Origin of the sequence: Pseudoduganella danionis, from assembly GCF_009720775.1 — a bacterium.
In the GTDB taxonomy this organism is placed as follows: domain Bacteria; phylum Pseudomonadota; class Gammaproteobacteria; order Burkholderiales; family Burkholderiaceae_D; genus Rugamonas; species Rugamonas danionis.
Genome location: NZ_WNKW01000009.1, coordinates 1 through 57,671, shown reverse-complemented (window position 1 = coordinate 57,671; position 57,671 = coordinate 1). Strand labels below are relative to the sequence as shown.

At 61.1% G+C, this 57,671-nt stretch carries 49 protein-coding genes (1 of these 49 running past the window's edge); 33 read left to right on the top strand and 16 right to left on the bottom strand.

All coding sequences use genetic code 11. The annotated features are described in order from the left end of the window. From pyrC to GM655_RS20915, 6 genes are all read left to right on the top strand, one after another. On the top strand, positions 1 to 623 hold the 3' portion of the coding sequence (pyrC, locus tag GM655_RS20935) for a dihydroorotase (protein WP_155436612.1). Its footprint begins 430 nt before the window's first position; 623 of the gene's 1,053 nt are visible here — the last part of the coding sequence; its start codon lies beyond the left edge, outside the window; the stop codon is at positions 621 to 623. Between the two features lie 3 nt (positions 624 to 626). Next, on the top strand, positions 627 to 1,418 hold the full coding sequence (locus GM655_RS20930; protein WP_371866913.1) for a DUF3025 domain-containing protein: 792 nt from the start codon (positions 627 to 629) through the stop codon (positions 1,416 to 1,418). Positions 1,419 to 1,463: 45 nt separating this feature from the next. Further along, positions 1,464 to 2,480, top strand: a complete 1,017-nt coding sequence (locus GM655_RS20925; protein ID WP_155436611.1) for a Gfo/Idh/MocA family protein — start codon at positions 1,464 to 1,466, stop codon at positions 2,478 to 2,480. 160 nt (positions 2,481 to 2,640) lie between these two features. Beyond that, positions 2,641 to 3,858: an MFS transporter gene (locus GM655_RS20920; RefSeq protein WP_155436610.1), complete on the top strand. Its 1,218-nt coding sequence runs from the start codon at positions 2,641 to 2,643 to the stop codon at positions 3,856 to 3,858. Then, on the top strand, positions 3,855 to 3,977 hold the full coding sequence (locus GM655_RS23205; protein ID WP_267874321.1) for a hypothetical protein: 123 nt from the start codon (positions 3,855 to 3,857) through the stop codon (positions 3,975 to 3,977). The genes GM655_RS20920 and GM655_RS23205 overlap by 4 nt, the downstream gene beginning before the upstream one ends. A gap of 121 nt (positions 3,978 to 4,098) precedes the next feature. Continuing rightward, positions 4,099 to 4,557: a cache domain-containing protein gene (locus GM655_RS20915; protein WP_155436609.1), complete on the top strand. Its 459-nt coding sequence runs from the start codon at positions 4,099 to 4,101 to the stop codon at positions 4,555 to 4,557. Between the two features lie 3 nt (positions 4,558 to 4,560). Here the strand turns inward: GM655_RS20915 and recG are convergent, their stop codons facing one another. Beyond that, positions 4,561 to 6,663, bottom strand: coding sequence for an ATP-dependent DNA helicase RecG (recG, locus tag GM655_RS20910; RefSeq protein ID WP_155436608.1), 2,103 nt, complete (start codon positions 6,661 to 6,663; stop codon positions 4,561 to 4,563). Positions 6,664 to 6,779: 116 nt separating this feature from the next. Between recG and queA the strand changes: the two genes are divergently transcribed. The 6 genes from queA (at position 6,780) to GM655_RS20880 (ending at position 13,241) form a co-directional block, all read left to right on the top strand. Then, positions 6,780 to 7,814: a tRNA preQ1(34) S-adenosylmethionine ribosyltransferase-isomerase QueA gene (gene queA, locus GM655_RS20905; protein WP_155436607.1), complete on the top strand. Its 1,035-nt coding sequence runs from the start codon at positions 6,780 to 6,782 to the stop codon at positions 7,812 to 7,814. Between the two features lie 2 nt (positions 7,815 to 7,816). After that, positions 7,817 to 8,956: a tRNA guanosine(34) transglycosylase Tgt gene (gene tgt / locus GM655_RS20900; RefSeq protein WP_155436606.1), complete on the top strand. Its 1,140-nt coding sequence runs from the start codon at positions 7,817 to 7,819 to the stop codon at positions 8,954 to 8,956. A gap of 127 nt (positions 8,957 to 9,083) precedes the next feature. Next, positions 9,084 to 9,419, top strand: a complete 336-nt coding sequence (yajC, locus tag GM655_RS20895) for a preprotein translocase subunit YajC (RefSeq protein WP_161033360.1) — start codon at positions 9,084 to 9,086, stop codon at positions 9,417 to 9,419. 63 nt (positions 9,420 to 9,482) lie between these two features. Further along, complete coding sequence (secD, locus tag GM655_RS20890; RefSeq protein WP_155436605.1) at positions 9,483 to 11,345, top strand: protein translocase subunit SecD; 1,863 nt, start codon at positions 9,483 to 9,485, stop codon at positions 11,343 to 11,345. Positions 11,346 to 11,370: 25 nt separating this feature from the next. Continuing rightward, positions 11,371 to 12,393, top strand: a complete 1,023-nt coding sequence (secF, locus tag GM655_RS20885) for a protein translocase subunit SecF (RefSeq protein WP_155436604.1) — start codon at positions 11,371 to 11,373, stop codon at positions 12,391 to 12,393. A 152-nt stretch (positions 12,394 to 12,545) separates the two neighbouring features. Further along, positions 12,546 to 13,241 (top strand): helix-turn-helix transcriptional regulator, encoded by a 696-nt coding sequence (locus GM655_RS20880; RefSeq protein WP_196308818.1) that lies wholly within the window; start codon positions 12,546 to 12,548, stop codon positions 13,239 to 13,241. A 4-nt stretch (positions 13,242 to 13,245) separates the two neighbouring features. On the opposite strand, the gene GM655_RS20875 is transcribed toward GM655_RS20880, so the two are convergent. Both GM655_RS20875 and GM655_RS20870 read right to left on the bottom strand, forming a co-directional pair. Next, positions 13,246 to 13,527, bottom strand: coding sequence for a hypothetical protein (locus tag GM655_RS20875; protein WP_155436603.1), 282 nt, complete (start codon positions 13,525 to 13,527; stop codon positions 13,246 to 13,248). Next, positions 13,524 to 13,997 (bottom strand): MarR family winged helix-turn-helix transcriptional regulator, encoded by a 474-nt coding sequence (locus GM655_RS20870; protein WP_155436602.1) that lies wholly within the window; start codon positions 13,995 to 13,997, stop codon positions 13,524 to 13,526. The genes GM655_RS20875 and GM655_RS20870 overlap by 4 nt, the downstream gene beginning before the upstream one ends. A 78-nt stretch (positions 13,998 to 14,075) precedes the next feature. Here GM655_RS20870 and GM655_RS20865 point away from each other — a divergent pair, with 78 nt between their 5' ends. Both GM655_RS20865 and GM655_RS20860 read left to right on the top strand, forming a co-directional pair. Further along, positions 14,076 to 14,990 carry a DMT family transporter gene (locus GM655_RS20865; protein ID WP_155436601.1) on the top strand — a complete coding sequence of 305 codons (915 nt, stop codon included), beginning with the start codon at positions 14,076 to 14,078 and terminating at the stop codon, positions 14,988 to 14,990. A gap of 11 nt (positions 14,991 to 15,001) precedes the next feature. Continuing rightward, positions 15,002 to 15,946: a GlxA family transcriptional regulator gene (locus GM655_RS20860; RefSeq protein ID WP_155436600.1), complete on the top strand. Its 945-nt coding sequence runs from the start codon at positions 15,002 to 15,004 to the stop codon at positions 15,944 to 15,946. 12 nt (positions 15,947 to 15,958) lie between these two features. Here the strand turns inward: GM655_RS20860 and GM655_RS20855 are convergent, their stop codons facing one another. Continuing rightward, entirely contained in the window at positions 15,959 to 17,956 is a 1,998-nt protein-coding gene (locus GM655_RS20855; protein ID WP_229632676.1) for a serine hydrolase domain-containing protein, read from the bottom strand. 193 nt (positions 17,957 to 18,149) lie between these two features. Here GM655_RS20855 and astC point away from each other — a divergent pair, with 193 nt between their 5' ends. The 7 genes from astC (at position 18,150) to GM655_RS20820 (ending at position 30,333) form a co-directional block, all read left to right on the top strand. Beyond that, positions 18,150 to 19,397, top strand: a complete 1,248-nt coding sequence (gene astC, locus GM655_RS20850) for an acetylornithine/succinylornithine family transaminase (RefSeq protein WP_155436599.1) — start codon at positions 18,150 to 18,152, stop codon at positions 19,395 to 19,397. Positions 19,398 to 19,506: 109 nt separating this feature from the next. Further along, the gene (locus tag GM655_RS20845; RefSeq protein ID WP_155436598.1) at positions 19,507 to 20,544 is read left to right on the top strand and encodes an arginine N-succinyltransferase; all 1,038 of its coding nucleotides are present in this window, start codon (positions 19,507 to 19,509) and stop codon (positions 20,542 to 20,544) included. A 12-nt stretch (positions 20,545 to 20,556) separates the two neighbouring features. Continuing rightward, positions 20,557 to 21,615, top strand: a complete 1,059-nt coding sequence (astA, locus tag GM655_RS20840; protein WP_155436597.1) for an arginine N-succinyltransferase — start codon at positions 20,557 to 20,559, stop codon at positions 21,613 to 21,615. Position 21,616: 1 nt separating this feature from the next. Then, positions 21,617 to 23,080, top strand: a complete 1,464-nt coding sequence (astD, locus tag GM655_RS20835; RefSeq protein ID WP_371866918.1) for a succinylglutamate-semialdehyde dehydrogenase — start codon at positions 21,617 to 21,619, stop codon at positions 23,078 to 23,080. Positions 23,081 to 23,089: 9 nt separating this feature from the next. After that, positions 23,090 to 24,427, top strand: coding sequence for an N-succinylarginine dihydrolase (gene astB, locus GM655_RS20830; protein WP_155436595.1), 1,338 nt, complete (start codon positions 23,090 to 23,092; stop codon positions 24,425 to 24,427). 142 nt (positions 24,428 to 24,569) lie between these two features. Then, entirely contained in the window at positions 24,570 to 29,273 is a 4,704-nt protein-coding gene (locus GM655_RS20825; RefSeq protein ID WP_155436594.1) for an NAD-glutamate dehydrogenase domain-containing protein, read from the top strand. Between the two features lie 16 nt (positions 29,274 to 29,289). After that, positions 29,290 to 30,333, top strand: coding sequence for a succinylglutamate desuccinylase (locus GM655_RS20820; protein WP_155436593.1), 1,044 nt, complete (start codon positions 29,290 to 29,292; stop codon positions 30,331 to 30,333). Between the two features lie 23 nt (positions 30,334 to 30,356). Here the strand turns inward: GM655_RS20820 and GM655_RS20815 are convergent, their stop codons facing one another. Continuing rightward, a complete protein-coding gene (locus GM655_RS20815) occupies positions 30,357 to 31,316 on the bottom strand; it encodes a LysR family transcriptional regulator (protein WP_155436592.1) in 960 nt (319 codons plus the stop codon). A gap of 109 nt (positions 31,317 to 31,425) precedes the next feature. Here GM655_RS20815 and GM655_RS20810 point away from each other — a divergent pair, with 109 nt between their 5' ends. From GM655_RS20810 to GM655_RS20765, 10 genes are all read left to right on the top strand, one after another. After that, positions 31,426 to 32,964, top strand: a complete 1,539-nt coding sequence (locus GM655_RS20810) for a class I adenylate-forming enzyme family protein (RefSeq protein WP_155436591.1) — start codon at positions 31,426 to 31,428, stop codon at positions 32,962 to 32,964. Positions 32,965 to 33,127: 163 nt separating this feature from the next. Beyond that, on the top strand, positions 33,128 to 35,524 hold the full coding sequence (locus tag GM655_RS20805) for a TonB-dependent receptor (RefSeq protein WP_155436590.1): 2,397 nt from the start codon (positions 33,128 to 33,130) through the stop codon (positions 35,522 to 35,524). 63 nt (positions 35,525 to 35,587) lie between these two features. Next, positions 35,588 to 36,472, top strand: a complete 885-nt coding sequence (locus GM655_RS20800; RefSeq protein WP_155436589.1) for an alpha/beta fold hydrolase — start codon at positions 35,588 to 35,590, stop codon at positions 36,470 to 36,472. Positions 36,473 to 36,493: 21 nt separating this feature from the next. After that, on the top strand, positions 36,494 to 36,994 hold the full coding sequence (locus GM655_RS20795; RefSeq protein ID WP_155436588.1) for a MaoC family dehydratase: 501 nt from the start codon (positions 36,494 to 36,496) through the stop codon (positions 36,992 to 36,994). Continuing rightward, positions 36,975 to 38,180: a substrate-binding domain-containing protein gene (locus GM655_RS20790; RefSeq protein ID WP_196308817.1), complete on the top strand. Its 1,206-nt coding sequence runs from the start codon at positions 36,975 to 36,977 to the stop codon at positions 38,178 to 38,180. Before GM655_RS20795 ends, GM655_RS20790 begins: the two co-directional genes overlap by 20 nt. Positions 38,181 to 38,192: 12 nt before the next feature. After that, the gene (locus GM655_RS20785; protein ID WP_155436587.1) at positions 38,193 to 38,969 is read left to right on the top strand and encodes an ABC transporter ATP-binding protein; all 777 of its coding nucleotides are present in this window, start codon (positions 38,193 to 38,195) and stop codon (positions 38,967 to 38,969) included. Further along, positions 38,962 to 39,687, top strand: a complete 726-nt coding sequence (locus GM655_RS20780; protein ID WP_155436586.1) for an ABC transporter ATP-binding protein — start codon at positions 38,962 to 38,964, stop codon at positions 39,685 to 39,687. The genes GM655_RS20785 and GM655_RS20780 overlap by 8 nt, the downstream gene beginning before the upstream one ends. An 11-nt stretch (positions 39,688 to 39,698) precedes the next feature. Then, the gene (locus GM655_RS20775) at positions 39,699 to 40,721 is read left to right on the top strand and encodes a branched-chain amino acid ABC transporter permease (RefSeq protein WP_229632675.1); all 1,023 of its coding nucleotides are present in this window, start codon (positions 39,699 to 39,701) and stop codon (positions 40,719 to 40,721) included. A 33-nt stretch (positions 40,722 to 40,754) separates the two neighbouring features. Next, complete coding sequence (locus GM655_RS20770; protein WP_155436585.1) at positions 40,755 to 41,858, top strand: branched-chain amino acid ABC transporter permease; 1,104 nt, start codon at positions 40,755 to 40,757, stop codon at positions 41,856 to 41,858. A gap of 368 nt (positions 41,859 to 42,226) precedes the next feature. Then, entirely contained in the window at positions 42,227 to 43,702 is a 1,476-nt protein-coding gene (locus GM655_RS20765) for an APC family permease (protein ID WP_161033378.1), read from the top strand. 49 nt (positions 43,703 to 43,751) lie between these two features. Here GM655_RS20765 and GM655_RS20760 read toward each other — a convergent pair whose 3' ends face one another. The 3 genes from GM655_RS20760 to GM655_RS20750 form a co-directional block, all read right to left on the bottom strand. Further along, positions 43,752 to 43,934, bottom strand: a complete 183-nt coding sequence (locus GM655_RS20760) for a hypothetical protein (RefSeq protein WP_229632674.1) — start codon at positions 43,932 to 43,934, stop codon at positions 43,752 to 43,754. Continuing rightward, entirely contained in the window at positions 43,931 to 44,353 is a 423-nt protein-coding gene (locus GM655_RS20755; RefSeq protein ID WP_155436583.1) for a hypothetical protein, read from the bottom strand. Before GM655_RS20755 ends, GM655_RS20760 begins: the two co-directional genes overlap by 4 nt. Before the next feature lie 340 nt (positions 44,354 to 44,693). Continuing rightward, a complete protein-coding gene (locus tag GM655_RS20750; RefSeq protein WP_229632673.1) occupies positions 44,694 to 44,933 on the bottom strand; it encodes a hypothetical protein in 240 nt (79 codons plus the stop codon). A gap of 225 nt (positions 44,934 to 45,158) precedes the next feature. On the opposite strand from GM655_RS20750, the gene GM655_RS20745 reads away from it, so the two are divergent. Next, positions 45,159 to 46,526 carry a GGDEF domain-containing protein gene (locus GM655_RS20745; RefSeq protein ID WP_155436581.1) on the top strand — a complete coding sequence of 456 codons (1,368 nt, stop codon included), beginning with the start codon at positions 45,159 to 45,161 and terminating at the stop codon, positions 46,524 to 46,526. Between the two features lie 53 nt (positions 46,527 to 46,579). Here GM655_RS20745 and GM655_RS20740 read toward each other — a convergent pair whose 3' ends face one another. The 3 genes from GM655_RS20740 to GM655_RS20730 form a co-directional block, all read right to left on the bottom strand. Continuing rightward, positions 46,580 to 47,494, bottom strand: a complete 915-nt coding sequence (locus tag GM655_RS20740; RefSeq protein WP_155436580.1) for an EamA family transporter — start codon at positions 47,492 to 47,494, stop codon at positions 46,580 to 46,582. Positions 47,495 to 47,539: 45 nt separating this feature from the next. After that, positions 47,540 to 49,723: an FUSC family protein gene (locus tag GM655_RS20735; RefSeq protein ID WP_155436579.1), complete on the bottom strand. Its 2,184-nt coding sequence runs from the start codon at positions 49,721 to 49,723 to the stop codon at positions 47,540 to 47,542. A 179-nt stretch (positions 49,724 to 49,902) separates the two neighbouring features. After that, positions 49,903 to 51,591: a M14 family zinc carboxypeptidase gene (locus GM655_RS20730; RefSeq protein ID WP_155436578.1), complete on the bottom strand. Its 1,689-nt coding sequence runs from the start codon at positions 51,589 to 51,591 to the stop codon at positions 49,903 to 49,905. Positions 51,592 to 51,796: 205 nt separating this feature from the next. On the opposite strand from GM655_RS20730, the gene GM655_RS20725 reads away from it, so the two are divergent. Further along, positions 51,797 to 52,597, top strand: a complete 801-nt coding sequence (locus GM655_RS20725) for a hypothetical protein (protein ID WP_155436577.1) — start codon at positions 51,797 to 51,799, stop codon at positions 52,595 to 52,597. Positions 52,598 to 52,680: 83 nt separating this feature from the next. Here GM655_RS20725 and GM655_RS20720 read toward each other — a convergent pair whose 3' ends face one another. The 5 genes from GM655_RS20720 to GM655_RS20700 all read right to left on the bottom strand — a co-directional run bounded on the left by GM655_RS20720 (position 52,681) and on the right by GM655_RS20700 (position 57,361). Beyond that, on the bottom strand, positions 52,681 to 53,247 hold the full coding sequence (locus GM655_RS20720; RefSeq protein WP_155436576.1) for an NADPH-dependent FMN reductase: 567 nt from the start codon (positions 53,245 to 53,247) through the stop codon (positions 52,681 to 52,683). Positions 53,248 to 53,343: 96 nt separating this feature from the next. Further along, positions 53,344 to 55,500, bottom strand: coding sequence for a S46 family peptidase (locus GM655_RS20715; protein ID WP_155436575.1), 2,157 nt, complete (start codon positions 55,498 to 55,500; stop codon positions 53,344 to 53,346). Between the two features lie 166 nt (positions 55,501 to 55,666). Beyond that, complete coding sequence (locus tag GM655_RS20710; RefSeq protein ID WP_155436574.1) at positions 55,667 to 56,233, bottom strand: YceI family protein; 567 nt, start codon at positions 56,231 to 56,233, stop codon at positions 55,667 to 55,669. Between the two features lie 21 nt (positions 56,234 to 56,254). Beyond that, complete coding sequence (locus tag GM655_RS20705; RefSeq protein WP_155436573.1) at positions 56,255 to 56,806, bottom strand: YceI family protein; 552 nt, start codon at positions 56,804 to 56,806, stop codon at positions 56,255 to 56,257. Positions 56,807 to 56,839: 33 nt separating this feature from the next. After that, complete coding sequence (locus GM655_RS20700; protein ID WP_155436572.1) at positions 56,840 to 57,361, bottom strand: cytochrome b; 522 nt, start codon at positions 57,359 to 57,361, stop codon at positions 56,840 to 56,842. Positions 57,362 to 57,671 lie beyond the last annotated feature (310 nt).

Genomic DNA, 57,671 nt, shown 5'->3' with positions numbered 1-57,671 from the left:
GCGAAGTGACCGATCCCGAGATCGATCTGTTTGACCGCGAAGCTGTGTTCATCGAACGCGTGATGCGTCCGCTGCGCCGTGATTTTCCAGCGCTGAACATCGTGTTCGAGCACATCACCACCAAGCACGCAGCCCAATACGTGGCCGAAGCGGAAGGTCCGATTGCGGCGACGATTACCGCGCACCACCTGCTGTACAACCGCAACGATATCTTCAAAGGCGGCATTCGCCCGCACTACTACTGCCTGCCCGTGCTGAAACGCGAAGAGCACCGTCTGGCGCTGGTGACGGCGGCGACCAGCGGCGACGAGCGCTTCTTCCTCGGCACCGACTCGGCACCGCATGCACAAGGCGCCAAGGAAGCTGCCTGCGGCTGCGCCGGTTGCTACACCGCGCTGCATGCAATGGAACTGTATGCGGAAGCCTTCGAGCGCGCCGGCGCGCTGGACAAGCTGGAAGCTTTCGCCAGCTTCAATGGCCCGGCCTTCTACGGTCTGCCGCGCAATACCGGCACCATCACGCTCAAGCGCGAACAGTGGACGCTGCCGCAAACCCTGCCGCTGGCTGACCAGCAAGTGGTGCCGCTCAACGCCGGCGAAACCATCAACTGGAAAATGGTTTAAAGCGTGCAGTCGGCAATCGACTGGTCGCGTCCGTGGTATGACTCGATCCGCACGGCGGCTGGCTTCCTGTCGGCCGATGTGCATTTTATGGAGACGCTGAACCAGCAGGCTGCAGCGCTGGGGCTGCGTAACCATCAGGGTCTGCCGACCCACTTCGTACCGCAGGCGGCGCTGCCCGAAGGCACTGCCTACGAAGCGTTTATCGGCGCCACCGGTGGCGTGCCCACGCGCGAGAATTTGCACGACTTCTTCAACGGTCTGGTGTGGCTGACTTTCCCGCGCATCAAGGTACAGCTGAATGCCTTGCAGGCAGCCCAGATTGCCCGTGATGGCGTGGGCAAGTCGCGCGGTCCTGCACGCGATGGCGCCACCATTTTTGACGAGAATGCCGCTTTGCTAGTGGTACGCGATAACGCCGACGGCCATGCGCTGGTGACGGCCTTGCGCGAGCATCAGTGGCAGACGGCTTTCGTCGATATGCGCGCGCATTTCGGTCCCGATGCGCAAGTCTGGTTGTTCGGCCACGCGCTGATGGAAAAGCTGGTGGCTCCGCGCAAAGCCATCACGGCACATACCCGCGTGGTGTGGGCCGACGATGAATTCTTCACGCTGGACCATACCGGGCGGCGCCACTGGATCGATGCCAAGGTGACGCAGGGACTGGCCGAGCATGGCCTGAGCACGGCGGACTTCATGCCCATGCAGGCACTTGGTGTGCCGGGCTGGTGGCCGCAACAGGATGCCGAGTTCTATGGTGATACCAGCGTGTTCCGCCCCAAACGCCAGCCTGAGTAATTTTCATCGACGATAGCGCCGCTGCGGCGGCAGAAAGAGCACAGCATGACGCAAGCCGCCACCTCTACTCTGATCCGCTGGGGCATACTCGGCACCGGCAAGATCGCCAAGGCCTTTGCTGCCGCGCTGCAGATCACGCCGGACGCGAAACTGGTGGCAGTGGCTTCGCGCAGCATGGAGAGCGCCGCGCCGTTCGCGCAGGAGTTCGGCGCCGAGCGTGCTCACGGCAGCTATCAGGCGCTGGCCGACGATCCCGAAGTCGACGTGATCTATATCGCCACACCGCATCCCATGCACCACGAGAATGCCCTGATATGCCTGAACGGCGGCAAGGCCGTGCTGGTGGAAAAATCCTTCACCATGAACCGCCGTCAGGCCGAGGAAGTCATCGCACTGGCGCGCAGCAAAAAGCTGTTCGTGATGGAAGCCATGTGGACGCGCTTCATTCCCGCCATGGTGGAAGCAAAACGGATTATCGACAGCGGCGAAATCGGCGTGCCGGCCAATGTCAGTGCCGATTTCGGTTTCACCGCCAATTTCGGCCCCGAGCATCGCGTGTTCAATCCTGCACTGGGCGGTGGCGCGCTGCTCGATCTGGGCATCTATCCGCTGTCGATGGCGGCCTTTTTCCTCGGCCCTGTCACGGCCGTGCAGGCACAGGCGGAAATGACGGAGAGCGGCGTGGATATGCAGACCGTGTTCACGCTCAAACACCAGCAGGGCGGCGTCTCGGCCTGTTCCTGCAGCCTGCGTTCGCGCAGCCCCACCGAGCTGATTATCTCCGGCACCAAGGGTTATCTGCGTCTGCATGACCGCTTCCACAACACCAGCACGCTGAGCGTGGTGCTGGTCGATGGTAGCAGCCGCAGCGAGCGCACCGTGCAATTGCCGATTACGGGCAATGGCTATACCCACGAAGCGCAGGAAGTGGGGCGATGCCTGCGCGCAGGCCTGATCGAAAGTCCCGTCATGTCGCACGACGAAACACTGGCCATCATGGGCACGCTGGACGAGATCCGGCGCCAGATCGGGCTGGTCTACAGCGCCGATTCCGCAAACTAGGTAGAATCTACCAACCGGGGTCAGGTCGGGCAAAGTGCAGGTGTCAGGTCGGGCAATGTGTCGATATTTGAGAATTCTCAAGAAACGCACCAATGCCCGACCTGACACCGACACTTTGCCCGACCTGACCCCACGCCATTAAACTTGCTGGAAAGTTAATATGCCGCTCGATCACCGCGCTCCTTCCCTGAAAACTGTGTTAATCGCAACTGGCGTGGTGCTGACGCTGGCCATGGGTGTGCGTCACGGTCTGGGCTTCTGGATGCAGCCGATTTCGCAGGCCAATGGCTGGACGCGCGAGACCTATTCGCTGGCGCTGGCACTGCAGAATCTGATGTGGGGCGTGTTCGGCCCGTTCGCCGGTATGGCAGCGGACCGTTTCGGCACCATGCGCGTGGTGATCACGGGCGCTATCAGCTATATGGCAGGCTTGCTGTGGATGGCGCTGGTGCAGGATGCCACGCTGTTCGTGGCCGGTTCCGGTGTGCTGATCGGCTTCGGTCTGGCCTGCACGGCCTTCGGTGCTGTCAGCGGCATCATCGGCCGCGTTGCGCCTGTCGAAAAACGTTCTTGGGCCTTCGGCATCTCCGGTGCGGCCAGTTCGTTCGGCCAGTTCATGATGATGCCCGTCGAGCAGCAACTGATTTCCGCCGCTGGCTGGCAGCATGCCTTCTTCCTGCTGGCCGGGCTGGTGGTGCTGGCCATGGTACCTATGGCGTTCTTCCTGCGCGAACCCGGTGTGGCGCAGCACCACGGCCCACAGCAGAGCGTGCGCGAAGCGCTCGGTGAAGCCTTCGGCAATCGCTCCTTCCTGTTCCTGATGACGGGCTATTTCGTCTGCGGTTTTCAGGTGGTGTTCATCGGTGCCCACCTGCCAGCCTATCTGAAAGACAAAGGCATCATGGACCCTGGCGTGGCCGTGATGGCGCTGGCGCTGATCGGGCTGACCAACATCATCGGCTCCTACTATGCAGGTAAGCTTGGTGGCCGCCTGCCCAAGCGCTACCTGCTGTCGTCCATCTATCTGACCCGCTCCGTGGTCATCAGCCTGTTCCTGCTGGCGCCACTGACGCCTTACTCGGTCTACATCTTCTCGGCCGCCATGGGGCTGATCTGGCTGTCCACCGTGCCGCTGACGAACGGCATCATCGCCGGCATCTTTGGCGTCAAGCACATGTCCATGCTGGCTGGCGTGGTGTTCTTTTCCCATCAGGTGGGCAGCTTCCTCGGCGTCTGGCTCGGCGGCTATCTGTTTGCTCGTCAGGGCAGCTACGACATCGTCTGGGGCATCGCGATAGCACTCGGAGTGATGGCCGGCTTGATCAACCTGCCTATCAATGAACGTACGCTACAGCGCGACGCGCTGAAGGCGGCATGATGCTGCGCCTCTGGCTGCTGCGCGCAGCCGGCGTGGCCGTGCTGGCGCTGGTGTTCATGGCTTATCTACAGCCATCTTTCCTGCTTGATCTGGCCAACCGTTTCTATATGTGTTTCTAAAAAACACCACATTGGCATTTTCGCCACATTGTTGTGTGCGGGCGGCCGATAAGTGCTAGTCTGGTGTTCCCACAAACGTGACGTGGTGGCGCGTGTACGTCACAAAAACGGAGGAGACATCATGGCAAAGTTATTCAAGCTAATGGCATTGGTGTTGTTGGCGCTGGGCCTGCACGGCAGTGCCATGGCGGCAGAGCGGGGTACGGCCGATGAAGCGGTGGCGATGGTCCGCAAAGCTGCCGACTACCTGAAAGCGAATGGACGCGATAAAGCGTTTGCAGCGTTTAATGACCCCAAGGGGCAGTTCCGCGACCGTGATCTGTACATCATCGTGTACGACATGAAGGGTTTTAATCTGGCCCACGGTGCCAATCCCAAGCTGATAGGCAAAGACCTGATGCAGCTACGCGATGCCAACGGCACCCTGATCATCAAGGAGTTTGTCGAGGTGGCCAAGACCAAGGGCAGTGGCTGGATACATTATCAGTGGCCTAATCCTGTCACTTCGACGGTGGAAGCCAAGTCCACCTATGTCGAGAAGCACGATGATCTGATCATCGGCTGCGGCATCTACAAGTAAGCCTTATACCTTCAGGAACTCTTCGCGCCCGCCTAGCCAGCGGGCCAGATGGGCTTCCACCGTGGCGGCTTTTTCGGGCGTGTTGGCGTGGAGCAGATCGTGCGCCACGTCGCGCGCCTGATCCACCAGCCAGCCATCCGTTTCCAGATCTGCAAAGCGCAGCATGGCCTGTCCGGACTGGCGCGCACCGAGGAATTCGCCGGGGCCGCGGATTTCCAGATCGCGCCGCGCAATTTCGAAACCGTCGGTGGTTTCGCGCATCGTCATCAGGCGCTGCCTGGCTACGCCACCGAGCGGGCTCTGATACAGCAGCAGGCAGACACTGGCTGCCGAACCCCGTCCCACCCGTCCGCGCAACTGGTGCAGCTGCGACAGGCCGAAACGTTCGGCATGCTCGATCACCATCAGCGAAGCATTCGGCACGTCCACGCCGACCTCGATCACGGTGGTGGCCACAAGCACCTGCATCTGGTTGGCGCTGAAGGCATCCATCACCTGCTGCTTCTCTAGTGGTTTCATGCGGCCATGCACCAGCCCCACGTTCAGATCGGGCAGGGCTTCGGCCAGCAGGGCGTGGGTGTCGGTAGCGGTCTGCAGCTGCAGCGCTTCCGATTCTTCGATCAGCGGGCAGACCCAGTAGATCTGCCGGCCTTCCAGTGCGGCCGCGTGTACCCGTTCTATCACCTCGTCGCGGCGGTTCTGGTCGATCACTCGGGTGACGATGGGGCTGCGGCCGGGCGGCAGCTCGTCGATCACCGAGACTTCCAGATCGGCGTAATACGTCATGGCCAGCGTGCGCGGTATCGGCGTGGCCGACATCATCAGCTGGTGCGGTATGGCGCCTTCCTGCCCTTTGTTGCGTAGCGTAAGGCGCTGGCCCACGCCGAAGCGGTGCTGCTCGTCGACGATCACCAGTCCCAGATTGGCGAAGTTGACGGCATCCTGTATCAGCGCATGGGTGCCGATTACCAGCTGGGCCTCGCCCGATTCGATCAGGGCATACGCGGCCAGCTTGTCCTTTTTCTTCAGGCTGCCCGTCAGCCATGCCACTTTCACGCCCAGCGGCTCCATCCACGCAGCGATCTTGCGGAAGTGCTGGTCAGCCAGTATCTCCGTGGGCGCCATCAGCGCGGCCTGAAAACCGCTATCGATGGCTTGTGCTGCGGCCAGTGCCGACACCACCGTCTTGCCGCTGCCCACATCGCCCTGTAGCAGGCGCTGCATAGGGTAGGGGTGGCGCAAGTCGTTGCGGATTTCGCCCAGCACGCGCTGCTGCGCGCGCGTCAGTTTGAATGGTAGCGAGGCCTCGAAGCGGGCTGACAGATCGCCCGTCACCGTCAGCGCTGCTGCACCCTTGGCACGACGCGCACGCTGGGCCCGTTTGAGCGAGAGCTGCTGGGCCAGCAGCTCGTCAAACTTCATGCGCGTCCATGCGGGGTGGGAGCGGTCGGCCAGCGCGTGCTCGTCCACCTGCTGGGGCGGATAGTGCAGCAGCTTCACGGCCGGTTCGAAATCGCTGAGCTGCATGCGCTGGCGCAGCTGCGCGGGCAGGGTATCGGTCCAGTCTATGCGCTTCATGGCGTCGCCGATGGCGCGCCGTAATATCGGCTGGGACAGACCTTCGCCAGCCGGATACACGGGGGTGAGCGAAGTAGGCAGCGGCGCGCCTTCGTTGATGACCTTGTAGGCCGGGTGCACCATCTCGGCGCCGAAGAAGCCGTGTTTGAGTTCGCCACGGGCACGTACCCGCGTGCCTTCGGCCAGCTGCTTTACCTGACTGCCGTAGAAGTTCATGAAGCGCAGTTGCAGATCGCCCGTTTCGTCGGCGATATGCACGAGCAGCTGGCGGCGCGGCTTGAAGGCGATCTCGTTCTTGACCACCACGCCTTCTACCTGCGAAGTCTGGCCGCCATGCAGGCAGGCTTCTTCTATGCTGATGACTTGCGTTTCGTCCTCGTAGCGCATGGGCAGGTGCAGCACCAGATCCATGTCCGTATGCAGGCCCAGCTTGGCCAGTCTGGCCTGCGGGCTGACAGTTTTGCGCGCGCCTTTGGCGGTGGCGCTGGGACTAGCGCTGGGACTAGATTTAGTGCTTGCAACAGGCATATTCGAGCAATTTTCGGGCGCTAGCGTAAAATAGAGGGTTGGCCGCCAGTATTGTAAGGCTAGCACCGGTTTTGGGCCTACCCGTATTTTCGTCAACAGTTTCCAGAAGTTCGTATATGTACACGCTTTCCGATTTCGATTTTAACTTGCCGCAAGAGCGTATTGCGCAATTCCCGCTGCCTGATCGCAGTGCTTCCCGCCTGCTGCATCTCGATGGCGAGCAGATCATCGACCGCCAGTTTGCCGATATCGTCAATCTGCTGCAGGCCGGTGATCTGCTGGTGATGAATGATACCCGTGTGCTGAAAGCGCGCTTCTACGGTGTCAAGGAAAGTGGCGGCAAGATCGAGGCGCTGGTCGAGCGGGTGCTGGATTCGCGCACGGTGCTGGCGCAGGTGAAAGCGTCGAAGTCGCCCGGCCCCGGCGTGAAAATCCGGCTGGCGGACGCGTTCACGGTGACGGTGGGCGAGCGCGCCGGCGAGTTCTTCACCCTGCATTTCGATGGCGATGTGTTCGAGCTGATCGAGGCGCACGGCCGTCTGCCGCTGCCGCCTTACATCGAACACGCGGCCGACAGCTTTGATGAAAACCGCTACCAGACCGTGTTCAACAAGGTGCCCGGTGCCGTGGCCGCGCCGACGGCCGGCCTGCACTTTGACGAAAAGCTGCTGGCGACGCTGAAAGCCAAGGGCGTGAACTTTGCCTTCGTCACCTTGCACGTCGGTGCCGGCACCTTCCAGCCGGTGCGCAATGAGGTGCTGTCCGAGCACAAGATGCATACCGAGTGGTACACCATGCCGCAGGAAACCGTGGACGCCGTGCGCGCCGCCCGTGCCGCAGGGCGCGATGTGGTGGCCGTCGGCACCACCAGCCTGCGTGCGCTGGAATCGGCTTCGCAAAGCGGCCAGCTGGAAGCGGGCAGCGCCGATACGGCCCTGTTCATCACGCCCGGCTACGAATTCAAGACCGTCACCCGCCTGATCACCAACTTCCACCTGCCGAAATCGACCCTGCTGATGCTGGTGTCGGCCTTCGCCGGTTTTGAACCGATACGCAAGGCTTACGCCCATGCGATCGCCAATGAATACCGCTTCTTCAGCTATGGCGATGCCATGCTGCTGACTACCCAAGCGCGTGCAAATAAAGGATAACCATGCTGGAATTTAAACTGCTCAAGACCGATAGTAGCGGTCTGACCAAAGCCCGCCGCGGCACGCTGAAACTCAATCACGGTGAAGTACAGACGCCGATCTTCATGCCGGTCGGTACCTATGGCTCGGTAAAAGCCATGTCGCCGCTGGAACTGAAGGAAATCAACGCCCAGATCATCCTCGGCAATACCTTCCACCTGTGGCTGCGCCCCGGCAACGATGTGATGGCCAAATTCGGCGGCCTGCATGACTTCATGGGCTGGGACAAGCCTATCCTGACCGACTCGGGCGGTTTTCAGGTGTTCTCGCTGGGCGCCATGCGCAAGATTACGGAAGAGGGCGTGCACTTCAATTCGCCTATCAATGGCGACAAGCTATTCCTCTCGCCCGAGATTTCCATGCAAATCCAGCGCGTGCTGAATTCCGACATCGTCATGCAGTTCGACGAATGCACGCCATACAAGATCGGCGACCGTCCGGCCACGCTGGATGAAGCGGCCAAGTCGATGCGCATGTCGCTGCGCTGGGCCCAGCGCTCGCACGACGAATTCCACCGTGGCGAAAACCCGAATGCGCTGTTCGGCATCGTGCAGGGCGGCATGTTCGAAATGCTGCGCGACGAATCGCTGGAAGGTCTGGAAAAGATCGACTTCCCCGGTCTGGCCATAGGCGGCCTGTCGGTTGGCGAGCCGAAAGAAGACATGATGCGCATACTGGCCCACGTCGGCCCGAAACTGCCGCCTAACAAGCCGCACTACCTGATGGGCGTGGGTACGCCGGAAGATCTGGTGGCCGGCGTGTCGAACGGCGTCGACATGTTCGACTGCGTAATGCCGACCCGGAATGCCCGTAACGGCTGGATCTTCACGCGCTTCGGCGACATCAAAATCAAGAATGCGCGTTACAAGGATGACAAGGAGCCGCTGGACGCCAGCTGCACCTGCTACGCCTGCCGTAACTTCTCGCGTGCCTATCTGCACCACCTGAACCGCACGCAGGAAATCCTCGGCGCGCGCCTGAACACCATCCACAACCTGCACTACTACCTCGACATCATGCGCCAGATGCGCGAAGCGCTGGACGAGGACCGTTTCCACGCATGGACGCTGCAATTCCATGCGGACCGCGCGCGTGGTGTTTAAACAACAACTAATTTGCGGATGAGTCTTGTAAAAAGATTTATCCCTCCCATATGGCCAGAAGTCCTAGCGCCTTCCGGCCAGTGCTAGAATACAGCGCTAATTTTTTTAACTATTATCGGAGTCACCTGTGTTCATTTCCAACGCATACGCCCAATCCGCTTCCCCGCTCGACGCACTCGGTCTGGGTGGCAACATCGGTAGCTTCCTGCCGCTGATCCTGATGTTCGTTGCGATGTATTTCCTGATGATTCGTCCTCAGCAAAAGCGCATGAAAGAACAGAAAGCCATGATGGACGCGCTGACCAAGGGCGACGAAGTCGTGACGGCCGGCGGCGTGCTGGGCAAAGTAGTCAAAGTGACCGATCTGTACGTGACCCTGGAAGTCTCCAGCGGCACCGAACTGGTGGTGCAGAAAAACTCCGTCACCATGCTGCTGCCTAAGGGCACGCTGAAAACGCTGTAATTGCTGCGGCCCGCTGTAACGCGGGCCGTGTTGCATCCAACGCCACACTACAACGTTGAAATTATGAATCGCTATCCTCTCTGGAAATACATACTGATCCTCGCGGCCGTGCTGCTGGGCGCACTGTTCACGGCGCCCAACTACTTCGGCCAGTCGCCTGCGGTTCAAGTGACGAGTGGTAAATCCACCGTCAAGATGACGGCCGATATGGTGGCCAAGGTGGACGATGTGCTGAAAGCAGCCAACATCGCCAACAACGGCATCGCCTTCGATGGCAGCGGCACTTACGCCTCCGTGCGCGCCCGTTTTGCCGATCCCGATATCCAGTTCCGCGCCAAGGCCGTGCTGGAAAAAGGCCTGAATGCCGATCCGGCCGATCCGACCTATCTGGTGGCACTGAATCTGCAATCGGACACCCCTAAATGGATGCAATCGCTGCACGCCCTGCCGATGTACCTCGGTCTGGACCTGCGCGGCGGCGTGCACTTCCTGATGCAGGTGGATACCAAGGCCGTGCTGAACAAGCGCGTGCAGGGTATTCAGGCTGCGGCGCGTAGCCAGCTGCGCGACAAAAATGTGCGTCACGCCGGTATCGACCGCGTGGGCGACAACATCGAAATCCGCTTCCGCGACGATGCCACCCGCCAGAAAGCCAAGGACGTACTGGCTAGCCAGCTGGGCGACCTGTCCTTCGTCGATAGCGGCGAAGGCGATGCGCTGAAAACCGTGGTGAGCCTGAAACCGGCTGCACTCAAGCAGACCATCGATGATGGCGTGAAGCAGAATATCTCCACCCTGTCGAAACGGGTGAACGAACTGGGTGTGGCCGAGCCGGTCATCCAGCAGCAAGGTCCTGACCGCATCGTGGTGCAGCTGCCCGGCGTGCAGGACGTGGCCCGCGCGCGTGCCGTGATCGGCCGTACCGCCACGCTGGAAGTGCGCATGGTGGATAACTCCATCACCCCGGGCACCGAACTGTCGTCGGCGGTTCCGTTCAACTCCGAGCTGTTCACCGTGGGCCGCAACGTGCCTGTGGTACTGAGCAAGGATGTGGTCATCACCGGTGATTACATCTCCAGCGCGATTGCCAGCTTCGACCAGAACCAGCAGGCTGCTGTCAGCATCACCCTGAACGGTGATGGTGGCCGCAAGATGCGTGACCTGACCCGCGACAACGTGGGCAAGCGCATGGCCATCGTGCTGTTTGAAAAAGGCAAACCGGAAGTGCTGTCGGTAGCCACCATCCAGAGCGAATTCGGTAGCAGCTTCCAGATCACCGGTATGGGCAACGCCGAAAACTCGGCCGAACTGGCTCTGCTGCTGCGCTCCGGCGCACTGTCGGCACCGATGGAAGTGATCGAAGAACGCACCATCGGCCCTGCGCTGGGTGCGGAAAACATCGCCAAAGGTATGCACTCGACCATCTACGGCTTTGCCGCGATTGCCGTGTTCATGCTGGTCTACTACATGATGTTCGGCTTCTTCAGCGTGCTGGCGCTGGGCGTCAACCTGCTGCTGCTGGTAGCGCTGCTGTCGCTGATGCAGGCTACCCTGACGCTGCCGGGCATGGCCGCAATTGCGCTGGCGCTGGGTATGGCGATTGACTCCAACGTGCTGATTAACGAACGTGTGCGGGAAGAACTGCGGGCCGGCGCTTCGCCGCAGGCAGCCATTTCGGCCGGTTTCGAGCGCGCATGGGCCACCATTATCGACTCTAACGTGACCACCCTGATCGTTGGTCTGGCACTCTGGGCCTTCGGTTCCGGTCCTGTGCGCGGCTTCGCCGTGGTACACACGCTGGGTATTCTGACCTCGATGTTCTCCGCCGTGTTTGTGTCGCGCGGTGTGGTCAACCTGTGGTACGGCCGCAAGAAGAAGCTGCAAGCTATCGCCATCGGTACCGTCTGGGTACCGGATCAGAAATAGTCAGAAATAAACAGGGACTGTAAACATGGAATTTTTCCGCATTAAAAAAGACATCCCGTTCATGCGCCACGCGCTGGTGTTCAACGTCATTTCGGCGTTGACCTTCGTGGCGGCCGTGTTCTTCCTGCTGCATAAGGGATTGCACCTGTCGGTGGAATTCACCGGCGGTACGGTGATGGAACTGCGCTACCAGCAGGCGGCGAATCTGGAACGGATACGCGGCACGCTGGAGAAGATAGGCTACGAACAGCCGGAAGCGACCAGCTTCGGCACTGCGCACGACGTGATGCTGCGTCTGCCGGTGGTGAAGAACGTCACGCCGAAAGACGCTTCGGCACAGGTGTTCGACGCACTGTGCAAAGCCGAAAGCGGTAGCCTGAAAGACATCGACACGGTAACCGCCAAGGGCGAGCACGTGGTTAAGCAGAGCTGCGCCGATGCGGCCGGCGCCGAAGCGGTGTCGCTGCAGAAGGTGGAGTTCGTTGGTCCGCAGGTGGGCGACGAGCTGACCGAGAACGGCCTGAAAGCACTGGCCGCCGTGGTGGTGGGCGTGATGATCTATCTGGCCATCCGCTTCGAGTGGAAGTTCGCGGTTGCTGCGATTATCGCTAACTTGCACGACGTGGTGATCATTCTGGGCTTCTTCGCCTTCTTCCAGTGGGAATTCTCGCTGACCGTGCTGGCCGGTGTGCTGGCCGTGCTGGGTTACTCGGTGAATGAATCGGTGGTGATTTTCGACCGGATCCGCGAGAACTTCCGCAAGCAGCGTAAAGCTTCCGTGCATGAAGTGATCGACAACGCGATCACCTCGACCATCTCGCGTACCATCATCACCCACGGTTGTACCCAGATGATGGTGCTGTCGATGCTGTTCCTGGGCGGCCCGACGCTGCACTTCTTCGCCATGGCGCTGACCATCGGTATCTGCTTCGGTATCTACTCGTCCGTGTTCGTGGCTGCTGCCGTGGCCATGTGGCTGGGCGTGAAGCGTGAAGACCTGATCAAGCCGGTCAAGGAAAAAGACGAGACTGACGGCGCCGTGGTTTAAGCGCTGACGGTTGCAACGATCCCCCGCTGAGCGCGCAGTTCAACGGGGGTTTTTTTTTATTTGAGGGGTCAGGTCGGGCATTGGCGCAGAGCTCGCCTATTTATAAGCGAGCTCTGCGCCAATGCCCGACCTGACCCCGCTGTGGAGAAGCGATGAGTCGTAGTGGGCGTTTGTTTCTGCTGATGGATGCGCTGCGCGGGTATCGCCATCCTGTGACGGCGGCGCGGCTGGCCGAGCAGCTTGGCGTGTCCGAGCGCACTATCTACCGCGATATCAAGACACTCGGTGATCTGGGCGCGCCACTCGAAGGCGAGGCCGGCATAGGCTACCGGCTCAAGGCGGGCAGCTTTCTGCCGCCGCTGATGTTCGGTGTCGATGAAATTGAAGCGCTGGTGCTGGGCGCGCGCTGGGTGCGGCGGCAGGGTGATGCGGGGCTGGCTGCTGCCGCGCAGAGTGCGCTTGCACGTATTGCTGCCGCCACGCCGAAAGACCTGCGCGACGATATGGCCGAGACCAGCCTGTGGGTGCCGATCGGCGACGATGCCAGCGCCGTCAGCGATGCGCATGTGCAGCCCGTGCGCGAGGCGATCCGCTACCAGCAGCGCTTGCTGCTGTCCTACTGCGATGAACAGGGGCGCGCGACCGAGCGCATGGTGTGGCCGTTTGCGCTGGCCTTCTTCGAAGGCAAGCGCTTGCTGGCCGCATGGTGCGAAATGCGCTCGGCCTACCGGCACTTTCGCATCGACCGCATCAGCGCCGTGCAGACGCTGGCGGAGCGCTATCCCGTGCGGCGCGGCGTGCTGCTGAAAAGCTGGCGCGCCGAGCTGGGGATACGCGACGAGTCGTAAGGAATTACTCTTCGCTAAAGATGGCGTCGTAGCCATCCTGCGGATCGTCGTAGTCTTTGAGTTCGTCGATCAGATCCAGTTCGCCCAGCTCTTCTACTGCGTTCATGAAGCTGTTCGGTTTGGTGGCGCCGATCAGGCGGTAGATTTCGCCATCTTCATTGCGCACGCCGATCAGCAGTTTTTCCATGCGTACTTCGTCTTCCGTTGCCTGATTCAGCAGCAGGTTGCCGATGATGTGTTTGTCGAATTTGGCGGGCTTCACGCCGGCGATCAATGTCGTTTTCAAAAGTTTTCCTTGGTTGAGTCAGGGGTGGACGGGCATTCCTGCAAACTGGTCGTGATGGCGGCCTTGAGCGTGCTCAGGCTGGCTTCGAGCGCGCGGAAATCTTCCTCGCTGTAGTGGGCAAAAGCTTTACCGCTCTGCTGCACCACTTGCGGGAAGGCGCAGGCAAACGTACGCTCGCCCTCTGCCGTCAGGCGCACGAAGAAGGAGCGCTTGTCGCAATCGCTGCGCTGACGCTCCACCAGCCCTTTCTGCTCCAGCCGTTCGATCACACCCGTCAGCGTGCCCTTGGTAATCAGAGTCTTTTCTCCGAGTTCCTTGTAAGACATGCCGGCGGTGTTGCCCAGTGTGGCGATGATGTCGAACTGGGCATGTGTCAGACCACTCTGGCGTACATAACAGCCAGAGAGGCGTTCATAGCCCTGCATACATTCGGCCAGTAGCCGGATGCTCTTCAAGAATCGTTCACCCATAGGCCATGATTATAGCCGCATCGCCAACTGAAACGCTGCAGCGTACAATGTTGGCTCCGCTCTTTTGGATTGCCAGAAATGTCACAACACTTGCGAGGCATTAGCGCTTTACTCATCGTTACTCTGGTCTGGGGCACGACTTTCCCTGCAATGAAAGACATGACGGGCTATCTGTCGGCCAGTTGGATCGTGCTATGCCGCTTCGCGCTGGCCAGTGTGCTGCTGTTGCCATTTCTGTGGCGCGCCCGTCTGCGCGACCTCGGCTGGGGTGCTGTGGCCGGTGTGGTGTTGTTTCTGTGCTACGTGTTCCAGATCGAAGGGCTGGCCCTGACCAGTTCCAACCGCAATGCTTTCGTGACGGGGCTGAATGTGATGGTGCCACCGTTGCTGGGTGTGCTGATGGGCGCGAAGCTGGAACGCCGCATCATGCTGGCACTTGCGCTGGCGCTGGCCGGCCTGTTTGCACTGTGCTGGGAAGGCAGTTTTACCTGGGGCCGCGGCGATACGCTGGCGCTGCTGTGCGCGCTGTTCTTCGGTATCTACGTGAAGCTGATGGAAACCACTACCCGCAAGGTCGAGCGCCTGATGACGCTGACGGCTGCGCAGATCGTTACCGTGGCGCTGTGCGCGGCGCTCTGGCTGCTGATCCGCGAAGTACCGCTAGGCAGCGCCGAGCGCGCCGAAGAATTACCGAACTACATAGCCTACATCAGCACCGGCCTGAATACCTATGGCTGGAATCTGCTGTATCTGGGCACGGTGGCCACGGCCGCCATCATCTCGCTGCAGACCTGGGGTCAGAGCCACAGCAGTGCCAACGAAGCGGCCGTGATCTACGCTTTCGAGCCGGGTTGCGCTGCCATCTTCGCCTATTTCTGGCTCGGCGAAACGCTGGCATGGAATGGTCTGCTGGGCGCCGGCCTGCTGATCTCGGGCATGATCGTCAGCCAGTGGAGCACGGAACGTCCGGCCGCCGCGCTGGCACCGGAGTAAACTGGCCGCCCATGTCTTTCGAAGCTCTCGCCCCTCTGGCGCAACAGCGTCCCTTGCGCATACTGCTGGTAAATGCAGGGGAAGCGGACGCCATTAGCTGGGCCGGACTCGTGCAGCCGCTGCGCCTTGCGGCGGCCGCGCTGGGGCGCGAAGTGCTGCATCTGGAAACCATGTCGCCCACGCAGGTGGTGCTGGCCCAGCCGGGCTGGCATATCGCGCTGCTGGTGGCTGACGAGCAGCAGGCGCCGCTCTCACCGGAACTGATACGCGCCGTGATCGAGCGCTGCCGCTCGGCCGATTACTGGGGCGGCGTCGGCGCGGGCGTGCTGTGGCTGGCTGCGGCTGGTGCCATGGCCGGTGTACGCATCGCTCTGCCATGGTCGCTGTATGCGGAAACGGAAAGCTTTAGCGAGCGCGCTGTGCTCACGCCAAATCTGTTTGCGCTCGATGGACGCCACCTGAGTTGCTGCGGCGGTGCCGCCAGCATCGATTTTTCGCTGACCCTGATCGAAGCGCTGTTTGGCGCGACCGTGCAGGCGAATATCAAGGAAAGCTTGTGTGTGGAACGCGTGCGCGGCCACGACGAGCGCCAGCGCGTGGCCCTGCAGGCGCGCTTCGGCGCCTTGCAGCCGCGCCTGTCCGAAGCTGTGACGCTGATGGAAACCAATCTGGAAGAGCCGCTGTCTACCGACGATATCGCCAATCTGGTGGGGCTGTCGCGCCGCCAGCTCGAGCGTCTGTTCAAGCAGTATCTGGGCAGCCTGCCGTCGCGCTACTATCTGGAACTGCGGCTGCAGCGGGCGCGCCAGTTGCTGCTGGAAACTAATCATTCCATCGTGCAGGTGGGGCTGATGTGCGGCTTCTCCTCCGGCTCGCACTTCTCTACGGCGTTTGGCGCGCTGTTCGGCAACACCCCGCGCGAGGAGCGCCAGCGCAAACTGGCGCCCCCGGCCTAGGGCCTGGAAGGGCTATTTCTGTTCGACGAAGAAATAGTCATGCTGGCCATCGCGCGTGACGAGTGCCCGCTTGCCTTGGTGCTGCGTTACGGTGAACTCGAACGGGTCAGGTGCAAAGCCCTGATCGAGTGTGAGATAGGTCAGCGTGCCATCGGCGTTCTTGCGTGAGGCCATGCCGGACTGCCATTCGCCGAAATCGAAGATCAGCTCTTTGCCCTGATGGCGCACCTTCAGTTCGCCCAGCTCCTTGCTGTGATAGCGCCGTGCCAGCCGGCTGGCATCCTGCGCGGGCAGGGTATAACTCTGGTAGTTCTTGCTGAATTCGGCCTTTTCGGCAGTCACGCGGGTGCGCAGATTTTTCATGGCCGTTTCTTCACCGTCATACACCAGCTCCAGCAAGCGCCGCTGGAAAGCGCCCAGCAGCACGCGGCCCTGTTCCGAATTGGTCAGCAGCACCGCACCTATGCCGGCATCGGGCAGCAGATACCAGTCGCTCTTGTAGCCGAATAGGCTGCCGCCATGGTGGACCACATCCACGCCCATGCTGCGGTCGACGGACAGGCCCATGCCGTAGAAGGTCTGGTTGCCGGTGCTGACCTGCGGCTGGCGCCGCATCAGCAGATTTTCGGCCGAGACTAGCTGGCGGCCGTCCGGCAGCTTGCCCTGATTGGCTTCAAGCTGCACATAGCGGATCAGGTCGTGGGCCGAAGTCCAGACGCCGCCGGCCGGACGGTGGGGCACGACGGCGTAATTGAGCGTCATCGGTAGCTCGGCCACCTTGTTATGGCGATCCAGCCCGTGTGGGCGCGCGTAGTTGCCATGCTGGCCGCGTGCCATATCGAAGGTGGAATCCTGCATGCCGAGCGGATCGAAGATGCGCTTCTGCATGGCTTTGTCGTAGGCCGCACCGAGCGGCAGCTCGGGGTAGACCAGATGGCCGCCGATATAGCCGGCAGCCGAGGCCATCAGATTGTTGTACTGGAACACCTCGCCGAAGCCGCTGGTCGGGCTATTTCTGGACAGTAGTTTGAGCGAGGTATCCGGTGTGGCATTGCGGTACTCGAAGATCCATTCGAAATCCTGCCGTGGCAGGCCGGTGCAAGCACATACCAGATGACGTACTTCCACCTTGGCACTCACGTCCGCACTGCCGAGCTGGAAGCTGGGGAAGACTTGCTGCACGGGCTGGTTCCAGCGCAGCTTGCCTTCATCGACCAGTGTCGACAGCAGCAGCGTGCTCATGCCCTTGGTGTTGGACGCCGCCAGAAAGCGCGTGTGGGCATCGACGGGCTGGCGCTGGCCCAGCTTGCGCACGCCGACGCCGCCCTCATACACCACCTGATTCTGGTCCAGTATGGCGAAGCCGGCGCCCGGTATGCCGATCAGCTCCATGGCTTCTTCGAGGAAGCTGCGCAGCTTGGCGATGCGTGCCGCATCCATGTGCTGTGGCTTGCGGTCAGCAAAGCTTTCTTTCTGATACGCCAAGGGAGCAGCACTGCGCACCATCTGGTTCAGGGCCGCGCCCCGTTTGGCGATGGTGGCATCGCTGCCGTCGATCAAGGCGATAGTCCAGCTATTGCCTTTTTGCAGGGCAAAGGCGGCCAAGATTTTCTGTTCGTTGGGGGACGTTTCATAATCCACGTTGAAAGCACTATCCCAGCCGCCATTGGCCGGCGTGGGTGTGCTGAGCTTGAGGGCTCGGGCAAAACCGGGCTGGTAGCTGGCCCAGACGGTGCGCAGAGCGCTCTCCAGGTCCGGCGCCTGTAAATCCATGATGGCCAGATGGGTATCGCCCTCGGGCGCATCGATGATCAGCAGATCGGCAGTGCGCCGCACGATCCAGTTGCGCGCGCCCTGCAGGCCGGTGCCAGCGCGCGTGGCCAGCAGCTGATCATTTTCCAGCTTGCCAGCCCAGCTGGCATCCGGGTCGTCGGCGGCATACAGGGCGGGGGTAGGGAGGGAGCAGGCAGTGGCCAGCAACAGCAAACACAGCGTACGCTTGGAAAGCATAGGGGTCTCCTGTAAATAGGGGGGAGGTGCGGCTGGACGATGCTGGCAGTTAATGTATACATTGTCAACTTTTATCCTGTTGGGTAAAAGTGAAAATCCTTGTCGCCATTAGAAAAGAGTTTTAGCATTCCGCTTTTTATAATGGGTCCACGCGGTGCTGTGCCGCACTGACCCAACATTGATAGGGAATGCCATGAACGCCAAGCTAGATTCAACCATCGCCAACCGTCCTGTAACGCGTCAAACTTTTGACGAAGTTCTGGTGCCGACCTATGCACCAGCAGCGATGGTGCCAGTACGAGGCGCTGGCCTGGATCTGTGGGACCAGAATGGCAAGCACTATCTGGACTTCACTTCCGGCATCGCCGTGGCCGCACTGGGCCACTGCCACCCTGCCGTGGTGGACACCCTGACCCGTCAGGCCAATACTCTGTGGCATCTGGGCAATGGCTACACCAACGAGCCTGTGCTGCGTCTGGCCAAGGCCCTGACCGAAGCCACCTTCGCTGACCGCGTATTCTTCTGCAACTCCGGCGCGGAAGCCAATGAAGCCGCTTTCAAGCTGGCGCGTAAGTACGCCCACACCAAATTCGGCCCGCACAAATCGCGCATCGTATCGTGCCTGCAATCGTTCCACGGCCGTACCCTGTTCACCGTGTCGGTGGGCGGCCAGCCTAAGTACACCGAAGGCTTCGAGCCACTGCCTCCTTCGATCGACCACATCGTGTTCAACGATATCGCAAGCGCCCGCGCTGCCATTGGCGATGACGTGTGCGCCGTGGTGGTCGAGCCACTGCAAGGCGAAGGCGGCGTAATGCCGGCCGATCCGGCCTTCCTGAAAGAACTGCGCGAGCTGTGCAACAAGACCGGCGCGCTGCTGATCTTCGACGAAGTGCAGTGCGGCATGGGTCGTACCGGTGATCTGTACCACTACATGACCTACGGCATCACTCCGGACATCCTGACCTCGGCCAAAGCGCTGGGCAATGGCTACCCGATAGGCGCCATGCTGACCACCAACGAACTGGCGCAGGCGCTGAGCGTGGGCACCCACGGCACCACCTACGGCGGCAACCCGCTGGCCACCAGCGTGGCGCTGACCGTGCTGGAAATCGTCAACCAGCCAGCCTTCCTGGCCCGCGTGAAAGAAGCCAGCGCCAAGCTGCGTTCGACCATGGAAAAACTGGTGGCCGACTACTCGCAAGTGTTCGGTCAGGTACGTGGCGCCGGCCTGCTGCTGGGTCTGGTGGTGACGGATGCGTGGAAAGGTCGCTCGAAAGACATCCAGCGCGCTGCCGAAGCGAATGGCCTGATGGTGCTGATCGCCGGCATGGACGTGCTGCGTCTGGCACCGGCACTGATCGTCAGCGACGAGCAGATCGCCGAAGCGGATCGCATTCTGCGCCTGTCGCTGGATCAAATGATCAAAGCTGCAGCCTGATAGGCAGCTCGTAGTAACGGCGGACTGGTTCCGCCGTCTTTCATTTAGGCCCGGCACCCTGTTGCCGGGCTAGTTCGTATTGCACTGTGCACCACACGAAGGAGTCCACATGTATGTAGTTCGTCCGGTCGAGCTGACGGATATTGCCGCCCTTGAAGCGCTGGCGGCGGTGAGCATGCCGGGTGTGCACACCTTGCCGAAGACGCGCGAGAAAATCGTCGCCATGGTGGAGCGCTCCATCGCTTCGTTTGCCGCCCACGTCGATATCCCCAGCGAGGAAGCCTATCTGCTGGTGCTGGAAGCGCCGGGCGAGCCGGGCATCGTGGGCACGGCGGCCATCTTCGCGGCGGCAGGTTCCAACGGCACTTATTTCTCGTTCCGTAATGACGTGATCCAGCAGGTGTCGCGCGATCTGAACATCAGCCACAGCGTGCATGCGCTGACGCTGTGCTCCGAGCTGACCGGCTATTCGCAGCTATCGAGCTTCTACGTGGGCGAACGCGAACACGGCACAGCCGAAGCGGCGCTGCTGTCGCGCGCCCGGCTGATGTTTGCCGTGCTGGCACCGCACCGCTTCTCGGACCGCTTCTTCGTGCCGCTGGCCGGCGTGACCGACAGCACGGGCGGTTCGCCGTTCTGGGATGCGCTCGGTCGCAAATTCTTCAAGATGGACTTCCTCGATGCAGAACGGGTGATCGGCGGTGCGCGTAACCGCACGCTGATCGTCGAACTGATGCCGCACTATCCGGTCTACGTACCGCTGCTGCCCGGCGATGCGCAGGCCGCCATGGGGCAGATCCATCCGTCCGGCGAGCTGGCCTTCAACCTGCTGACGGCAGAAGGCTTCGAAGCGGACGACTACATCGATATCTTTGACGGCGGGCCTATCCTGCAGGCGCACAAGAATTCGCTGCGTACCTTCAGCGGTGCGCTGCAGCGGCGCGTGGCGCTGGCCGACGAAGCGCCGGACCGTGGCCGCGAGCCGCAAGTGCGCTATGCCGTGGCGGCTGCCGCCGAACATCAATTCCGTGCAGTGGTGACCCACTGTGCGGCGCTGGAATCGCAAGTCAACGTGTCGCTGTCGGCCGATGTGCAGGAAGCCCTGCGCGTGACCGAAGGCGATACCGTGATCTGTGTCCGTATCTAAGGTGGAACCACTATGCTAGTTGTACGCGCTATTACTGCTAACGATCTCGATGCCCTGTATGTCATGGCGACGCAGGTTGGCAGCGGCATGACCACCCTCAAGCCCGACATGAAGATGATGAGCGACCGTCTGGCCGTGGCTGTGGCCTCGTTCGCGGAAACCATCGCGCCGGAAAAGCGCGACTACATGTTCGTGATGGAAGACACCGACAACGGCCGCATCGCCGGCGTGTGCGCCATCAAGGGCGCCGTGGGGTTGACGGAACCGTTCTATAACTACCGCATCGGCACGCTGGTGCATTCGAGCCGCGAGATCGATGTGTTCACGCGCATGGAAACCCTGTACCTGTCGAACGATCTGACGGGCAGCACGGAACTGTGCTCGCTGTTCCTGCATCCGGACTACCGCACGGGCAACAACGGCAAGCTGCTGTCCAAGTGCCGCTTCCTGTTCATCGCCCAGTTCCCGCACCTGTTCACTGAAAAGCTGATCGCGGAAATGCGCGGCTATCAGGAGGAGAGTGGCCGGTCGCCGTTCTACGAAGGTCTGGGCCGCCACTTCTTCAAGATGGAGTTCGATCACGTCGATGCGCTGACCGCCGTGGGCAAGAAATCCTTCATCGCCGAGCTGATGCCGCGCCAGCCGATGTACGTCGATTATCTGCCGCAGGATGCGCAAGACGTGATCGGCAAAGTGCACACTTCGACCGCGCCGGCACGCCGCCTGCTGGAACAGGAAGGCCTGTACTTCGAAGGCTATGTGGACATTTTCGATGCCGGCCCTGTGCTGCAGGCGCGCGTATCGGAACTGCGCGCCATGCGCGAAAGTATGCTGGCCGAAATCGGCCCCGTGATGGCAGGCGAAATCGCCTGCGCGCCGCATGCCGATGCCAGCGATCCTATGCTGATCTCGAACACCAACCTGAGCGACTTCCGCATGATCCTGTCGCAGACGGTACCCGTCAACGGCGCTATCGCGCTGCCAGAAGACGAACAAAAAATCCTGCATTGCCAACCCGGCGATAGCGTGCGTACCCTGACACTCAATCCGAGGAAGAATCCCCATGTCTAATGTGCTGAGCAATTTCATCAACGGCGTCTGGAGCGCCGGTAGCGGTGCCGAACTGGTTACCATCGATCCATCGAATGGCAAGCAGACCTGGGCCAGCCGCGAATCGACTGCACAGGATGTGGAACAGGCTTGCGCCGCTGCGCGCGCCGCGTTCGAGTCGTGGGCGCTGACGCCGCTGGAAGAGCGCATTGCCGTTTGCACCCGTTTCCGCGATCTGCTCAAGCAGGAAGCCGAAGCGCTGGCGCTCTTGATCGCCGAAGAAGTCGGCAAGCCGATGTGGGAAGCCCGCACCGAAGTGACCACCATGGCTAACAAGATCGATATCTCGGTGCAGTCGTATGGCGCGCGCACGGGCGAAACCCATGCCAAGGTGGCTGATGGCGAAGCCGTGCTGCGCCACCGTCCGCACGGCGTGTTCGGCGTGTTCGGTCCGTACAACTTCCCCGGCCACCTGCCTAACGGCCACATCGTGCCAGCCCTGATCGCCGGTAACACGGTGGTGTTCAAGCCTAGCGAATATGCGCCACGCACTGCCGTGAAAACCGTGCAGTTGTGGGAGCAGGCTGGCGTGCCGAAAGGCGTGATCAATCTGGTCAATGGTGCGCGCGATACGGGCGTGGCGCTGGGCCAGAACGCCCATCTGGATGGCGTGCTGTTTACCGGCAGCTGCCAGACCGGTAGCGCGCTGCACAAGCAGTTCGGCGGCCAGCCGGGCAAGATGCTGGCGCTGGAAATGGGCGGCAATAATCCGCTGGTAGTGTGGGACGTGAAAGACATCGACGCCGCCGTGTTCATGGCGATTTCGTCGGCCTTTATTTCGGCTGGCCAGCGCTGCACCTGCGCGCGTCGTCTGATCGTGCGTGCCGGCGCGGAAGGCGATGCGATTGTTGCGCGTCTGGTCGATGTGGCCAGCCGCCTGACTATCGGCGCTTCGGCCGCCGAGCCGGCACCGTTCATGGGCCCTGTGGTGTCGGCCGCCGTGGCCAAACGTCTGGTACAGGCACAGGCCGACATGATCGCCAAGGGCGGTGTGAGCCTGCTGCAGATGCGTCAACTGGACGAGAACACTGGCTTTGTGTCGGCTGGTATCGTTGATGTGACCAACGCGCAGGGCATTCCTGACGAAGAATGGTTTGGCCCGCTGCTGCAGGTGATCCGCGTGGCCGATTTTGACGCCGCCATGAAGGCTGCCAACGCCACCGAATTCGGTCTGGCGGCGGCGCTGATCTCCAACGATGAACAACTGTGGAAGACCTTCCAGGTACGTGCCCGCGCCGGCATCGTCAACTGGAACCGTCCCACCACGGGTGCTGCCAGCAGCGCGCCGTTCGGTGGCGTGGGCAAATCGGGCAACCATCGTCCTAGCGCCTACTATGCCGCCGATTACTGCGCCTATCCGGTCGCTTCGATCGAAAACAATGTACTGGAAATGCCGGCCAAGCTGTCGCCCGGCATGCACTTCTAAGGAGCCGGCATGAGCGCACGCGAATTTAACTTTGACGGTCTGGTAGGGCCATCGCACAACTACGCCGGTCTGTCGTTCGGCAATGTGGCTTCGTTCAGCAACGTCAAGAGCGCTTCCAACCCCAAGCTGGCGGCCCTGCAGGGATTGGCCAAGATGCGTGCGCTGGCCCAGCGCGGATTCGGTCAGGCGCTGCTGCCGCCGCAGGATCGCCCTAACTTCCGTCTGCTGCGCAGTGTCGGTTTTACCGGTACGGATGCCGAGGTGTTGTCGCGCGCGGCCAAGGAAGCACCCGTGCTGCTGGCCTGCGCCTATTCCGCTTCGCCCATGTGGACGGCGAATGCGGCCACCGTCAGCCCTTCGGCCGATACGGCCGATGGTCGCACCCATTTCACGCCGGCCAATCTGAATAACAAGCTGCACCGCGCCCACGAGCATACCCAGTCGGCCCGTGCGCTGCGTGCCATCTTCAAGGACGAGAAGCACTTTGCCGTGCACGATGCCTTGCCCGGCACGCCGGCGTTCGGCGATGAAGGCGCGGCCAACCACACCCGTTTGTGCAGCACACATGGCGACTCCGCTGTGGAGCTGTTCGTGTACGGCCGTTCGGAGTTCGATGTAGCCGTGCCCGCACCGCAGAAATATCCGGCCCGCCAGACGCTGGAAGCGTCGCAGGCGGTAGCCCGTCTGCACGGCCTGTCCGCTGGCCGTACGGTCTACATCCAGCAGAATCCGGATGTGATCGATCAGGGCGTGTTCCACAACGACGTGATCGCGGTCGGCAATGCCAATGTGCTGTTCTATCACGAGCAGGCGTTTGCCGACACGGCCAACAGTCTGGAACAGCTGCGTCAGGCCATGGATGGTGTGGGTGCCAAACTGAATGCCATTCGCGTCGATACGGCGCAGGTGTCGGTGGCCGATGCTGTGGCCAGTTACCTGTTCAACAGCCAGTTGCTGAGCAAGGACAACGGCAAGATGGCGCTGGTGATTCCGCATGAATGTCAGGAAAACGCTGCCGTCGCCGCCTATCTGCAAGGGCTGGTGGCCAGCGGCGACGCCGTCGATGAACTGATCCACTTCGATCTGCGCCAGTCGATGCGCAATGGTGGCGGGCCAGCCTGTCTGCGTTTGCGCGTGGCGCTGACGGAGGCCGAAGTGGCTGCTATGCATCAAGGCGTGGTGATGACGGAAACCCTGTACCACACGCTGGTGGCGTGGGTAGAGAAGCATTACCGCGACCGGCTGGAACCGGCCGATCTGGCCGATCCGGCACTGGCCATCGAGGTCCACACGGCACTGGAAGAACTGAGCCGCATCCTCGGTTTGCCCGGGCTGTATGATTTGTAAGACAGGGTATTGCTCCTGTCTAACATTTGACGCCTATTTGGTGTTTAATGAGGCTAGGTTTTTAATTCAACCACGGCCGCGCAGCCACAAGCCGGCGCGGTCCTGCAAGCAAAAATACTCATAACGTATTGGAGAAGCAACAATGAAACAAATGTCACAAGACCTGCGTGCACAGACCCTGGAACTGGTAAATGCCCGCCAGCCTGCTGCCGGCAGCAGCCACGTTGTTGCGCTGATCAGCGCCTGGCTCGGTGCACTGGACGATGAAGATCTGGCCGGCACTGCGCCTGCCAGTCTGGCGCCGGTATTGTGGGATGGTTTCACGCAGGCTTCCCAGCGTCGCGGCAGCGCTGCGCAGATTGCGCGCCTGCGCTACGACGATGGCCGCGGCGGCATGGCCACTGCGCTGCTGATCCTGAATGACGACATGCCGTATCTGGTCGATTCGATCGTGATGGCAGCGCGCAAACTGCGCGTGGGCGTGAATGCGGTACTGAACGGCGTGCTGGCAGTTGGCCGCAATGCCGATGGCGCGGTGACGGCCGTGGGCCAGAGCGGCGACAAGCTGGAATCGTATGTACTGTGCCTGCTGACGGAAGACCTGCCGGATGCGGAACTGGGCATGCTGGTCGAGCGTCTGGAAATGGTGTCGCGCGATGCTGCCGTGGTGCGCCGCGATACGGCCGCCATGCTGGCCCACTTCGAGCGCATTGGCGCCGAAGCGGCTGCGCAAAGTGAAGAAGGCAAGGAAGTCGCTGCCTTCCTCGACTGGGCCCGTACCGAAGGCTTCGAGCCTTTTGGCTATGCCTACTATCAGGTAAAAGCCGGTGTGCGCGAACTGGAACGCGATATCCCTAGCCGTATCGGCGTGCTGCAGGATACTTCGCATCCTGTCTACGGCACCTGTCTGGCAAACATTCCGGGCGACTTCGACACGCTGTCGAAACGCGCCAACGCGCTGTCCATCGTCAAGGCCGACGTGGAAGGCACGCTGCACCGCGAGCAGCAGCTGGACTTCATCGGTGTGCGCCACACGGATGCGCAAGGCGCGATTCTGGGTGAATACTGCTTCGTCGGCCTGTTCACCCGCGCCGCTACCGCCACCCCGTTGAACCGTCTGCCGTTCGCCCGTGGCCGCGTCGCCAAGGTGCTGAGCATTGCCGGTGTGCGTCAGGAAGGCTTCCGCGCCGAGAAATTTATCGAGATTCTGGAATCGCTGCCGCGTACCGAAGCGCTGGAAGCGGAAACCGAGTGGCTGGCCGAAGTGTGCGGCGCCGTGGTGTCGCTGTACAAGCAGCCCCGTACCAAAGTGTTTGCCCGCCGCGACGTGTACGCACGCCACCTGAACGTGCTGGTGTATCTGCCGCGCGAGCGCTACAGCGCCAGTGTGGCTTCGGCGCTGGCCAAGGCACTGCAAGCCAGCTCCGGCGCCAGCCATGTCAGCTCGCAGACGCTGGTGGCCGATGGCCCGCTGGCCCGCGTGTATCTGATCGCGCACGCTGCCCGTTATCCGCTCGATCTGGAAAGCGATATCCAGCAACCGCTGCTGTCCGTGCTGGACGGCTGGCATGACCAGTTCTCGGCGCAGGCCGACGCTGTGGCCGACGTGGCGCTGCGCGCCAGCCTGCGCCGCATGTGCGCCACGCTGCCGGTCGATTATGTGGCCACCACCACGCCGCAGGCAGCCTTCCTCGATCTGGGCGTGATCCTGCGCCGCAGCGATATGAACCGCGTCAACGTGCGCGTGCAGATCGCCGCCAGCGGCACCACCATCCGCCTGTATTCGGTAGAGCGCGTACCAGCCCTGTCGGCGATACTGCCGGCACTGCATAACGCCGGTGTGCTGGTGGACCGTGAACAGACCCACGCGCTGCGCGTGGATGGCCAGCGCCACTACGTCACCAGTCTGGCGGTCGATGCTGCCAGCGCCGAAGCGCTGGCACACGACGGCATCGTCGGTGTGACGGAAGAACTGCTGGCTGCACTGCTGAACAACGAAGCCGAAGATGGCCGCCTGAATGGTCTGGTGGTACTCGGTGGCCTGAGCGTGCGCCACATCCAGCTGGTGCGTGCCTACATGAGCTACTGGCGCCAGACCGGCAGCCGTTTCTCGGTGCGCTACATTGCTGAAACCCTGCGCAAGCAGCCGGTGGTGGTCAAGCAGCTGGTGGATGCATTCCTGCAGCGCTTTGATCCTGCCAATGACGAAGCCACCCGCGCTGCGGCGCTGGAAACGCTGGCCGCCATCAAGAGCCGCCTGCCAGCGATCAACCACGCCGACAGCGAAGAAGTGCTGGGCGCCATGGCTGACCTGATGGGCGCCACCGTACGTACCAACTACTTCCAGAACAGCCAGCAGGGCGACAAGATCATCTTCAAATTCGATACCAGCAATCTGGCGCTGGTGCCGGAACCACGTCCGTTCCGTGAAATCTTCGTGTTCTCGCGTCGCTTCGAAGGCGTGCACCTGCGCGGCGGCCCTGTGGCCCGTGGCGGTCTGCGCTGGTCCGACCGTATGGAAGACTATCGCACCGAGGTGCTGGGTCTGGTGAAAGCGCAGATGGTGAAGAACGCCGTGATCGTGCCGGCCGGTGCCAAGGGCGGTTTCGTCTGCAAGCAAATGCCGAAAGACGCTGTGCGTGAAACCATCGCGGCAGAAGGCGAAGCCGTCTACCGTCTGTTCATCGCCAGCCTGCTGGAAGTGACCGACAACCGCGTGCTGGGCAAGATCGTACCGCCGGCCGATACCGTGTGCTACGACGGCAACGACCCGTATCTGGTGGTGGCGGCCGACAAAGGCACGGCAACCTTCTCCGACATCGCCAACGGCATCGCCGTGCAGCGCGGCTTCTGGCTCGGTGATGCATTCGCTTCGGGCGGCTCGAACGGTTACGACCACAAGAAAATGGGTATCACCGCCAAGGGCGCATTCGAGGCGGTGAAGCGTCACTTCTACGAAATGGATCACGATATCCACGCCGAGCCAGTCACCATGGTGGGTGTGGGCGATATGTCGGGTGACGTGTTCGGTAACGGCGCGCTGCTGTCGCGCAAACTGAAAATCGTGGCGGCCTTCGATCACCGCCACATCTTCCTCGATCCGAATCCGGACATGGAAAAATCGTTCAACGAACGTGCCCGCATGTTTGCGCTGCCACGCTCGTCGTGGGAAGACTACAGCAAGGATCTGATCTCGGCTGGCGGCGGCGTGTATCCACGTAGCGCCCGTTCGATCGAACTGTCGCCAGAAATCCGCGCCGTGCTGGATATCGAAGAAAGCGCGCTGGCACCGGAAGAACTGATGCACCGCATCCTCAAAGCGCCGGTCGATCTGTTCTACAACGGCGGTATCGGTACCTACATCAAGGCTTCTACTGAAACCCACGCACAGGTGAAAGACCGTGCCAACGACAATATCCGTGTCGATGGTAATCAGCTGCGCTGCAAAGTGGTAACGGAAGGCGGCAACCTCGGTGCCACGCAGGCTGGCCGGATCGAGTTTGCACTGACGGGTGGCCGCATCTTCACCGATGCGATCGATAACTCGGCCGGTGTGGATTGCTCCGACCACGAAGTGAACGCGAAGATGTGGCTGGACGTGGAAATGAATGCGGGCCAGCTCAGCGAAGCTGACCGTAACCGCGTGCTGAACGACATGACGGCTGATATCGAACGTCTGGTACTGCGCGATAACACGCTGCAGACCCAGTTGCTGGTGCGCGAAGCCCAGGCACAGGGCGATGCCGGCGTACAGGATGGCTACGCTGCGCTGATCGCTAGTCTGGAAGAAGAGGGCGCGCTGTCGCGTGAACTGGAACAGCTGCCATCGGTAGCCGAACTGGCACGCCGCAAGGCTGATGGCCGCGGCCTGACCACGCCGGAACTGGCAGTGGTGATCGCAAACGTGAAGAACCGCTACAAGCGTATCCTGTCGGCGCTGCCGCTGACGGATCTGGGCTGGGCCGAATCCGTGCTCACGCCTTACTTCCCTGATCTGCTGGTAGCCACCCGCTCTGCGCTGGCCCACCCGCTGGCCAACGCCATTCTGGCGACCGTGCTGGCGAACGAATCGGTCAACCGCTGTGGTCCGCTGATGCTGCGTCAGGTCGCTGCCGAACATGGCGTGAGCGAGTCCGACGTGATTCTGGCATGGGGTCAGGCATGGTCGGCGCTGAATCTGGCACCAGTATTCAATACGCTCGATGCCGATGCGCTGAAAATTCCACGTGCCGTGTCGATCAAGGTCGATGGCCGTACTCGCGTGCTGCAGAAGGCCGTGATCGAAGGCGTGCTGGCTGTGCCAGCCGACCAGCTGCGTGCCGGCGTGGCGGAACTGAGCAAGCTGTTCGCCCAGCCGGAAACGCTGGCCAAGATCGGTGCGGCCGATGGTTCGGCTGATGCGGAAGCTACGGCGGGTCTGCGTGCCGAATTCGTGCAGGCATGGCAGGCTGTGGATGGCATCGAAGCCATCGCTGCCTTCGTGTTTGCTGCGCTGGCGGTGAAACGTCCGCAAGGCATGGACTTGCCAGCCTTTGTGCAGGTGGGCATGGCGCTGCGTGCACAGGTGGGCATCGATACGCTGGAACGCGGCCTCAAGCTGCCAGCACTGAACCGTTCGCAGGAACAGCTGCGCAGCTATGCACAGAACGCGCTGCGTCGTACCCAGCAGCGTTTGCTGGCACAGGTGCTCAAGCATGCCGATAGCAGCCATAGCCCGGCCGAAGCGGTCGAGCTGGTGGTGAATGCGCTGGACCTGTCCGGCTTCGCGCTGGCCAGCGATCTGGAACAGGCCATGCTGGATGTGTGGGCGCTGTCGGAAGCGACGGCCACCCCGCTGGCAGCTTAAGGCTAAGGCAGGTGCAATGAGTCAGATCAGTACTGCACTGCCAGCAGCAGTGCGCGCTCTCGCTGAGGCGGATTTCAGCGTGGTCGCGCAGCGTTTCACTGCTGCCGGATATGCCGTCGGCCAGCCGGCGGACGGCATCCTCACCATCCAGCGCGCTGCAGATACTGCGGCCAGTGTTTCATCCGGCGGCTCCGCCTCTGCGCCGCGCCCTGCCGTGGTGCTGTCGGTGGGCGTGCATGGCGACGAGACGGGACCGATTGAAGTGCTGGCCTATCTGCTCGATCAGCTATCGCTCGATGTGGCGGATCAACCGGCTGCGCTGGCAGTCGATCTGATGCTGTGCGTGGGGAATATCGATGCGATTCGCGCCGGTAAGCGCTTTATCGATGCGGACTTGAACCGCATGTTCCGCACCGAGCGCGGTACGCTGGCCGGAACCGCCGAAGCGGCGCGTGCCGATGTGATGGTGGCCGCTACCAGCGATTTCTTCCACAGCGCTGGCCCGGTGCGCTGGCACCTCGATCTGCACACGGCCATCCGGCCTTCCGTGTATCCGGCATTTGCCATCGTGCCGGAACTGATCGCCGATCAGCCGCGCCAGCAACTGCTGCACTGGCTCGGACATGCCGGTGTGGGCGCTGTCATCATGAATCCGGCGTCGGTGGGCACGTATAGCTACTACTCGGCCGAATACCATCAGGCGGCAGGTACGACGATCGAACTGGGACGTATCGGCACGCTGGGCAACAACGACATCGGCCAGTTCGCCGATGCCTCGGCGGCGCTCGATGCGCTGCTGCGCGGTGTGGCGCCAGCCACGCAGGCACGCCAGCCGCATATCTTTGCCACGGCACGCCAGATCATCAAACTGAGCGACAACTTCCGCATGGCCTTTGGGCGCGAGACGCATAACTTCACGGCCATGCGTCAGGGCGAAGAGATTGCGCGCGATGGCGACACCGTCTACACGGTGCAGTATCCGGAAGAGCTGGTGGTGTTCCCGAATCCCGATGTGCGGGTGGGCTTGCGCGCCGGCCTGATGGTGCACCGGATAGGCTAGCTAGCCTATCCGGCTGGTGCTGGCTAGACGTTGATGGCCACCGGCTCCATGCGTGGCTCTATCATCTGCTGGGTGTAGTGCGACGGCAGGAATAGCTGGTCCTTCTGGCTTTCCACCGTGGCACGCAGCCAGTCCCACACGGTACGTACGCGCTTCTGGCCATACAGGTCGGACGGTGCGACCAGCCATAAGGTGCGGTGGGCATACACGATATCGGGCAGCACCGGCACCAGATCCGGATATTTGCGCGCTGCATACGGCGGCGCCATCACCAGCCCTATGCCGGCATTGGCTGCTTCGCACTGGGCCAGCATGCCGGTGGCGCAGAAGCGCCGCTTAGGCACGATGCCGATTTCATCCAGATAGTTCAAACCTGTGCTCATCAACTGCGTCTGCACGTAGTCGATGAACAGGTGTTCGGCCAGATCTTCCTTGCGCGTGATGGGCGCGAACTTGGCCAGATAGCTGCGCGAGCCGAACAGGTAGTAGCGGAAGCAGCTCAGGCGCGTGACCATGTAGCGCCCCGTTTCCGGTGCGTCCAGCGTGATGCTGAGGTCTGCCTCGCGGTTGGCCAGATTGGCGAAACGCGGCAGCAGCAGCAGATCGAGATGCAGTTCGGGATTGACGGTCACCAGCTCCTGCACGCGCGGCGCCACCAGCACGGAGCCCAGTAGTTCGGGCGATCCTAGCCGTACCACGCCGCGTGCGCCCTGCATTTTGCCGGCCAGTTGTTCGAGCGCGGACATGGCCGCCGTTTCCATCAGCTCCGCATGGGGTACCAGTGCGCGGCCCTGCTCGGTGAGTTCATAGCCTTCGCGCCGGTGGTCGAACAGCGGCGTGCCGAATTCGTGTTCCAGCCGCTGTATGCGGCGCGCCACAGTGGTGTGGTCGACCGCGAGCCGGCGCGCAGCGCCCGTCAGGGTGCCGGCACGGGCCAGCTCCAGAAAGTAGCGCAGGTCAGTCCACTCGGGCAGTTTATTCATGCGATTGATTGTGCAACAACGCACAACGGGTTGGCAAGAATTCCCGTTTCCGCCGTGGTTTCTTGTCTCTAAAATCCGCACACATTGAATTCCCGACCTTGAGGATGTTATGGATGCCTTGTGTATTGCCGGCCTGCTTGCGCACCATGCGCGCTATCAGCCCGAAGCAGTGGCGGTGGTATTTGGCGAGCAGCGCCTGAGCTGGCGCGAGTTCGCGGCGCGCTGCGGCGAGCTGGCGCAGGCCATGGCGCAAGCCGGTGTGCAGCCGGGCGACCGCGTGGCCACGGTGCTGGGCAACTGCCTGGAACTGCTGACCATCTACTGGGCCTGTGCCGATCTCGGTGCGGTGGCGGTGCCGCTGTCGCCGCTGTTGCAATGCAGCGGTCTGCAATCACTGCTGCAGGATGCGGCACCCAAGATCGTGTTTGCCAGCGAAGCGACGCAGGCCGACGTGAGCGCAGCGATCGCTGCGCTGAGCGTGCCGGTGCGGCTGGTGTGCGTTGCAGCAGTGCCGGCCGCGCACAGTTATGCAGGCTTTGTTGCGGGCTGCGCAGCCATGCAGCAGCGCCCGCACTTCACGCCCGAACATCCGTGCAACATCATGTACACCAGCGGCACCACGGGGCAGCCGAAAGGCATACTGCTCACACATCGCGTGCGCGCCCATTATGCGGCGCTGATGGCCAGCATCTTCCGTTTGACGCCGGAATCGGTAGTGCTGCACACGGGCGCGATCGTCTTCAATGGCGCCTACGTGATGATGATGCCGGCCTTTGCGCAGGGCGCGCGCTATGTGCTGCATGGTGCTTTCGATGCGCGTGCTTTCGTGGCGACGGTGGCACGCGAAAAAGTCACCCACACCATGCTGGTGCCTTCGCAGATCGCTGCGATACTTGATCTGCCCGATCTCGATCCCGTTCAACTGCTTTCATTGCAGGTGGTGCTGTCGCTCGGTGCACCGTTGCCGCTGGCACGCAAGCAGGCGCTCGAGTCATTGCTGCCGGGGCGGCTGCATGAGCTTTACGGATTGACGGAAGGTTTTATCACCGTGCTTGATAGGCGCGACACGGCGCGCAAACTGGGTTCGGTGGGCGTGCCGCCGCCGTTCTTCGAACTGCGCATCGTGCGCGAAGATGGCAGCGAAGCGGAGGTGGGCGAGATCGGCGAGATAGCAGGGCGCGGGCCGCTGCTGATGTCCGGCTACTACGGCCAGCCTGAACTGACGGCGCAGACCATACGCGATGGCTGGCTGTACTCGGGCGATATCGGCCGCATCGATGAGGAAGGCTATCTGTATCTGGTCGACCGCAAGAAGGACATGATCGATAGCGGCGGCGTGAAGGTCTATCCGCGCGACATAGAAGAAGTGATTGCGACCCACCCTGATGTGGCCGAAGTGGTGGTGTTCGGCGTGCCCGATGAGAAGTGGGGCGAGACGCCATTCGCTGTGGTGCAAATGAAACAGACCTTCGGCAAGGTCTGCACCCCCGAGCAATTACGCGACTGGATTAATGTGCGCGTTGCCGCACGGTATCAACGAGTCAGCGCTGTTGCGCTGGTCAGCAGTTTTCCCCGTAACGCCGCAGGAAAAATCCTGAAACGCGAACTGCGCGCGCCCTACTGGGAAGGCCGTGAGCGGGCAATCTAATAAATTGCGCTAATACGCCACGGCAACGTCGGAGGGAGCTGTGCATTTCTGCACACATGCCGTGCATGGCTTCATCTTTATCTATGTTGTCATAACGGGCACACTTCAGCGCAATGCCCGACATGGTGCATATAAATACTAAAAAATAACTGGAGGAGATGCTATGCGTTTTTCGAAACAAGGCACGCTGGTGCTGCGTCGTTCCGTTGCAATGATGGTGGCCGCTTCGGCTATTTCCGGTCTGGCTGCCGGTCAGGCCTTTGCTGCCGCTGCTGCTTCCGCTGATGCTGCCGCAGCCGCCGCTGCAGACGTGGCAGCGGATCCTGTCGCTGCAGCTGCTGCGAACGAACCGGACAAGGTAATCGTTACGGCCCGCCGTCGCGCCGAGCTGATACAGGATGTGCCGGGTTCGGTCACGGCCATCTCCGGCACGGCACTGGAAAAATCCGGCATCCCCGATCTCATCGGTCTCGCTGATGCGCTGCCGAACACCACGCTGAAAACTTCGCGCGCCACCAATACCACGCTGACCGCCTTCATCCGCGGTATCGGCCAGCAGGATCCGGTGGCCGGCTACGAGCAGGGCGTGGGCATCTACCTCGACGACGTGTATCTGGCCCGCCCGCAAGGTGCGTTGACCGATATCTACGATCTGGATCGCATCGAAGTGCTGCGTGGCCCGCAAGGTACGCTGTACGGCCGTAACACCATAGGCGGCGCCGTGAAGTATGTCACGCGCCGTCTGGCCAAAGGCAATACGCTGGATATGAAAGGCACCATCGGCAGCTACAACCAGCGCGATCTGGTGGTGAAAGCCAGCGGCGAATTGTCCGACATGCTGCGCGTGGGTGGCACCGTGGCCACCTTCAATCGCGACGGCTACGGCAAGAACGTGCTGAATGGTCTCGACAACTACAACAAGAAAGTGGTGGCTGGCCGCGTCAGCGCCGAGCTGACGCCGTCGGCTTCGCTGTTCGTGCGTCTGTCGGCCGACCGCACGGTGGATGATTCGCTGCCTAAGCAGGGCTACCGTCTGACCAACGGCCCGGCGCCAGCCAATGAAACCCCGCTGTCCGGCCCTTACGATACCCGCGCCAATCTGTACACGGTGCTGGGCCACGACCAGCAGGTAACTACCGAAGGCGGCAGCCTGCTGGTGGACTACGCGATCGATCCTACCCTGTCGTTCAAATCGATCACGGCTTACCGCAGCAGCAAATCGTATGCACCGATCGACTTCGATTCGCTGAATACGCCGCTGTTCGAAGCGCCAGCCATCTATACCGACCGTCAGGCCAGCCAGGAATTCCAGCTCACCTACACCGGCTCGCGCTGGCAGGGTGTGGCGGGCGTGTTCTACATGAAGACCAATGCCTTCAATGAATTCGATGTGCTGTACAACGCTGCCGGTGGCCTGTCGCTGTACACCCGTGATGATATCGATAGTAAAACCTGGGCGGCGTTTGCCGATGCCAGCTACAACGTCAGCGATGATTTCAACATCAACATCGGTGGTCGCTACACCAGCGATGAACGTCAGGCCGCTATCTACAAGCGCACCTATCTGGGCCTGAAAGGTTCGCCTACGCTGGGCAACCCTGCTGCAGTAGGCGGCGCAGCCAATACGGATCTGGGCAAGAATGATCTGAACCGCACCGATACCAAGTTCACCCCTAAACTGGGTCTGGGCTGGAAGATCGACCGTCAGAACAATATGTATGCATCCTACTCGGTGGGCTTCAAGGGCGGCATGTTCGATCCGCGTATGGATCTGACAGCATCGGGTGGCCCGAACACGGCTGCTTCGCTGCAGAAGCGTCAGGGCGTGGCACCGGAAGAAGTCAACTCCTACGAACTGGGCCTGAAGTCCAACCTGAATGGTGGCCGTCTGCAGACCAACGTGGCGGTGTTCTATAGCGATTACAAGAACGTGCAGATTCCCGGCTCGATTCCTACCTTCGCCGCAGATGGTAGCGTGAACGGCTTCGCCGGTACGCTGACCAATGCCGGTAAGGCCAAGATCACCGGTCTGGAACTGGAAGCGATTGCCCGCGTGACCGACCAGTTCACCGTGAGCGCCATGTTCAGCGCCATCGATGCCAAGTACAAGGAATGGATGGTCGCCAACGGCAAGACGCTGGCCAACGTGGCCGATCAGGCCGAGTTCCAGAATACGCCCAAGACTTCGGCTAACCTGAGCGCTACCTACGACTGGCCGTTCGCAGCCTTCGGCCGTGCCGGTACGCTGTCGCTGAATAACACCGTGTCGTACAAGAGCAAGGTGTATCAAAGCGAAATGGTGCGCATGACCGGCATCGCTTCGATCGACGCGACCGTGCCGCAGAACCTGATGCTGGCACAGGAAGGCTTCGGCCTGTGGGATGCCGGTCTGGTTTGGACCAGCAGCGACCGCAAACTGCAACTGGCGCTGAACGGCCGCAACCTGCTCGATAAGCGCTACAAGGTGGCTGGCTATGCCTTCGGTGGCTTCTTCAATACCGTGACTACCTTCTACGGTGATCCACGTACCGTCAAAGCTTCGCTGTCGGTGAAGTTCTAAGCAAGGGGCGGCGCACGGCGCGCGAGCGTCGTGCGCCGTTTTTGTTTTTCTGCACGGAGTCCTATGATTACTTCCGAACTTCCCTACGTCGAGCGGAGCTGGCGTAGCCACGATGGTCTGCGCCTGATGGCGCGCGATTACGCGCCTGCTGCCGGTCCGGCACGCTGCCCCATCGTCTGCATCCACGGTCTGACGCGCAACAGCGCCGACTTCGAAATGGTGGCACCATGGCTGGCGGCGCAGGGGCGGCGCGTGATATCGGTGGATATCCGTGGCCGTGGAAAATCCGAATACGACAGCAACAGCGATAACTACAATCCGCTCGTGTATGCGCGCGATGTGGCGCAGTTGCTGGAAGAACTGGGCATCGCCCGCGCCGTGTTCATCGGCACCTCGATGGGCGGCATCATCACCATGACGATGGCGATGCGCTACCGCCACCTGATCGCCGCTGCAGTGCTGAACGATGTGGGCCCGCAGTTGTCGCAGCGCGGCCTGTCGCGCATTGCCGGCTACGTGGGCACGGGCGTGCCGGTCGATACCTGGCAGGCGGCAGCGGCGGCCTGCAAAGGCATCAATGCCGTGGCCTTCCCGCACTACACCGATGCCGACTGGTTGCACTGGGCGCACCGTACTTTCGGCCAGAACGCCGATGGCAGCTTCCGCCCGCAATATGATCCGGCCATCGCGATTGCCATTAAACAGGGCAAGATTAAAACCAGCTCGCTGATGGCACGCTGGGCCTTCCGCCGGCTGGCGCGCAAGGTGCCGACCATGCTGCTGTACGGTGGCATCTCGGATCTGATCGAAGCACCGCAGATCGCAGCCATGCGCGCCGATGCGCCGCACATGAAAGTGGTGGAAGTGCCCGGTGTTGGACATGCGCCTATGCTGAACGAAGTGGAAGCGCAGGCTGCACTGAGCGCCTTCCTTGCCATCGTGCCGTAAGCGGAGCTATACGAGATGGAGATGATTTCAACTGACCATGTGGCCCGTGTGCAGGCGCGTGTGGGTGAGCGTCTATGGTTGTCGGACTGGGTCTGCATAGAGCAATCGCGCATCGACGGCTTTGCTGCAGCGACGGGCGACCATTACTGGCTGCATACCAACCCTGAACGGGCGCGGCGCGAAAGCCCGCTCGGCAGCACGATCGCGCATGGCTTCCTCACCATGTCCATGCTGGCGCCTAGCTGTCTGCATGCACTGCTCGATGTGCTGGGCGCCGACGAAGTACTCAATTACGGTGTCGAGAATCTACGCTTCCTGGCGCCGGTGCTGTGCGGTGCGCGTGTGCGCAGTTCCATCGTGCTGCGTTCGGCCGTGGCCAAGCCCGGTGAGCGGGTGCTGGTAGGATTAGACTGCAGTGTCGAAATAGAAGGGCAGCAGCGCCCAGCTTTGGTAGGCCAGTCGCTGATGCTGATTCACTTTCCCAATCAAATAGGAGTTACCCATGCCGCACAAGCTGCGTAATACCGTCTGGGCTGCCATCAGCCTGCTGGCCTGCACCGCGCTGGCACAGGCCGCGCCACTCAAGGTTGCGCTGATCACCAGCAAAAGCCATCCCGCCTTCGAAGCCTATGCGCGCCAGACCGAGGCCGGTTTCATGCTGGGACTGGAATATCTGACACAGGGCACCATGACGGTAGAGGGCCGCAAGATCGTCGTCATCAACAAGGACGATCAGGGCAAGCCGGATATGGCCAAAGCCCTGCTGACGGAAGCCTATGTGGATGATGGCGCTGATATCGCCGTGGGTACTACCACTTCCGGCGCGGCGCTGGCCATGTTGCCGGTGGCAGCAGAAATGAAGAAGGTGCTGGTGGTGGAAGCGGCTGTGGCTTCCGACATCACGGGCAAATTCTACAACCGCTACATCTTCAAGACTTCGCGCAATTCCTTCCATGACGCCTGTGCGGGTGCTGCTGCCACCATGGCGCCGGCCAGTCTGGCGTTTCTGGCGCAGGACAATGTGTTCGGCAAGGACGGTATTGCCGCTGCACGCGACTGCTTGAGCAAGATGGGCAGCAAGGCCAAGGTGGTGCATGAGGAATATGCACCGCCGGCCAGCACGGATTTCACTGCACCGGGTCAGCGTCTGATCGATGCGCTCAAAAAAGCGCCGGAGCCGCGCTTCCTCGTGGTGGCATGGGCGGGCAGCAGCCCGGTCAACAAGCTGGCCAATCTGCAGCCGGGTCGCTACAACATTACGCTGGTCCCGGGCGGCAATCTGCTGCCGGTGATGAAGGGCTGGAGCGCCTATGCCGGTTCGGAAGGCTCGCTGTACTACTACTATGACTTCCCCACCAATGCCATGAACCGCTGGCTGGTGGCCGAGCACAAGAAACGCTTCGCCGGCACGCCGCCGGACTTCTTCGTGGCCGGTGGTGCAGCAGCCGCCAGCGCCGTGGTGCAGGCGCTGCGTGCGACCAAGGGCAGCAGCGATACCGAGAAGCTGATTACTGCTATGGAAGGCATGAACTTCGAGACGCCCAAAGGCACCATGACCTTCCGCAAGGAAGACCATCAGGCCATGCAGCCGATGTACCACTTCCGCATCAAGGCCAAGGACAAGCAGAAGAACGAGTGGGATCTGCTGGAACTGGTGCGCGAGATTCCGGCGAACCAGTTGCCTATCCCGATCAATAACAAGCCTTAACATTACAAGCACATGAGTGATAGCCACCGCATCACCCTTGCCACCGAGGGCCTGGGTATCCGCTTCGGCGGGCACCAGGCCGTGCAGGACGTGACGGCCAGTTTCCGCGCCGGCGAGCTGACGGCCATCGTCGGCCCCAATGGTGCGGGCAAGACGACTTACTTCAATCTGATTTCGGGCCAGCTAGCCGCCACCAGTGGCAGTGTGCGGCTGCACGGGCAGGACGTGACATCGTTCAGTGCGGCGCGCCGCACCCGCCTCGGTATAGGCCGCGCCTTCCAGTTGACTAATCTGTTCCCGCAACTGAGCGTGCAGGAGAATATCCGGCTGGCCGTGCAGAGCCGCGCCGGTGTGGGCATGCGCATGTTCTCCGTGTGGTCGGAACAGAAGGCCGTCAACCAGCGCACGGCGCAGATACTGGAGCAGGTGACCATGGGGCCGCTGCGCGACCAGATTGCGGCGACGCTGTCGCATGGTAATCAGCGCAAGCTGGAAGTGGCCATGCTGCTGGCGCTCGATCCGGAAATCTTCATGTTCGATGAGCCGACTGCGGGTATGAGCGTGGATGAAGTGCCTGTGCTGCTGGAACTGATCCATCAGATCAAGGCCATGCGCGACAAGACGGTGCTGCTGGTCGAGCACAAGATGGATGTGATCGGTGCGCTGGCAGACCGCATCATCGTGCTGCATCAGGGCTGTCTGATGGCGGACGGTGATCCGGCCGAAGTGATGGCGCTGCCACTGGTGCAGCAAGCCTATCTGGGATCGACGGGAGTGCGGCATGAGTGAACCCTTATTGAAACTGAGCGGGGTGCACACCCATATCGAGCAATACCATATTTTGCATGGGGTGGATCTGGTGGTGCCGCGCGGCGAACTGACCGTGCTGCTGGGCCGTAACGGCGCCGGCAAGAGCACTACGCTGCGGACCATTATGGGGCTGTGGCGTGCTTCGGCCGGTAGCGTGCAGTTCGACGGACGCGAACTGGCCGGTATGGAGACGCCTGATATTGCGCGGCAGGGCATCGCCTACATACCCGAGAACATGGGCATCTTTGCCCAGCTTACCGTGCAGGAGCATTTGCAACTGGCCTGCCGCAGCGGCAAGCCCGATGCGGCGCGGCTGGACTGGATCTTCGGTATCTTCCCCGCGCTGGAGCGCTTTTGGCACCAGCCGGCCGGTACGCTGTCCGGTGGACAGAAGCAGATGGTGGCGATTGCGCGTGCCATCATCGAACCGCGCCGATTGATACTGGTGGACGAACCGACCAAGGGGCTGGCGCCGGCCATCATCGACCATCTGGCCGAAGCATTTGTGCAGCTCAAGGCCAGCGCCACCACCATCCTGCTGGTGGAGCAGAATTTCGGCTTCGTGGCGCGGCTCGGTGATTCGGTGGCCGTGATGGATGGCGGCGTGATCGTGCACAGTGGCCGCATGGCCGATCTGGCAGCCGATCAGGATTTGCAAACCCGTTTGCTGGGGCTTTCGCTCGCAGCGCATCAATAGAGAGGAACACGATGACGGCTATGCCTCCTGCCGCGACAGCGGCCGAGATGATGTTGCCGCGTAAGCGAGTCGACTACCAGCCATGGTATGTGCTGGCGGTGATACTGGCGCTGACCTGGCTGTGGGTGGGCGACAGCGCCACGTGGCTGACGCTGACCGTGGCTGGGCTGGCCATGGGTATGCTGCTGTTTATCATGGCCAGCGGCCTGACCATGGTATTCGGCCTGATGGGCGTGATGAATTTCGGCCATGGTGCGTTTATCACCGTGGGCGCATACGCTGCCACGTTGGTGCTGCTGCGTCTTGGTGACTGGCTGCAGGCTGACGCCATTGGCCTGAATGCGGCGGCACTGGGGCTGGCGCTGCTGGCTGCGGTAGCCGTGACGGCGGCGCTGGGCTGGGTCTACGAGCGGCTGATTATCCGCCCCGTGTATGGCAATGCGCTGATGCAGATATTGATTACCTTCGGTGCTGCCACCGTGCTGCAGGAACTGGTGACGGCCATCTGGGGCGCCGAGCTGATTCCGCTGACGCGTCCCGCTGCTTTCGATGGCGCATGGGTGTTCGGCGATGCGGTGATCGAGAAGTTCCGCGTGCTGTGTGCTGCTGCGGGCCTGCTGGTGTTCGGCGCCATGATGTTGATCCTGCACGGCACCCGCATCGGCTTGCTGGTACGTGCCGGTGTGGCGAATGGCGAAATGGTGCAGGCGCTCGGCTATCGCGTGCGTACGCTGTTTGTCGGCGTGAGCGTGGCTGGTGCAGCACTGGCCGGCATGGGCGGCGTGCTGTGGGGGCTGTACCGTCAGGAGCTGACCACCAGCATAGGTGCCAGCAGTCTGGTGTCCATTCTGATCGTCATCATCATTGGCGGCATGGGTTCTGTCGGTGGCTGCTTCCTCGCGTCGCTGCTGGTGGCACTGGCCAGTAACTACGTGGGCTTCCTCGCACCCAAGGCAGCGCTGCTGTCCGAAGTGGGGCTGATGCTGGTGGTGCTGGCATGGCGTCCGCGCGGGCTGTATCCGCTTACACATTGACTTTGCATTGACTGTGCATTGAGATCGACGACTATGAGCATCCATCTGCTTTCGAATGAACTGCCGCGCAGCCGCCGCCTCAGCGTGGCGCTGGTGGCGATTGTGCTGCTGCTGGCGCTGGCACCTTTCCTGTTCCCCGGTGCGCGCGCCATCAATGCGGCGGCCACCATCTGCATCTTCGTGGTGTTGACGGCCTCCTATGATCTGATGCTGGGCTATACGGGGATTATCTCGTTTGCACACACCATGTTTTACGGCGTGGGTGCTTACGGCGTGGGGCTGGCGCTGCTGCATCGTGGCCCCAGCTTCAGCTCCGTGCTGATCGGGCTGGGCGCGGCCATGCTGGTGTCGCTGGCGCTGGCCTTGCTGATCGGCGTGTTCTCGCTGCGCGTGCAGGCCATCTTCTATGCCATGGTGACGCTGGCCATCGCTAGCTGCGTGAGCGTGATGACCAGCCAGTTCCCTGAATGGACGGGCGGCGACGATGGCCTGACCATCCCCGTGCCTGAATTTCTGAGTCCTGCGTTCCGTCTGCTGGAAGGGCCGCTGTTCGATAAGGTCATCAACGGCAAGGTGATTACCTACTATCTGCTGTTCGTGGTGGCACTGCTGGCTTTCCTGCTGATGCTGCGCATCGTCGCCTCGCCGTTTGGGCGGGTGCTGCAAGCGATCCGCGAAAACGAGTTCCGTGCCGAAGCCATTGGCTATCACACGGCGGCCTACCGCACGCTGGGCAGTGTGCTCGGTGCGCTCGGCGCCACGCTGGCCGGCGCCATGCTGGTGCTGTGGCTGCGCTATCTGGGGCCGGATACCACGCTGTCGTTCGCCATCATGCTGAACGTGCTGCTGATTACCTTTATCGGCGGGCGCGGTACGCTGTATGGCGCGGTGCTCGGTAGTGCGCTGTACATCGTGGCACAAACCTATCTGATCGATCTGATGAAGTGGGCCAGCGGTGCGCTGGTGCAGGGGGCGGCGGCGCAGGCCGGGTCCTCGCTGGAGCCGGTGCTGGCCTTGCTGGCGCGGCTCGTGCATGCCGACCGCTGGTCGCTGTGGATGGGGGTGTTGCTGGTGTTGTCCGTGTATTACTTCCCTACGGGGATAGTCGGACGCTTGCGCGCCCGACGTGCGGCTTGAGCTGGCCGGGGAGCGGCCGGATTAAACGCGGATCAGCACGGCAGCCACGGTGGCGGCCACGCCCAGCAAGACAAAGGCGGCGCCAGCCATAACCGGCGTCACGCGGCGCGAGACGGTGGGGATCTTCTTGATGGGCATGGCGGGCTCCTCTAAACAGGTAAAAAGTGACTGTAGATTAACGGTTGTATTGCCGCCAATCTAGACATTACGCTGTATCAAAAGTAAGCAGGTGTAACCGCCAGCGCACAGTGTTGGTGCGGGATAAATGTGAGTTGTTTTTTAACACACACAAACTTTAGGGCCACGGGCTGGAACAGCCTATAATCGCTAAGTTTTTTGCCCGAATATATATCCCACAAGGAATGCCTGTGAACCAAACGCTGGTCCAGAAACTGACCCGTACCAAGCCGGTCAGCCATCACCAAGAAACTGCTCCTACCAGTAGCAATAGTCTGCACCGTTCGATCGGCCTGTTTCCCCTCACCATGATCGGGGTTGGTGCCACCATCGGCACGGGGATTTTCTTCACCATGGTGGAAGCCGTGCCCAAGGCCGGCCCTTCAGTGATTCTGTCCTTCCTGATCGCCGCGATTACGGCCGGTCTGACCGCGCTGTGCTATGCCGAACTGTCGTTCCGCATTCCCGCTTCCGGGTCTTCCTATTCCTTCGCCTACGCGACCGTGGGGGAATTCCTCGCCTTCATCATGGCGGCCTGTCTGCTGCTCGAATACGGGCTGGCGGCCAGTGCCACGGCGATAGGCTGGTCCGATTATCTGAACAACTTCCTCAATAATGCCTTCGGCTGGCATATAGCCGAGGTGCTGCGGTCGCCGATGATTGTATCCACGCCCAAGGGCATAGAAATACATAGCGGCAATATCAACCTGCCGCCTATGCTGCTGGTGAGCCTGTGCTGCTTCCTGTTGATACGCGGTGCGAAAGAATCGGCCACGACCAACGCCATCATGGTGCTGATTAAACTGGCGATTCTGATTTTCTTCGTGGTGATTGCGTTCTCCGGCTTTGATATCAACAATTTCCATCCTTTCTTCAGCCCGGATAATGGCGTGCATTACACCGGCATGGCTGGTGTGACGGCGGCTGCCGCGACCGTGTTCTTCTCGTTTATCGGTCTCGATACGGTGGCAACGGCCGGCGAAGAAGTGCGCGACCCGAAGCGCAACGTGCCTATCGGCATTCTGGCTGCGCTCGGTATCGTGACGCTGTTCTATATGCTGGTGGCTGTAGCGGCCATGGGCGCGCAGCCGGCTTCCAAGTTTGCCGGTCAGGAAGCGGGGCTGGCCGTGATTCTGCAAAACGTGACGGGCAAGACCTGGCCTGCGCTGGTGCTGTCGGCCGGTGCCGTGATTTCCGTGTTCAGCGTGACGCTGGTGACTATCTACGGCCAGACGCGGATTCTGTATGCGATCTCCAAGGATGGCCTGATTTCGCCATCGTTCAACAAGGTTAGCGCCCGCACGGGTTCGCCGGTGCGCAATACGCTGATCGTGTGTACCGTGGTGGGCCTGGTGGCTGGTTTCGTCGATGCCACCTTCCTGTGGGACATGGTCAGCATGGGTACGCTGACGGCCTTCATTGTGGTCTCGCTGGCCGTGCCGGTGATGCGCCGCCGCGCCGAGCAAGCGGGTGAGCCAGCCGTAGCGGGCTTCCGCGTGCCGTTTGGCCCTTACGTGGTGCCCGGCCTGAGTATCGGCGCCTGCCTGTATCTGATGTTCGGCCTGTCGATGACCACCTACACCATCTTCGTAATCTGGATGAGCGCGGCCATCGTGACCTATCTGCTGTACGGCATGCGCCATTCGCGCCTAAATAAAGCCGCCTGATTCTGCTGTAAATATTGCGGGGCGTAAGCCTGACCGTGTTGATCGCGGATCAGGTCTTGCGCCCCGTTTCACGTAGTTTGCGGCGCAAACGGATATTGTCTGCCAGCAGGGAAATGAGTGCTGTCAGTATCAGAGTGGGGGCGGCATATGTATCCAGATAGTGCCAGAAAGCCCATGCAGCCAAGGCACAGCCTAGCCCGCAAATCAGTAACCAGATCTGATCTTTCATCATCGAATCATCCGTGAACCCACGCTACCGCGTCCTGTCACAGTTTTATCATAGATGATCGGGTGACGTCGCATGATTTCATGGAGCCAAGGCCGGTGTAGCCCATTTTGCCTTGCATCCCATAAAACATCGGCCATTGAACGTCCGCCACTGATTGTTCTTCCGCTGGCAATGGCAATGCTGCCGATAACGGCACCTGTATAGTATGCGGCGGATAGTGAGGCAACTACAGCGAGCTTTTCGCTGCGTAGGCCGGCGACTATCAGTTCCCGCACAGTTACTCGTTTGCCAAACTTCTCGATATGGTTGACCAAGGTTGCCGCGGTTCCTAGGGCCAATTGTAAATTCCCAAATAGAGAATCGGGTGCGGGCAAGCCCAGTGCCTGCATATTTTCGCGAAAGTAGTAGTAGAAGGTCGCCATCTCGGACTCCACTGATTAAGCGTAGTAGCAAGATAGGCTCAGAGCGGAAAGCTGTTTTGTTCTGGGGCAATGATCGAATGATTAATTGCCTCGTGGCAGTTAATGACGTTGAGGTTCTATTGGTATTTTAACGAGTCAGCAAACAGAAAAGCCGTTCAGTTTGCGCTGAACGGCTTTTCTGTTTGCGGGGCTGGCATGCAAGGGCCGGCGCGGCGATTACTGTTCGTTTTGTGGCTCGGCGCCCAGGTAGAGGCGCAGCAGCAGGCCGGACAGAGCGATGGCAGCAGGCAGATTTTCGATGATGGTCAGCATAGTCTTCTCCGTAGTGAATTAACTTCAATTAACCGCGCGACGCCATGAAGCGCAACTCGGCCGACAGGTTGGGGGAATGGCGCTCACAATCCTGAGCCAGGCTGTGCAGCCATGCGTTCGAGACTGGCTGCTCGACGACCGTTTCAACTGCGGCGCTACGCGGCTTCACAGCCAGCAGGGCGGCCAGCAACTGGCGTGCAGCGGTGGCTACATTGCTCAGATAGCTGGTGTCAGAAAATTCGGTGTAGGTCAGTTTGCTCGTGCTCATGATTAGCTCCATATCTTCGTTTGTTGCAGTGCAGTATGGGGCTAGTTCAGTAATAAATAAACTTTTGATTTATGATACTCGGCATACATAAAGCATATAACTACCCTATTTTCCCTATGAAAAAGTAGTGCTGCAAAGCTACGTTTAAATTGGAAAATTTTTTTCAGGCACGGCTCCCTGCAGGTATGATTGCTGCCGGATTGACAATAAATCGACGGGAGAATGATGTCCTTACGCACCAAACTTATGCTGGCACTGCTGCTCACAGGACTGGCTTCCGTGGCCATGGTGGGCGGGCTGGCTTCTTACGGCTTGGGCAAAAAGGTCGATATCATCCGGCGCCAGAGCGCCGCCGAGCATTTCTACAGCGCAGTGAGTGATTACTTACGTCCTTACGGTAGCTGGCAGGCAGCCAATCAGACCGAACCTTTTGATCACTATATGCAGCGCATCCGTCCCGCGCCGGAGCATCGTTTGCCACCGCCGGACGAAGGTATCGCCGGACGCGAATATCTGCCCGCTGCGCCACCGGGCTTCGAGCACGCACGGCGCGGCGCGCCGCCTGATGCGCTAAGGGATAGACGAGGTCCACCACCGCCGCGCAGCGACGGCGATACGCCTTATCACTTCATACTGGCCGATCAGGATTTCAGCGTGCTGCTGGGCGCTGGCGTGTACCGGCCTGGCGAGCCACTGCCGGAAGCGGCGCGGCGTGATGCGCGTGCGGTGGAGGTCAACGGCAAGGTCGCTGCCTATATTTCGCCGGAAGGCGTGCTGACGCCGAGTCGGGAAGAGCAGCAGTATCTGGATGCCATGTACGATGCGCTGTGGGCCGGCGTCAGCGGCGCCGCCTTGCTGGCGCTGGCGCTCGGTGTGCTGCTTAGCCGAGGCCTGAGCCGTCAGCTACGGCATCTGATCGCTGCCGTGCGCGCCATTCAGCAAGGCACGCTGCGCCAGAACGTGCCGGTGGAGGGGCGCGACGAAGTGGCTATGCTGGCGCGGGCTTTCAATGAAATGAGTGCGGAATTGGCGCAGAGCCATGAAGCGTTGCAGGCATCGCACCGTACCATCAGTTCGCAGGCCGAACAACTGCGCGAACTCAGTGTGCGCGATGCGCTGACGGGGCTGCATAACCGGCGCTATTTCGACGAGCAGGCGGCCAGCCTGTATCGCCACGCGGTGCGCTACCAGCGGCCATTCAGTATGGTGATAGCCGATATCGATTTCTTCAAACGGATTAACGATCAGTTGACCCACGCTACCGGCGATGCCGTGCTGCGCGCGGTAGGCGAAATCTTCCGCACGCATATGCGCGAGAGTGATCTGGTGGCCCGCTACGGTGGCGAAGAATTCGTCATGGCCTTCCCCGAAACCAGTCTGGCGCAGGCGGCAGTGTTGTGCGACAAGCTGCGCGAGCTGATAGTGGAACACCCGTGGCAGCAGGTGCATTCGCAACTGGCGGTGACGATCAGCATAGGCGTGGCAGCGGATCTGCAGGCGGGCAGCGCAGAAGCCATGCTGCAACAGGCCGATGCCCAGCTATACCGCGCCAAGCAGGACGGCCGTAACCGCGTTTGCTCGCTCGCTGCCTGAAGTGCCCCGTTGCCCGACCTGACACCTGCACTTTGCCCGACCTGACCCCGGATTTAGGACTTGAGCCAGCGGCCGCCAAACATGGTGCATAGCAGGGCAGCGACGATCAGGGCGATACCGGCCCACTGCCAGCCCGTGATGACATCGCCCAGCGCGATCATGCCGGCGGCGATACCGACCACCGGCACGCCCAAACTGAAAGGCGCAACGCGGTTGACGGGGTGGCGCTTGAGCAGGCGGGTCCACATGGCGTAGCCGAGGATGGTGGCCATCCAGCCCAGATAGGCGGCCGACAGCCAGGTTGCCAGCGGCGCCTGCAGCCAGTGCCAGCGCGTCTCCGGCGGATCAAACGCCAGCGTGAGGCCGATGAAGGGCAGGATGGGCACGAGGCTGCACCACACCATGAAGTTCACCACATCGAACTGCGGTGTGTGGTGCTGGGCGCGGCGTACCACGATGTTGGAGGCGGCCCACATGGCGGCAGCCGACAGGCACAGGACGAATCCCGCAGCATTGGTGCCACCGGCATGGCCGCTGCCCAGATAATTCATGGCGAAGCAGATCAGCCCCAGCGCGGCCAGCAGCAGGCCGTATTTGAGGGCGCGGCTGGCGCGTTCGCGCAGCAGGGCAAAACCGAAGAAGGCGGTGAAGAAGACTTGCGTCTGCAGGATCACCGAGGCCAGTGCGGCCGACATGCCGACTCGCAGCGACAGGAACAGCAGCCCGAACTGGCCCACGCCCTGACACAGGCCGTAGGCGATGATCCAGCGCGCCGGCATTTTCGGCGGGCGCAGGAACAGGATCAGCGGCAGCACGGCGAAGATGTAGCGCGCTGCACCGAGCTGGAACGGTGTGAGGTCGCGCAGACCTATCTTCATGGCGACGAAATTGGTGCCCCAGATGAGGACGACGAGCAGGGCCGATAACAGGTCGTTACGGCTAAAGGAAGCGGGCGTTGCAGCAGTCATGCAACCAATAGTAACAGCCTGGCGCAATCTCTGCTGGCGACACCCCTATTTTATGTCGCGCAGGATGGCGGCACTGTGCACCACGATCTTGGCTGCATCGGCCTGCAGCAGCCGCACGCGGCGCTGTACCAGCGGCCAGCCGGACCAGCTGGTGTTGTCGTCGTGCCCAGCGTTGCTGGCTGCCGACACATGGCGGACTGGCGCCTGCCGTGCGCCGTTTGGAGGTTCTGTAGGCTGGCCCTTGCCCTTGCTGATCGCGCGCTGCAGGATGTCGCTGACCTGCGCATGGCTGTCTTCCAGCATGGCGTTGAGCGCCTGCTGCGGAATCTCTTTGACGTGGCGCCGCACAATCGCACGCAGTGCCGCCACGTGGGCTACCAGCAGGTAGTTCTGCACGATGAACAGGTTGATGTCTTCTACCGCGCGCTGCTTGCTGGCCGGTTCATCGAGCATGCGTACCAGCGCGCTATTCAGTGCGGCGAGGCTGTCCATCAGGCGCTTGCGTTCGATGCGGTAGGCGAAATCGTCCGAGCCTTTGCCTTGCAGCAGATCAGCGCTGGCCTGCATATAGCGCAGGCTGACGCTGAGTACTTCATTTACCAGCCGTGGCAGCGACTGGTATTCCCAGTTGGCCAGCACAAAGCTGAAGGCGGTGGCCACGGCGGCGCCGACAAAGGTATCGACCAGCCGTTCGACGATCAGGTCGTGGTTGCCCGGTGCGATCAGGTGCATCTGCAGCAGTATCATCACGCTGACGGCAATCGCGGCATAGCGGTAGCGCAGGTAGATGAAGGTGGGCGTGGCCACTGTGGCGAGGATCAGGAAACCCAGTATCGCAGCCGGGTAGTTGAGGTACTGGATGATCAGCGCCGTAATCACGCAGCCGATCACGGTGCCGACGATGCGGTCGCTGCGGCGCTGCTTGGTCATGCTGAAGCTGGGCTTGAGGATGATGACGATGGTCAGCACGATCCAGTAGCTGTGCGCTGCATACGGCAGCCACGCAGCCACGGCCAGTCCCGCCGTAATCGCCATCGCCACCCGCAGCGAGAAGCGGAAGATGGGCGAACCCAGACGCAGGTGCGACAAAATCATGCGCAGCTCGTACTTCTGCTGCGACAGGAAGGGGCCCATGTCGGCATCGACCCAGAACGGCGTGCTGTCGGCCACCTTCTGGCTGGCCGCATGCAGTTCACCTATCATCTGGATGATGGCGCGGATCTTGTTGCGCTGGGCGCGCAGCACGGCCAGCGCTTCCTGTGCCGGCTTGCCTTCGCTGATGCGCTGCTGCAGCACGGCCAGTTCCGTCTCCACCGCCGCCAGCTCGGTGTCGTAGCTGATTTCAGGATAGGACGGCTTGTCGCGGGTGACGTCGTAGGCCACCGATTCGATATCGCGCGCCGCCTTGTAGGCCAGATCGTGCAGGGTTTTCAGCACGGGGCTGTCGGCCAGATGCAGGCGTAGCTGGGCGTAGTCGGTGTGGGTGGAGAGGATCAGTTCATACAGGTCGAGCATACAGACGTGGGTCTGCACCACGATGGCGTCCTTGCGATTCAGGTGGCTGCGCAGGATCAGATCGCGTGCCGCCTGCTGGCGGTCGGCCAGCAGGCTCTGATGGCGCACCAGCTTGTTGAACTGCTCGCTCAGGTTGTAGCGGGTGTCGTAGAAGTCAGCCTTGATGTCGATGTAGGCGGCCAGTTCGAACAGGGCTTCGGCCAGCACCTGCTGCTTGATGCGGTGGCGTAGCAGCCACGAGATGCCCATGGCGTAGGCCAGATAGGCCAGCGCGCCCAGCGTGAACAGGCCCGTATGGATGAAGGCCTGGCTGGCCGTCATCGCGTGTTCCATCGACATGGTCATGATGAACAGGGTGGCCAGTTGCAGCGGCATGGATTTTTTACCGTACACGATCATCATGCAGGCGAGGAAGCTGATCGCCACCAGCATGGTCATCAACAGCCAGTGCAGTGGTGCGCATAGGCTGATCAGCAGGGTGACGGCGCTGCACAGCAAAACCGAGGCGCTCATTTCGTTGAACTTGTGGCGCAGGGGGCTGGGCATATCCATCAGCGCCGTGCAGAGTGCACCGATGCAGACCGTCATGGCGGTTTCCAGACTGGCGAACTGCAAAGTGAACAGGGTGACGCCGACCAGCCCGGCCGCGAAGCGCAGGCCGAGGTAAAAGTAATGGCTATAGAAGAACGTGCGCAGGTTGAGTGCGTAGTGCATGGCTGTGATCTTGTGGGCAGCGGGCATGCACGCCGCGGGATCGCCGCAGCGTACATCAGGTCTAACAATGGCAGGCGCGCTGGCCGGGTGAGGCGCAGCGCGCTGCGGGTATATCTGGCGATGGTGCTGGCCGCTAGCTGGCGCAGGCGCAGGCGCAAATTAGCAGGCGATGGTGGACTTTAGAACACCGACAGCACCGGATAGCGGCGCCATTCCGGCTCGGCGTGACGGGCGCCGTTTTCGAAGATGAAGTCCAGTACCTTGGTCTGGTCCGACAGCAGTTCCGGATGGGCGGTTTTCCAAGCTTCGAATTTGGCCTTCAGTTCAGGCTCGGTTGCCAGCATCTCCATGGCCAGATCTTCGAACACGTAGTCGGAATAGGCTTCCTTCTTTTCCAGCACGCTGTTGAAGAAGCCCCAGCGGAAGAAGGAGTCGTGGCCTTGCGGCTCCAGCGTCTCGACTGCGTAGCGCGCTTTGTCCTGCTTGAGCGGCACGAAGTAGTCGCCCGGCTGCACGGTAAAGCTGCCGCTGCGCGCTTCCACTTCCAACTCGTCGTGGTACATATGGCCTTCGTAGGCGCCAGCACGCGAGCGCACGGCCTTGATGTGGTAGTACTGCGCTTCGATGGTGGAGGCTTCGTCGAAGCGGGCCATTTCCACACCGTTCCATTGCAGGCGCTCGATGGCTTCGCGCCATGCCTGCGGAATCACATAACCCTTGGGTGCACGCACGGTGGTATCGGGCACGAAGTGGTTGTAGTAGGCGATATCCTTTTCCCACGGCTGGCTGCGGTCATACGACAGGCGCATGTAGTTACCCAGCTTGCTTGGGCTGCGCACGGCGGCATAGCCTTTGAAGCGGAAGGTCGAAGGCCGGCTTTCGTCCAGCTTCCAGTGCACGGTCCACTCGCTGGCAGCGGCAGCCTGCGCGCGTGCGGCGGCACGCAGGGCGCGGATCTGCTCACCGTACTGCACGGTGAAGGCCAGCGTCACGTCGACCAGTGCGCGCATGGATGCGTAGCGGTCCTTGAACGGTTTGAGCATGTGGGTTTCCGGCATGAAGCCGATCACATGGTGCAGGGCCGCGTAGCCGGTCGAGAAGCGCGGCACTTCGAGGAATTCGGCGATGCCGTCGTCCGGGGAGTCATTGACGGGATTGACGTAAGGGCAGGTCGGCCAACCGCGTGCTTCCATCTGGGTGTAGATGTGCGGCAGCATGGTCTCGCGCAGGAAGGGGCCCAGACCGTAGCCGAGCTTGTCCGCCTGGGTGTGGATCAGCGTCATGGTGTACGGGTAGTCGGCGCCGTTGGAGGTGTGGGTATCGACCATCACGTCCGGGTCCCAGCTAGTCAGCAGCTGGTTGAAAATCTGCGCGTTGAGCGTATCGCATTTGACGAAGTCGCGGTTCAGATCGAGGTGGCGGCTGTTGCCGCGGAAGCCGAACTGCTCGGGGCCGTCCTGATTCACGCGCGAAGTGTTGGAGCGGTTGTGGGCGCCGTCCACGTTGTACAGCGGGACGAACAGCAGCACGGTTTTGCCCAGTGCGGCCAGCAGTTCCGGCTGATAGCACAGGTCGCGCACCATGGCCATGCAGGCATCCACGCCTTCCGGTTCGCCCGGATGGATGCCGTTATTGTTGAAGAACACGGGACGGCCCGTGGCCTTGATGATGTTGCGGTCGAATTCGCCGTCGGCGCTCACCACGCCGGCGTGTACCGGAATGCCGCCGTCGGAAACGCCGATCTGCTCGAAACGCAGCACTTGCGGAAAACGCTGGGCCAGCGTCTGGTAGAACGCGATGCATTCCGACCACAAGGTGGTTTGATTCTGATTGCCTAATTCATAGGGCGTGGGCATTTCTGGGTGCATGGCAGGTCTGGATCTCGGGGTGGTGGGAAAAAACGCGCTGGGCCGCCTCGTGAGCGGAAAGCAGCGCTGCTGCGGGCAGAATTGTATCATTCGTGCCCACTTTTTGAGCGACAGCAGGACAGTGTGCGGCCAAGATTGCCCTGTTTCAATATTCGTCGCCTGCCATGGTGATGTACTAGCGGTCCATACCGACAGGGAGGACATCATGGGCAGAATCATGGCATATGCCGGAGCATGGCGGCAGCGGCTGGCGCAGGCCTACGGTTGGCGTGCGCTCGGCGTGCTGGCGCTGCTGGTTCTGGGCTGCCGGCTGGGCGTGGCACAGGTGGGGCCGCGCTATGTGCTGGCGCTGGATGGCGCGGACGTGTCGCCGGCGGCACGTGGGGCAGCGCAGGTGCAACTGGCTGGCAAGGGGCTGGCGCTGATCAGCTTTCACGGCTTGCGCATACTGGCGCTAGGGGCTGACGCGGAAGCCTACAGCACCGAAGCGATGGCGCAGTGGCCGCAGGCCGATCTGCTGGTGCTGACGCCCGCAGCAAGCGGGCGCTATGACGGTTTCGCACCTTTATCCGCCCGTAGCGGACTGCCGGCGATCGTAGCGGCCGACCCGCATCCGCTTGGCGCTGCAGCGGCGACAGGCGCGCAAGCAGCGAGCGTCGCGGCGCTGTACCCCCTGCAGCTATGGGATGCGCTGCATCTCAATAAGGGCAAGGTAAGCTTGCGGGTGACGGCTTTGCCGGGCCGCGCCGGTAGCTCGGAGCTGGCGGGCTTCATGCTCGATATGGGGCGCGGTAGGAGCACCTATCGGCTGTATGTGAGTTGCCTGCCGCTCGCACAAGGCGAAGCGCAGGCGCTGGGACAACGCCTGCCCGGGGCTGATCTGGCTTTGCTGCCGGACCGGCAGGTGCCGCAGTTGCTGGCGCTGCAGGGCAAGCAAGCGGCCGGATACGCAGTGCCCGCAGCCCTAACGGCAGCCGGCCATACTTTCAAGCCGGTACGGCGCTAAACCGTTCTACGCGCTGGTGCGGATAGGCACGTTCTAGACCGGAATAGACTGATCTAGACCGATCTAGACTGTTTTAGACCGTTTTAGACTTTGGAAGTTTTCGCGACCCAGGCAGCATAGGTGTCGATGATTTTCTGCAGGAACTGGCGGCTGCTGTCGTTGTTGATCTTGCCGTGATCGTCGAGCAGTTTGGTGGCGCCGCCGATATAGGCTTCCGGCTGCTGCAGCAAGGGCATATCGAGGAATACCATGCACTGGCGCAGGTGGTGGTTGGCGCCGAAGCCGCCCGTGGCACCGGGCGAGACGCTGACGATGGCGGCCGGTTTGCCGCTCCAGATGCTGCTGCCATAGGGGCGTGAGCCTACATCGATGGCGTTCTTCAGCGCGGCGGGAACAGAACGGTTGTATTCGGGCGTGACGAACAGCACACCGTCCATGCCGGCCATCTGCTGGCGGAAGTTCTGCCATGCCTGCGGTGCCGTGGCGCCGTTTTCTTCCAGATCCTGATTGTAGAGCGGCAGTTCGCCGATCTCCACGATCTGCATGGCCAGCGAGGCGGGCGCCATGGCCATCAGCTCTTGGGCGAATTTGCGGTTGATGGAATCTTTACGCAGGCTACCTACGATCACAGCAATTTTTTTAGCGGACATGGCAACTCCTCTCGGGGTGGAAGGGAAGCGCCATCTTAGCGCAAAAAAAACCACGCTGCGTTGCCGGAGCGTGGTTTCGGTGACAGCCTGTGAGGCTTATTCTGCGTTCATTTCTTTCAGCAGATTGTCGGCGTGGTCCACATGCTTCATGTTCCACAGGATGTAACGCAGGTCCACCTGAATGTCGCGCGTGTTGGCTTTGTTGAAGTCCCAGTCGGAAATGATGGAATCGAGCGTGCCGTCGAAGGCCAGACCGATCCACTCGCCCTTGGCGTTCAGCGCGGCCGAACCGGAGTTACCGCCGGTGATGTCCAGCGTGGCCAGATAGGCGACCGGTACCGATTTCAGGATAGGGTCGACGTATTTGCCGAAGTCCTTGGCCTTGATGGCTGCCAGCTGGGCTTTCGGTGCATTGAATTCGCCTTCGCCGGTAGCTTTGGCAGCGACGCCCGCCACGGTGGTAAAGGCTTTCCAGGTAGTGCCGTCGGCGCCGTGGTCACGGCCGGCGATTTTGCCGAAGGTGACGCGCAGCGTGCTGTTCGCATCCGGATACACGGCCTGGCCTTTGCTCTGCATGAAGGCGATCTTGGCTTTCATGTAGTTGGCATAAGCCTGCTGCAGCTTGCCGCCCAGTTCTTCCTCTTCCGCTTCTTCTTTCATGCCCGGCTCGTACAGGGCCACGGCAGCCTGAATGAAGGCGTCGGTGCTAGCTTTGAACTCTTCCGGCGTTTTGCCGATCCAGTTGGTGCGCTCGGCTGCGTCACCGAGTTTGCTGCCAGCGTAGAGTTTTTCCAGTGCGGCCTGCAGGTCTGCTTTGCTCATGCCATCCTTGATGCCGATGACGGCATCGAAGGCAGCGCTGCGCTGGGCGGCTGGCTGGGCGGCGTATTTGCTCAGGCTATTCATCACCAGTGCCTGATCGACTTTCTCGTCGTAGTTACGCACCAGTGCTGCGACCGAGGCCTTGATACGTGGCACATCACGCACCTGATAGCCCACTTTGCGCTCGGCATCCGGCTTGGTGTTTTCATTGGCCAGACGGTAAAGCATGCGCGCCGTGTTCATCAGACGTGGCTTGGACGAGGACAGGAAGTAGTCGCGCTGGGTTTCCGCATCGCGCTGGGCGATCAGTTTTTCCACCAGTTCGATGTCGCCAGCGTATTCGGCCTTGCGGGCCGGGTTGGCGTTGATCCAGGTCTTCAGTGCCTCGTGCTCGGCGGTTTTACGCTTGAGCATATCGCTGCCGGCGTAGGAGTCCAGCATGCCCTGACGGTTCTTGTAGTAGTTGTTGATGCTGGCTACTTGCGAAGCGTATTTGAGGGCGGTGTCCTTGTTGTCCTTGGTGGTGTCGGCGATGATGGCCAGACTTTCCGCCGACGATTTCACAAACGCCGGGTAGCTCCAGTCGAAGGTGAAGGCCACTTCCGATGGCAGACGGTGGCGGTTGGTGCGGCCCGGGTAGCCCAGTACCATCACGAAATCGCCTTCCTTGCTGCCTTCCTTGGCCAGCTTCAGGTAGTGCTGCGGAATGTAAGGCACGTTGTCCTTGCTGTAGTCGGCGGCTTTGCCGTCCTTGCTCACGTAGGCGCGGTAGAAGCCGTAGTCGCCCGTGTGGCGTGGCCACATCCAGTTATCGGTATCGCCACCGAATTTGCCCACGCCCGCTGGTGGCGCGTGTACCAGACGCACGTCGCGGATTTCCAGTTGTTTGATCAGATAGTATTCCAGACCGCCGTAGTAGGACGACACGGTGCAGCGGTGGCCAGCATCCTGTTCGCAGCTAGCCTGAATCGCCTTGATGTTCTTTTCGATCGCGTCGCTACGCTTCTTGCCGCTCAGTTTTGCGACTTCGGCAGTCACTACTTCCTTGCTCACATTGGTCACGGCCTTGGTGACGAAAATGCGGCTGCCCGGTGCGGCCGGCAGTTCTTCGCCCAGATTGTGGGCCAGGAAGCCGTTAGCCAGCAGATCGCGCTCCGGCGTGGAGTTGTGTGCCACGCTGCCGTACACGCAGTGGTGATTGGTCGCAACCAGACCTTGCGGCGACACGAAGGAAGCCGAGCAACCACCGAGGCTGACGATGGCGCCCATAGGGAATTCGGTCAGTTTGGTCAGGGTGGCGGGATCGAGTTTGAGGCCGGCGGCTTTAAGTTGCTTGGCTACTTGTGGCAGCTGCTGCGGCATCCACATGCCTTCATCGGCATGGGCAGCGGTAGCGCTCAGGATGGCGAGCGCGATCAGGGTCTTTTGCATTTTTATCGGATCCTAAAGGGGATGAAGGGCACAACGGCGCGAGTATAGCAAAATCACTTATTCATGAAACAAATTGAAGTGTTGAATTTTTGTAACAACAAAAAAGGCAGGGCACGCGCAGTTTGCACTGCGGCGTGGCCTGCCTGGTTACCCTTGCGGGATGGGTTTAGTCGGCTTTGATGGCTTCGATCTGGATGGCCAGACGCACTTCCGGTGCGAAGGCTGGCAGACCGTAATTTAGACCGAAGTCGCTGCGCTTGAATTCAGCGATGGCGTTGGCGCCGCACACTTCACGCTTGTAGCGCGGGTGCATGATGCACTTGAAGCGGTCAACTTTCAGGCTGACCGGCTTGGTCACGCCCAGCATGGTCAGTTCGCCTTCCACGCCTACCAGTTGGTCGCCTTCGAACTTGAAGTTGTGGCTCTTGTAGGTAATGGTGGGGAATTTCTCGACGTTGAACATGTCCGCGTTCTTGGCGTGGCTATTCATTTTCTCGAAACCGAAGTTGATCGAATCAGCCTGGATGGTCACATCGAGTGCACCCGTCTTGGCAGCGCGGTCCATGGTCACGGTGCCGCTGGTCTTGTCGAATTTGCCGCGCCAGGTGGACAGGCCCATGTGATCCGCCTCGAAGCTAGGATAGGTGTGCGAGGGGTCGATGTTGTAGGTAGCAGCGATGGCCGAAGTGGCCGAAGCCGCCAGCAGGGTCGCGATCAGGATCTGTTTCTTCATGCAGTAAATCTCCTTGGTAGTTTATTGCGCAATCACGTGGAATTTGATGATGACTTCGTCCGCCACCATGCTGGTGTCTTTCCATTCGCCTTCACCGATGTTGTAGGTCAGGCGTTTGATGGGCAGCGCGCCTTCGAACACCTGTTTGCCACCTTCGGCCTTGACAGTGAGCGGGAACGTTACGTCGGCGGTTTTACCCTTGATGGTCAGCTTGCCCGTGACATTCAGCTTGCCTGCACCGGCGCTCTTGATGGCGCTGGAGACGAAGGTGGCTTTAGGGAACTGGGCCGCGTTGAACCATTCTTTCTTGGTCACTTCCTTGTTGTATTCGGGATCGCCCAGATCGAAGCTGGCGATATTGATTTCCACGCTGGCTTTGGCGGCATCAGGCTTGGCGGCATCGTAATCGATGGCAGCGCTGAACTGCTTGAACTTGGCATCGACCGGCACGTTCATCTGCTTGAAGGTGGCCGTCACGGTGGATTTGGCCGGATCGGTTTTCAGCGCGGCGGCGCTGGCGGCGAGCGTAATGCCCAGCAGCGTAACGAGGGCGAGTTTAGGCAAGGTTTTCATGGATAGCTCCAGTGTCAGTATGGGTGTCAGGGTTTAGGGCAGCATGCGTTTCAGGGTGGCGTCGCGATCGATGAAATGGTGCTTGATCGCTGCCAGCGCATGGGCCAGCACGGCGCCTGCCATGGTCATGGTCAGAACATAGTGAACGGTTTTTAAAACGGGCTTAAGTGCAGGATCGGGGCCGATCACGGCTGGCATCTGGAACAGGCCCAGATACACCACGGGCACACCGGCGGCATAGCTGTACAGATAGCCGGAGACGGGCACGGCAAACATCAGCAGGTACAGCAGGTGGTGCATGCCTTCGGCTGCCACATGCTGCCAGCGCGGCATGGGCAGGGCTGCCGGTGGTTTATTACGCAGGCGCCACAGCAGGCGGATGGCGGCCAGACCCAGCACCGTTACGCCCAGCCATTTATGCCAGGAGAAGTATTTGAGTTTGGTCGGGGTAAAGCCGGGAATATCGACCATGGTCACGCCAAGCAAGAAGGCGGCGATGATCAGTAGCGCAATCAGCCAGTGCAGGGCGATGGCAATCTTGGTGTAGCGTTGCATAGCAGTCACTCCGGAAATAGTACGTGTTAGGACTAATATACCAAAGAAATGCGCAACGTGCAGAAGCCCCCCCAATTCGGGGTCAGGTCGGGCAAAGGGACAGACTGAACAGTTGCCCCGCTGCCCGACCTGACACCTGCACTTTGCCCGACCTGACCCCGCAAAAGAAAAGCCCCCGCAACGTGAACTGAACCCCTAAAGTTGGACGCCAACTTTAGGGGTTTTTCATTGGCGAAGTACACAATGCAGTTCAAGTTGGAGGTTGTCCAGCGATACCAGGCCGAAGGGATCGGCTTTAAATCCTTAGGGC

Bases quoted from the DNA above. Each gene is read 5' to 3' on its own strand.
- GM655_RS20925 (WP_155436611.1), top strand. From the start codon at position 1,464: ATGACGCAAGCCGCCACCTCTACTCTGATCCGCTGGGGCATACTCGGC.
- GM655_RS20920 (WP_155436610.1), top strand. From the start codon at position 2,641: ATGCCGCTCGATCACCGCGCTCCTTCCCTGAAAACTGTGTTAATCGCA.
- GM655_RS23205 (WP_267874321.1), top strand. From the start codon at position 3,855: ATGATGCTGCGCCTCTGGCTGCTGCGCGCAGCCGGCGTGGCCGTGCTG.
- GM655_RS20915 (WP_155436609.1), top strand. From the start codon at position 4,099: ATGGCAAAGTTATTCAAGCTAATGGCATTGGTGTTGTTGGCGCTGGGC.
- recG (WP_155436608.1), bottom strand. From the start codon at position 6,663: ATGCCTGTTGCAAGCACTAAATCTAGTCCCAGCGCTAGTCCCAGCGCC.
- queA (WP_155436607.1), top strand. From the start codon at position 6,780: ATGTACACGCTTTCCGATTTCGATTTTAACTTGCCGCAAGAGCGTATT.
- tgt (WP_155436606.1), top strand. From the start codon at position 7,817: ATGCTGGAATTTAAACTGCTCAAGACCGATAGTAGCGGTCTGACCAAA.
- secD (WP_155436605.1), top strand. From the start codon at position 9,483: ATGAATCGCTATCCTCTCTGGAAATACATACTGATCCTCGCGGCCGTG.
- secF (WP_155436604.1), top strand. From the start codon at position 11,371: ATGGAATTTTTCCGCATTAAAAAAGACATCCCGTTCATGCGCCACGCG.
- GM655_RS20880 (WP_196308818.1), top strand. From the start codon at position 12,546: ATGAGTCGTAGTGGGCGTTTGTTTCTGCTGATGGATGCGCTGCGCGGG.
- GM655_RS20870 (WP_155436602.1), bottom strand. From the start codon at position 13,997: ATGGGTGAACGATTCTTGAAGAGCATCCGGCTACTGGCCGAATGTATG.
- GM655_RS20865 (WP_155436601.1), top strand. From the start codon at position 14,076: ATGTCACAACACTTGCGAGGCATTAGCGCTTTACTCATCGTTACTCTG.
- GM655_RS20860 (WP_155436600.1), top strand. From the start codon at position 15,002: ATGTCTTTCGAAGCTCTCGCCCCTCTGGCGCAACAGCGTCCCTTGCGC.
- GM655_RS20855 (WP_229632676.1), bottom strand. From the start codon at position 17,956: ATGCTTTCCAAGCGTACGCTGTGTTTGCTGTTGCTGGCCACTGCCTGC.
- astC (WP_155436599.1), top strand. From the start codon at position 18,150: ATGAACGCCAAGCTAGATTCAACCATCGCCAACCGTCCTGTAACGCGT.
- GM655_RS20845 (WP_155436598.1), top strand. From the start codon at position 19,507: ATGTATGTAGTTCGTCCGGTCGAGCTGACGGATATTGCCGCCCTTGAA.
- astA (WP_155436597.1), top strand. From the start codon at position 20,557: ATGCTAGTTGTACGCGCTATTACTGCTAACGATCTCGATGCCCTGTAT.
- astB (WP_155436595.1), top strand. From the start codon at position 23,090: ATGAGCGCACGCGAATTTAACTTTGACGGTCTGGTAGGGCCATCGCAC.
- GM655_RS20825 (WP_155436594.1), top strand. From the start codon at position 24,570: ATGAAACAAATGTCACAAGACCTGCGTGCACAGACCCTGGAACTGGTA.
- GM655_RS20820 (WP_155436593.1), top strand. From the start codon at position 29,290: ATGAGTCAGATCAGTACTGCACTGCCAGCAGCAGTGCGCGCTCTCGCT.
- GM655_RS20815 (WP_155436592.1), bottom strand. From the start codon at position 31,316: ATGAATAAACTGCCCGAGTGGACTGACCTGCGCTACTTTCTGGAGCTG.
- GM655_RS20810 (WP_155436591.1), top strand. From the start codon at position 31,426: ATGGATGCCTTGTGTATTGCCGGCCTGCTTGCGCACCATGCGCGCTAT.
- GM655_RS20805 (WP_155436590.1), top strand. From the start codon at position 33,128: ATGCGTTTTTCGAAACAAGGCACGCTGGTGCTGCGTCGTTCCGTTGCA.
- GM655_RS20800 (WP_155436589.1), top strand. From the start codon at position 35,588: ATGATTACTTCCGAACTTCCCTACGTCGAGCGGAGCTGGCGTAGCCAC.
- GM655_RS20795 (WP_155436588.1), top strand. From the start codon at position 36,494: ATGATTTCAACTGACCATGTGGCCCGTGTGCAGGCGCGTGTGGGTGAG.
- GM655_RS20790 (WP_196308817.1), top strand. From the start codon at position 36,975: ATGCCGCACAAGCTGCGTAATACCGTCTGGGCTGCCATCAGCCTGCTG.
- GM655_RS20785 (WP_155436587.1), top strand. From the start codon at position 38,193: ATGAGTGATAGCCACCGCATCACCCTTGCCACCGAGGGCCTGGGTATC.
- GM655_RS20780 (WP_155436586.1), top strand. From the start codon at position 38,962: ATGAGTGAACCCTTATTGAAACTGAGCGGGGTGCACACCCATATCGAG.
- GM655_RS20775 (WP_229632675.1), top strand. From the start codon at position 39,699: ATGACGGCTATGCCTCCTGCCGCGACAGCGGCCGAGATGATGTTGCCG.
- GM655_RS20770 (WP_155436585.1), top strand. From the start codon at position 40,755: ATGAGCATCCATCTGCTTTCGAATGAACTGCCGCGCAGCCGCCGCCTC.
- GM655_RS20760 (WP_229632674.1), bottom strand. From the start codon at position 43,934: ATGATGAAAGATCAGATCTGGTTACTGATTTGCGGGCTAGGCTGTGCC.
- GM655_RS20755 (WP_155436583.1), bottom strand. From the start codon at position 44,353: ATGGCGACCTTCTACTACTACTTTCGCGAAAATATGCAGGCACTGGGC.
- GM655_RS20750 (WP_229632673.1), bottom strand. From the start codon at position 44,933: ATGAGCACGAGCAAACTGACCTACACCGAATTTTCTGACACCAGCTAT.
- GM655_RS20745 (WP_155436581.1), top strand. From the start codon at position 45,159: ATGTCCTTACGCACCAAACTTATGCTGGCACTGCTGCTCACAGGACTG.
- GM655_RS20740 (WP_155436580.1), bottom strand. From the start codon at position 47,494: ATGACTGCTGCAACGCCCGCTTCCTTTAGCCGTAACGACCTGTTATCG.
- GM655_RS20735 (WP_155436579.1), bottom strand. From the start codon at position 49,723: ATGCACTACGCACTCAACCTGCGCACGTTCTTCTATAGCCATTACTTT.
- GM655_RS20730 (WP_155436578.1), bottom strand. From the start codon at position 51,591: ATGCACCCAGAAATGCCCACGCCCTATGAATTAGGCAATCAGAATCAA.
- GM655_RS20725 (WP_155436577.1), top strand. From the start codon at position 51,797: ATGGGCAGAATCATGGCATATGCCGGAGCATGGCGGCAGCGGCTGGCG.
- GM655_RS20720 (WP_155436576.1), bottom strand. From the start codon at position 53,247: ATGTCCGCTAAAAAAATTGCTGTGATCGTAGGTAGCCTGCGTAAAGAT.
- GM655_RS20715 (WP_155436575.1), bottom strand. From the start codon at position 55,500: ATGCAAAAGACCCTGATCGCGCTCGCCATCCTGAGCGCTACCGCTGCC.
- GM655_RS20710 (WP_155436574.1), bottom strand. From the start codon at position 56,233: ATGAAGAAACAGATCCTGATCGCGACCCTGCTGGCGGCTTCGGCCACT.
- GM655_RS20705 (WP_155436573.1), bottom strand. From the start codon at position 56,806: ATGAAAACCTTGCCTAAACTCGCCCTCGTTACGCTGCTGGGCATTACG.
- GM655_RS20700 (WP_155436572.1), bottom strand. From the start codon at position 57,361: ATGCAACGCTACACCAAGATTGCCATCGCCCTGCACTGGCTGATTGCG.